The following is a 55,581-nucleotide window of genomic DNA, read 5'->3' on the forward strand; positions in this document are numbered from 1 at the left end:
GGTGAGCAGATCCTGGTGATCGGGCAGTACATCGACCAGCTCGACGAACTGGCTGCGTCGCTCGACGCCGCGGAGATCACGGGGGCGACCCCGGTCGACGAACGGGAGCGGCTGTACGACGCGTTCCGGTCCGGCGAGGTCGACGTGCTCGTCGTCTCGAAGGTCGCGAACTTCTCGATCGACCTGCCCGACGCGACCGTCGCCATCCAGGTGTCCGGCTCGTTCGGGTCCCGGCAGGAAGAGGCGCAGCGGCTCGGCCGGCTCCTCCGCCCGAACAAGGACGGCCTGCCCGCGTCGTTCTACACGCTCGTGGCCCGGGACACCGTCGACCAGGACTTCGCGCAGAACCGGCAGCGGTTCCTGGCGGAGCAGGGCTACTCGTACACGATCCTCGACGCCGACCAGGTCCAGACGCCCGTGGGCTGACGCACGAACCGCTCTCAGGAAACCCCGAGGGAACAGTCAGAAGATAAGACCATGAGCGATGGCCCCAAGATCCTGATCGTCGACGACGAGCCGAACATCCGCGACCTCCTGACGACCTCGTTGCGCTTCGCCGGCTTCGCCGTGCGTGCGGTGGGCAACGGAGCACAGGCGATCTCCGCCGTGCTGGAAGAAGAGCCGGACCTCATCATCCTCGACGTGATGCTGCCCGACATGAACGGCTTCGGTGTCACCAAGCGCCTGCGTTCCTCGGGCTACACCTCGCCGATCCTGTTCCTGACGGCGAAGGACGACACCGAGGACAAGATCACCGGCCTCACCGTCGGCGGCGACGACTACGTCACCAAGCCGTTCTCGCTCGACGAGATCGTCGCCCGCATCAAGGCCATCCTCCGTCGCACCATGAACGACGAGGAAGACGCGATCATCCGCGCCGGCGAGCTCACGATGGACCAGGACACGCACGAGGTCACGATCGGCGATGCCCAGATCGAGCTCTCGCCCACCGAGTTCAAGCTGCTCCGCTACCTGATGCTCAACCCGAACCGCGTGCTGTCGAAGGCGCAGATCCTCGACCACGTGTGGGAGTACGACTTCAACGGCGACGCCGGCATCGTCGAGAGCTACATCTCGTACCTGCGCCGCAAGCTCGACCAGTACTCCGCCGAGCCGATCATCCAGACCAAGCGCGGCTTCGGCTACATGCTGAAGGCGTCCAAGGCTTCGTAGGAGCAGGAGTCCCGCGGGGCTCGACTTCACGGCGGTCGTCCGGTTTCACCGGGCGGCCGCTGTCTATCGTTGGGGCAGCATGCACACGCGAATGAACCACTGGTGGGACGGGATCTCCCTGCGCACCAAGATCACCGGGATCACGGTGCTGCTCGTCGCGCTCGGATTGCTCGTCGCCGGACTCGGCACGATGACCGTGCTGTCCACCTACCTCATGCAGCAGCTCGACAACACGGTCAAGCAGACGACCGAACAGCTCGAGGGCCAGAACATCAGCGACGGCGAGCAGTACTGCAAGCTGTCCGTCGTGGTGTCGCAGAGCGCCTACGTCGCCGCGTACGATGCCGACGGCGACCGGATCTGCCAGACGAAGGCGTCGAGCCGGCCCGACGTCCGCGAAGCCACCCTGGTCGAAGCCTCGCAGGCGAACCAGCGCATCTCGCTCTACGACAGCCAGCACAACCACGAGTGGCGTGCGCAGATCATCCCGGCGTCGCTGCAGAACCAGTCCGACGGCACCACCGAGACCGGCTACGTGCTCATCGCGGTCTCCAGTGCCGGTACCGACGAGACGATCGGCAAGTTCACCGCGATCTTCCTCGGGTTCGGTGCCTCGGTCATCCTGCTCGGCGCCATGCTCACCCGGCTGCTCGTCACCGCGACCTTCGACCCGCTGCGCGACGTCGAGGACACTGCCGCACGGTTCGCCGCGGGTGACTTCAACCAGCGCCTCGAGGCCGACACCCCGAACACCGAGGTCGGCCGACTCAACCGCTCCCTCAACGTCATGCTCGAGCGGATCGACTCCGCGTTCGAGGACCGTGAGCGCACCATCGCCCAGATGCGCCGGTTCGTCGGGGACGCCTCGCACGAGCTCCGCACGCCGCTGGTGTCCCTGCGCGGGTACGCCGAGCTGTACCGGATGGGCGCCCTGCGCAAGGAAGAGGACGTCGCCCAGGCGATGGAGCGCATCGAGAAGGAAGCGCAGCGGATGGGCCTGCTCGTGCAGGACCTGCTGCAGCTCGCCCGCATCGACGAGTCGAAGCCGCTCGAGCTCGGCCCGGTCGACCTCGTCGCCATCGCCCGCGACTCGGCGCTCGACACGATGGCCTCCAACCCCGACCGGGAGATCCAGGTCCTCGTCGAGGACTCCCTCACCGGCGAGAGCGTGCCCCAGGCCGTCCGCCCGTCGGCGTCGTCGTCGTCCATCGGCTCTCCGGACTCCGGCGAAGCACCTCCCGTGTCGCCCACCTCGGCGAACACCACCGGGCCGATCGCGTTCTCGCGCCAGACCATCGCGCGCCTGCGGGCCCGTCGTACCCGCGCCATGAACATCGACGCCGGTGCCGCCCCGACGGACGAGACCACCCCGCTGCCCACGGTCGTGCTGCCGAAGCGCCCGCCGATCGTCCTGGCGGAAGAGAACAAGATCCGCCAGATCGTCACGAACCTGATGGGCAACGCCATGCGGTTCACGGCGAACGACGACCCGATCGAGATCGGCATCGGCGTGGACGACGAGCGCGGCATGGCACACCTCGACGTGATCGACCACGGTGAGGGCATCCCGCCGCAGCTGCGCGAGAAGATCTTCCAGCGCTTCTGGCGTGCGGACACCTCCCGCGCCCGGGACACCGGCGGCTCGGGCCTCGGGCTCGCCATCGTGTCCGGCATCGTCGCGGCGCACCACGGCTCCGTCGAGGTCTTCGACACCGAGGGCGGCGGCGCCACCTTCCGCGTCTGGCTCCCCCTGCTCCCCCGCGACTTCGCCGCCTGACCCGCACGCCGGCCGCTGCTCGAGGTAGCGCTAACTGCCGCCCATCCTCCGCCCTCACAGCTTCCCGGGCGGTCACAACACCCCGTCCGACGCCGCCGAGCGGTCACCATCTGTCGTCTGCACGCTCGCTGACCGACAGTTCGTGACCGGCCGGCGCACAGCCGACGGCATGTCGTGACCGCCCGGCGAAGAGATCTTCAGCGTGGCGATCACTGCCGTCACGCTGACCGCCGACGACTTCCGACCGCTCGGACCTCGAACGCCTGGTGGAGTCGCTCGAACAACACCGCGGGTCGGTGTGCGTCCGATGCCGTCGCGTGGATCACGAGCCAGTCGTTCACCACGAACCCGTTGTCCCGTCGTTGATCGTGTCGGAAGGTGTCGCGCTCCCGGTGGTGATCGCCGTCGTACTCCAACGCGATGCGGAACTCCGGCCACGCCATGTCGACGCGTCCGAGGAACCGCCCCGCACCGTCGTGCACGTCGACGTTCAGCTCCGGCTCGGGGAACCCCGTTTCGACCACGGCCAGACGGAGCCAGGTCTCCTGCGGCGACTCCGCCCCAGCCCGGACGAGGTCCAACGCGCGCCGAGCAGCGAGCGCGAAGCGTGTGCCGGGGCGGATCGACACACGGAGGTCGTCCGCCGTCGCCAGCCCGGCTGGTCCGACGAGGTGGTCCCCGATCGCGACCAGCGCGTCACGTGCGAGCACGCCGGCGCACTCGAACCACATCTGCGCGGGGACACTGACCGGGAACCCGCGGTGTTCGACGGTCCTCGGCCGGTCCAGCCGGTGCGCGACCACGCCGGGCCGACGCATCCGGCTCCCGTCCCTCGCGGTCGAGACGTGCACCGGGCCGACCGAGCGCACCGACTGCGGCAGTGGCGCACCCCAGATCGCGGCGGCGGTCGTGTGGCTGAAGAACTGGTCGGGACGCATGACCAGGGCGACGGCGTCGATGAAGTCCACCGAGTCGATCGGAGCACGCACACCGTGCACCGGGGCTGCCAGGTCGGCGCGCCGGAGCCGTTCCGGATCGATGCCGTGACCGACCGCATCGGCCACGCGGAAGGTGGATCGGTCGAACGGAGCAGGGAGGCGACGGGCAGCTGGCATGCCATCATGGTCGTTGCGGGGCACGTGAGCCGGCCACGCGCACTCGGGACCTGTGGAGAACGAGGTGAGCCGGGCCTCCTGTGCGGGAGAGAAGACCCAGGACACGCGCAAGCCGCACGCACGAGCCGGCCACGACTCCCCGCTCCTGCGCCGGCCAACGGTCACGAAGTGTCGACTGGAACGGACCCAACCGACGGTTCCTGACCGCTCGGCGGACCTGAGCGGGGTGTTGTGACCTCCCGGCCCCGACCCCGCCCCCGCACACGCAGAACATCCCCGCCCCCGCACATGCAGAAGGGCCCCACACGCGCAGCGTGCGGGGCCGTTCCGTCAGGCGGACTTAGAAGTCCATGCCACCCGTCGGGTCGCCAGCCGGAGCAGCAGGGGTGCGCTCGGGCTTCTCGGCGACGACGACCTCGGTGGTCAGGAACAGACCGGCGATCGACGCAGCGTTCTGCAGCGCCGAACGCGTGACCTTGGCGGGGTCGATGATGCCAGCGGCGATCAGGTCGACGTACTCGCCGGTCGCGGCGTTGAGGCCCCAACCCGACTCGAGCTCGCGGACCTTGGCGGCGACGACACCCGGCTCGAGACCGGCGTTCAGCGCGATCTGCTTGAGCGGCGCGTCGATGGCCACGCGGACGATGTTCGCACCGGTCGCCTCGTCACCCTCGAGCTCGAGGGCCTCGAGTGCGACGGCACCGGCCTGGATGAGGGCGACGCCACCACCGGCGACGATGCCCTCTTCGACGGCAGCCTTCGCGTTGCGGACGGCGTCCTCGATGCGGTGCTTGCGCTCCTTGAGCTCGACCTCGGTCGCGGCACCCGCCTTGATGACGGCGACGCCACCGGCGAGCTTCGCGAGGCGCTCCTGGAGCTTCTCGCGGTCGTAGTCGGAGTCGGTCGCCTCGATCTCGGCACGGATCTGGCGGACACGGCCGGCGATCTGCTCGGCGTCGCCGGCACCCTCGACGATCGTGGTCTCGTCCTTGGTGATGACGACCTTGCGGGCACGACCGAGCAGGTCGAGCGTCGCGTTCTCGAGCTTGAGGCCGACCTCTTCCGAGATGACCTGGCCACCGGTCAGGATCGCGATGTCCTGCAGCATGGCCTTGCGGCGGTCGCCGAAGCCCGGGGCCTTGACGGCGACGGACTTGAAGATGCCGCGGATCTTGTTCACGACGAGCGTGGCCAGGGCCTCGCCGTCGACGTCCTCGGCGATGATCAGGAGCTGCTTGCCCGCCTGGATCACCTTGTCGACGACCGGCAGGAGGTCCTTGATGTTCGAGATCTTCGAGTTGACGATCAGGATGTAGGCGTCCTCGAAGACGGCTTCCTGACGCTCGGGGTCGGTGACGAAGTACTGCGACAGGTAGCCCTTGTCGAAGCGCATGCCCTCGGTGAGCTCGAGCTCGGTGCCGAAGGTGTTCGACTCCTCGACGGTGACGACGCCTTCCTTGCCGACCTTGTCGATGGCCTCGGCGATGAGCGCGCCGATGGTCGGGTCAGCGGCCGAGATCGACGCGGTCGCGGCGATCTGGTCCTTGGTCTCGATGTCCTTCGCGTTGGCGAGGAGCTGGTCGGAGACGGCGGCGACGGCCTTCTCGATGCCGCGCTTGAGCGACACGGGGTCGGCACCGGCAGCGACGTTGCGGAGGCCTTCGCGGACGAGCGCCTGGGCGAGGACGGTCGCGGTGGTCGTACCGTCACCGGCGACGTCGTCGGTCTTCTTGGCGACCTCCTTGACGAGCTCCGCGCCGATCTTCTCGTACGGGTCGTCGAGCTCGATCTCCTTGGCGATGGAGACACCGTCGTTCGTGATCGTGGGGGCGCCCCACTTCTTCTCGAGGACGACGTTGCGGCCGCGCGGGCCGAGCGTCACCTTCACGGCGTCGGCCAGCTGGTTCAGGCCGCGCTCGAGGCCACGGCGGGCCTCCTCGTCGAAAGCAATGATCTTAGCCATGTGGTTTTTCGTCCCTCCCGGACGTCGTCTTGGGGGTCGTGCTGGCACTCAGCGTGAGCGAGTGCCAACGCCGATTCTGGCACTCGCCGGGTGTGAGTGCAACACAGTCGGGAGGCTCGTGACGACTTCCCAGCACACGTCGCGTCCGGTGGACCCCGCACCACCGCCGCGGTCGCGCTCCCCGCGCCGGTCACCGTCCCCGCACACGACGAACGCGCCGCCCCTGACGGGACGGCGCGTTCTGGAAGTGGTCGTGCTCAGGCGGGGCGGACGGACTCTGCCTGCGGGCCCTTCGACCCGGTGCCGACGTCGAACACGACGGCCTGGCCCTCCTCGAGGACCTTGTAACCCGACATGTCGATGGCCGAGTAGTGCACGAACACGTCCTGGCCCCCTCCATCCACGGTGATGAAGCCGAAGCCCTTTTCAGCGTTGAACCACTTCACGGTTCCGTTGGCCATGATCTCTTGCTCCCTGGTACTGCAGTGCGGAACGACGTGATCGTCGTCTGCATGGGACTCTGACCGAACCCGTCCGATCAGGCAAGAGGTGTGACGTTGTTTCACGTCGATTCCGTCAGAAATCAACGTGCCCGAAACACGGCCGTCACACAATGCGCGGAAAACGCGGCGCGACGCCCCGCAGAACGACCGATCAGCCGGTGTAGTCGGCGCCGAGGACGACGCTCACGTCGGCGTTCGGGAACGCCGCCGACTGCTGCACGGCCGTGACGCCGAGCTGCTTCGCGATGCCCTGCGCGACCGCCGCCTGCGACGCCTGCTGGTAGTAGACGATCGTCGACGTGGAGCCCGTCGTGCCGGCGTCACCCGTGGAGGCGACCTGCCAGCCGGCGCCGGTCAGCGCCGCACTCGCGCGGCTGGCGAGGCCCGTGGTGGTCGTGCCGTTCAGGACGACGACGGTCGTGGTGCCCTGCTGCGCCGGTGTCGCGGCCGCAGCACTGCCCGACCCCGACCCTGCGGAGCCCGAACCGGCCGACGAGGACGCGGACGGCTTGGACGTCGCCGAGGGCTTCGCGGTGGCGGACGCCGACGTGGAGGCCGAGGGGGAATCCGAGCTGTTGAACGAGTAGCTGCCGTTCAGCAGCGCGAGGACGAGCACGCCGATGCCGACGAGCACACCGGTGGCGAGCGCCGCCCAGGCGAAGGCGATCCAGCCACGGCCGCGACGCTGGGCACCGCGGTGCGCACCGACCCGCGGGCCGTCGGCGACGTCGTCGAACCGGTCTCGGGGGAATCTCGTGCTCATCGTTCCTCTTCACGTCCTTCGGGAGCCGCACCGGGCGCGACGAAGCTGCGCGTCGCCCGGGCGCTGGTGCGCGCGTGACGGAGCCGCTGCAGCCGGCTGACGAGCTGCGGGTCGTACGCGAGTGCCGCGGGCGAGTCGATCACGCGGTTCAGCACCTGGTAGTAGCGCGCCGCCGACATCTCGAACTCGACCCGGATCTCCGCTTCCTTCGTGCGGTCGTGCCGTGCCCGGTCCTGCTCGAACGTCAGCACGTGCTTCGCGAGCTCACTGAGCTGGTCAGCACCGAGCTGGTCAGCACGCAGCTCGTCAGCACGGAGCTCGTCGACGCTGCGTTCGTCGGTGGGGCTGGTCACTGCGGTTCCGATCACGGTCGGGTAACGGGTCTCGCACATCGTAGGGGTGGAGTCGATCCGGACCCTGGCACGGCGCTGGACTGTCGCGAACACCGGTCACAGGTTCGGCGCGCGGAACCAGCGAACACGCGTGCCGAACGGGTCCGAGACGGCCACCGCGACCCCGTCGAGCGAGACCGTCGCGAACGAGTCCGGGTCCGCCGCGTCCACGTCGTCGGGCAGCGTCGCCGCCACCCCGCGCAGGATCCCGGTGCGTTCGAGGGCGATCCAGTGCACGCCCCGTTCGCGGATCCGGTCGACGAACCGCTGCCGGTCCGCGCCCGGCACGTAGACCAGGGTCCCGGTGGTCAGGACGACCGGTTCGACGTCGTCCGGCAGGGCGTCCAGTGCACGGTCGAGGTCGCCGGGCAGCGCGCCCCGGATCCGGACTGGAGGCACGGTGAGCGTCGCGGACGCCGCCGCCCGCATCAGGGCGGTCCGGTCCGACGCCTCGGGCGGGACGGCCTCGACCAGCCGGTCGAACGCACCGGGGACCGACAGGTCGATCGGGTTCGGGTCGAGGGCCACCCGGGCGCCGATCCTGATCGGGACGGTCGCGGGTGCGGGAACGGCCCCGGTTGCGTCCGCGACCAGCCGGACCGAGGGCTCGGCGAGCGCCGTGTGCATCCGGAGGACCGCGGCCCCGGAACCGACGCGGTAGTCCAGGGTCACCCGGTCCGGGATCGAGCACAGTCCGGCGGCGGCCCCGGCGTCGACCAGGCCGAGCGGACGCGCGGACCGTTCGGCGAGCGCCGCGAACAGCGGGACGACCGGGGCGAGCCGTTGCGGGTCGTTGGCCTGCACCGTGGCGGAAGCGAGGGCCGCGACCAGCGCGGGGCGGGCCGCCAGGCCGAGCGCGCGCAGCGCACCCGGGTCCGACGGGTCCGCGCCCAGCCGCCGCGCGACCGCGAAGAACAGTTCCGGCTGCCGCTGCTGCTCGGGGACCTCGACGAGGAGCGCGACGAGGGAGTCGTCGAGCGACCGTGCCCAGGCCGCGTACGACGGGGAGACCGCCTGGATGCGGTCGGCGTACGCGTCGAACCGGGCGCGGGTGTCCATCAGCGTCCGGGCCGGTGCATGCCGACGTGGCGGATGCCGGCCTCGTCGTACGGCCTCCCGAACCGCACGAAGCCGTACCGCTCGTACAGGGCGGCGACGTACTCCTGGGCGTGCAGGACGAACGGGTCGTGTCCGTGTTCGTCGAGGACGGCGGCGACGAGCCGGCCGGCGATCCCCTGCCCACGGTGTCCGGGGTCGGTGGCGACCCGGCCGATCACCCACGCCGGGGGCTCTGCGCCGTCGGGGTGGACCTCGTCGGCCGCCGGGCGGATGAGCCGCAGGTACCCAACCGCATCGGTGTCCGTGCCGAACCACCAGTGCTCGGTGTCGGGCTCGCGGTCACGGCCGTCGAAGTCCTCGGCGGTGACCCGCTGCTCGAGCGCGAACACGCGGTTGCGCAGGACGACGATGCCGTACAGTTCGTCCGTCGTCAGACGGGTCCAGCGGGCGTGGTGCACGGAATGCTCGGACATCGTGGCGAGTTTAGTGAAGTGGTCGGGAGTGCCCGGAAGAGCCCGGCCGGAAGCAGGAGGAACCAATGGCATACAACGTCGACAAGTCCGACGCCCAGTGGCGCGAGGAGCTCTCCCCGGACCAGTACGCCGTCCTCCGCCAGGCGGGGACCGAACGACCGTGGACCGGTGAGCTCCTCGACGAGGAGCGTGCCGGCGTCTACACCTGTGCGGCCTGCAACGCGGAGCTGTTCAAGAGCGGCACGAAGTTCGACTCCGGCTGCGGCTGGCCGTCGTTCTACGAGTCGGTGAACCCGGACGCCGTGCAGCTCATCGAGGACAACTCCCTCGGCATGGCCCGCACCGAGGTCCGGTGCGCGAACTGCGGTTCGCACCTGGGCCACGTGTTCCCGGACGGGTTCGGCACCCCCACGGGTGACCGGTACTGCATGAACTCGATCTCGCTGAACTTCTCGGAGAAGTCGGGCGGGTGAGCCCCGGACGCCCTCACCGGTAAGATGAGCGGCGTCAGCCGGCATGGCGCAATTGGTAGCGCACCGTACTTGTAATACGGGGGTTGCGGGTTCAAGTCCCGCTGCCGGCCCCATATACTGCATGCGCAGGCCGCGACTCGTTCGCCGCCCGCACCGCCTTCAGCCCCGCCTCGAGCGGGGCTGTCGTGCGTCCGGGGCCCTGGTGCCGGTCGACCAGTTTCAGGGCCAGACGCCGGGCTGGTACGCGCACCGTTCGATGTCGTCGACGAGCGCGGCGAGGACACGCGCCTGCCGCGGATCCCGTTCCTCCACCGTCCGCGAGCGCACCCAGACGAACGCCAGGAGATCGGCGACCTGCAGCATGCGTGAGTGGTGACTCGGCGCGAAGTGAACGGTGTCGAGCAACCGTTCGAGCCGGGTCTGCATGTACGTTCCGGGAGTCCCGTAGGCCTGGTACACCGCGAAGCGCTCACGGTGCCGGTCTCGATCCGACCGTTCGTCCGCGATGACGAGCGCGTGCACACCCATCTCACCGGCCTTCCCGTCGACCCGCTGCAGGAGGTGCTGGAAGGCCACCTGTTCCGGCGAGTGCCGATCACGGAAGCCCCGCGCGTCCTGGTACCGACGCAACCGCCCGGGGCGGCACCCTCGGAGCAGCACGGTTGCTCCGGAAGTCACGACGGCTTCGACCACGTCGAGGAACACCTTCACGCGCACGCGTGGCGGGACGGCGCTCCAAGCGCCCTTCCCGTGGAAGATCGGATGGGCGTGGATCTCGGCCTGCGCCTCGACGCCGTACTCCTCGAGCGCCGCGACGATCTCGTGCATGCGATGCGTGAGCCAGCGGGTCTGTGCCGCGTCCGCCATCACGGCGCCGAAGCCGTAGAGGTCCGGCTTGAAGGATTCGTCGACGAAGCAGAGCAGCACGGTGGAATACTGCCGTACAGAAGGTGTGGAGGGGGTGCGACGCACTGCCCTTGATGAAGCGATGCCCCGGGCGAAGTCTCGCCCGGGGCATCGGCACACGGAACGCGGATCAGGGGGCGTTCCGGGCGCTGGACGCGGTAACCAGCCGGTCGTGCGACGAGGATGACACCTCACCGACCCGCGCGTCCACACCCTGACCCCACATCCGCGGAAATCCGCACGATGTGCACGAACGCGCAGGGGTCCTGTCCGCTCAGCGTCCGCCAGCTCGGCACCCGCCGGCTCAGCGCCCGCCGGTGATCTTCCGCTCCCGCTGCGCGACGCCGGCCGTGCCGTAGGGGTAGTCGTCGATGCGGGGAGCGCTGGCGTCGGTCAGCCGGTCGAGCTCGTCGTCGGTGAGCACCAGGTCCGCGGCACCGAGGTTGTCCTCGAGCTGCGACAGGGTGCGGACGCCGAGGATCACGCTCGTGACCGCGGGACGGGCCAGCAGCCAGGCGAGCGCGACCTGCGACTTCGACGCGTCGTGGGCGTCGGCCACCTCGGAGACGGCGTCGAGCACCTCCCACGTGCGCTCGTCGCCGTTGCGGGCTTCCCAGGCCTCCATGCCGCGCTGCGGGTTCTCGCCCAGGCGGGTAGCACCGGTCGGGGCCTCGTCGCGCTGGTACTTGCCGGAGAGCCAGCCGCCGGCCAGCGGCGACCAGGGCAGCAGACCGATGCCGGCGTCGAGGCAGGCGGGCACGACCTCGTGCTCGATGTCGCGGACGAGCAGGTTGTACTGCGGCTGCAGGGTGACGGGCGGCGCCCAGCCGTGGGCCTTCGCCTCGTAGACGGCCTTGGTGACCTGGTAGCCGAGGTAGTTCGAGAACCCGTAGGAGCCGATCTTGCCGGCGGCCACGGCGTCGTCGAGGAACCGCAGGGTCTCGTCGATGGGGGTCAGGGCGTCCCACGCGTGCATCTGGTACAGGTCGATGTGGTCGACGCCGAGCCGCTCGAGCGAGGCGTCGAGGGCCACGCGCAGGTGTCGTCGGGACAGGCCGAGGTCGTTCGGGCCGTCGCCCTGCGGGAACCGGCCCTTGGTGGCGAGGACGACCTGCGCGGCCTCGGTGGGGTGTGCTGCGAGCCAGCGGCCGATGATCCGCTCGGACTCGTTGCCGGAGTAGACGTCCGCCGTGTCGACGAGCGTGCCACCGGCGGCCACGAAGGCGTCGAGGATGGCGTGTGAGGTGGGTTCGTCGGCTTCGCTGCCGAACGTCATGGTGCCGAGGGTCAGCGTCGACACCGATGTCCCGCTGTTGCCGAGGAGTCTGTAGTCCATGGCGGGGACGGTACGCCCGGTGCCGTCCGACCGAGGGGACCCACGAGTACCCCTCAGCGCGGGGCGGACAGGAACCGCAGCGCTGCTTCGCGGAAGGGCCGGGAGGTCGGGGCGTTGAAGTGGTTGCGCCCGGGGATCTCGAAGAAGGTGGCGTCCGGCGCGGCCTCGGCGAGCCGGACCGCGCTGTCGCGGATGCCGTCCTCGCTGCCCGCGGCGATCAGGAGCGGCTGCGCCGGGGCGTTCTCCGGGGTCGGCTCGATGCTGTTCCGCATCCCCTCGACCATGGCCACGAGCGCGCCGAGGTCGTTGCCCTCGACGTTGCCCGCCATCGTCAGGTAGCCGTTGGTGACGCGGTCCTCGATGGGGGTGCCGTCGGCGATGTACGCCTTCGCCTGGTCGACGCGGACGCGACGCATCGGGTCGGCGTCCGGGATCCCGCCGAACACCGCACGTGAGATCCGGCCGGGCAGGCGTTCGGCGGTGTGCCAGCCGACCCGTGCGCCGAGCGAGTACCCGAGGTACGCGACGTCGTCGAGCAGGTACGTGTCGATGACCGTGGTGACGTCGGCGACGAGCAGGTCCATCGAGTAGGCACCGGGGTCGTGCGGCTTCGCGCTCGCGCCGTGCCCGCGCTGGTCGAGCGCCAGGACCCGGTACCCGGCACGGACCAGGTGCCGCGTCCAGCCCGAGGCGTGCCAGTTGAGCACCGCACCGGAGGCGAAGCCGTGCACCGCGATCACGGCCGGGGCGTCGGGGTCGCCGAAGTCGTAGGTCGCGAGTCGCAGCCCGTCGGGCGACATCACGAACCGGGGGCGGGGCGCTTCGGGGACGAGTGACATGTCCTCTCAAGCGTATCGGGGCAGTGTGGTGGCCATGGACGGCTACGGCGGCGATCAGATCCGGGCGGCGGAACGCCCCCACCTCGACGCGGGGGAACCCCTGATGCAACGGGCCGCCGACGGGCTCGCGCGCATCGTGGGCGACCTGCTGGACGACCCGGCCGTGCGGCCGGTCGACGGGCCGGGATCCGTCCTCGTGCTCGCCGGCAGCGGCGACAACGGCGGTGACGCCCTGTTCGCGGGCGCGCGCCTGGCAGCGGCCGGGAGGCACGTGGCGGTCCTGCGCGTCGGCTCCCGTGTCCACGAGGCCGGCCTGGCAGCGGCACTGGACGCCGGCGCCCGTCTGCTCGACGGCCCGTCCGGCACCTCGGGACCGAACGCGGGCGGAGCGGCCGACATCCTGCGGGCCGCCGGCCGGAGCGACGGCGAACGCCTGGCGGACGTCGCGACCGAGGCGGCTCTCGAGGCCGACCTGGTGCTCGACGGCATCCTCGGCATCGGGGTGCACGGCGCGAACGCGCTGCGGTCCCCCGCGCGGGAGGTCGTGGACGCCATCCGTGAGCTCGCCCGCGACCAGCGTGCGCCGTTCGTCGTCGCGGTGGACGTGCCGAGCGGAATCGACGTGGACACCGGCGGCGTCGCGGACGACCACGTCCTGCACGCCGACGCCACCGTCACCTTCGGCGGTGTGAAGGCCGGCCTGCTGACCGGACCCGCCGCCACCCTCGCCGGCCGGATCGAACTCGTCGACGTCGGGATCGGTGCGGACCTGGCGACGATGGAGCCGCTGATCCGCACCTGACCCCTCGCCCGTCAGTGCTGCTCGAACGTCAGTGGTGCTCGTACAGCACGGGCTCCGGCAGACCGTGCTCGGCGCGGACGCTGCGTGCGATGCCCTCGATGGCGACCAGGGCGTCGACCACGAGCTCGGGCGTCACCGGGAACGGCATGTTGTGGATGGTCTCGCCCTCCACCGTCGCGGCCTCGGCCACGGCGCGCAGCACGTCACGGTCGTCGACCGTCAGGCCGATCTCGGTCAGGGTGTTCGGCAGGCCGACCTTCGTGGTGAAGACGACGAAGTCCTCGATCTCCTCGGCCGGGGCACCCTCGAGCACCAGCTGCGCGATCGTCCCGATGTTCACCTTCTGCCCGTGCGCCAGGCCGTGCGCCTGCGGAGCCGCGGTCAGCCCGTTGTGGATCGCGTGGGCGGCGGCGAGCCCACCGGACTCGAAGCCCAGGCCCGACAGCAGCGTGTTCGCCTCGACGACCTTCTCGAGCGCCGGGGTGACGACCTTGGCCTTGACGGCCTCGATGGCCTGCAGGGCGTTCTCGTGCAGGAGCTTCCACGACAGCTCGGCGAGCGCGACGCCGGTCTGGGTCTGCAGGCCGCCGGCCATGGTGTCGGCGTTGGCGCGCTTCGCGGCACGGGCCTCGACCCACGTCGCCAGCGCGTCGCCGATGCCCGCGACCAGGAACTGCACCGGCGCGTTGGCGACGAGCCTGGTGTCGATGAGCACCAGGTCCGGGTTGTGCGGGAAGAAGCGGTACTCGATGAACTCGCCCTCGGCGGTGTAGATGACGGCGAGCGCCGAGGTCGGGGCGTCGGTGGACGCGGCCGTCGGCACGCTGGCCCACCGGGTGCCGGCGAGGTGCCCAGCGGCCTTCGCGGCGTCGATCGCGGAGCCACCGCCGAGCCCCACGATGACGTCGGCGTCCTTCGCGCGGATCTGCTCGACGAGCTCGTCGACGGCCTCGGGGGTGGCGAAGCGGCCGAACCCGACACGCTGCACGGCCAGGTCGGCGGACCGGAAGCTCTCGGTGACGGCGGTCTCGACGATGCCCCAGACCACGTCGTCGGCGACGATCAGGGGCCGCTTGCCGATCGGGGCGATGAACTCGCCGACGCGGGTGATCGCGTCCTTGCCCTGGACGTAGCGGGCGGGGCTCATCACGGTGCTGATGGGAGTGGCCATCGTGCGGTTCCTTCCGGTTGTACGACAGGTGTACGACAGGTGTCGGGGTGGCCGACGCCGCCGACGGTACGCGGGGCCGCTGATCGGGAGGTGCTGATCGGTAGGTTCGGGACCATGACGTTCAACGACGACTCGCGACTCCGGGGCGGCAAGGTCAAGCGGCGGGGTCGCACCACGGCGATCGGCGGAGGTGCCGTGGGCGTCGGCGCCATCGTGGTGTTCCTGATCGCGCAGTTCACCGGCTTCGACGTGAGCGGGATCGTCGGCGGCGGCAACGGCCTGACGACGATCCAGCAGGGGGGCGAGTCCGTCGATGCCGCCCCCGAGTGCCGGACCGGGCGCGACGCCAACCTGCGCGTCGAGTGCCGGATGGAGGGCGCGGCCGAGTCGCTCGACACCTACTGGACGTCCGAGGCGCGGTCGCTCGGCATCTCGTACACGTCACCGGAGTTCTTCCTGTTCCAGGACTCCACCGACACCTCGTGCGGGCAGGCGTCGGCCGCGACCGGCCCGTTCTACTGCCCACCGGACCGTGCGGTCTTCCTGGACACCGCGTTCTACGACGACCTGCAGTCGCAGTACGGCTCGTCCGGCGGTCCGCTCGCGCAGATGTACGTCGTCGCGCACGAGTGGGCGCACCACATCCAGCAGCTTCAGGGGTCGTTCGCGAACACCGACCGCTCCGGCACGGGGGCGTCGTCGGGCAGTGTCCGCGTCGAGCTGCAGGCTGACTGCTACGCCGGGGCCTGGGTCGGCGACGCCGCCACGACGAAGGACGCGAACGGCGAGACCTTCTTCGAACCGATCACCCGCTCCCAGATCACCGACGCCCTGTCGGCGGCGAGCGCCGTGGGCGACGACAGCATCCAGGAGCGCGCGACCGGCCGCGTCGACCCGGACTCGTTCACGCACGGGTCGAGCGAGCAGCGACAGCGCTGGTTCCTGCGGGGCTACCAGCAGGGCGCGACGAGCTGCGACACCCTGAGCATCCCGGGTTCGGCCCTGTAGCCGCACCGTCGAACCACGGGAGGCCCGGTGCCAGCTGGCACCGGGCCTCCCGTCCGTGGGCAGCGCGTCAGCGCTCGTCCGAACGTCAGCGCTTGGTCGGCGTGGGCGACGGGGTCGCGCTCGGCGTGGGCGTCGGGGTGGCGTCGGTCGCCCCGGCGGCCGTCACCACGAAGGTGCGGAAGTCGTCGTTCGTGACCGGGGAGGTCAGCTCGTAGCGCTGCCCGTTCACGAGCACGAGCGGGGTGCCGGGGAACTCCTTGAGCGTCGACCCGGGGATCGTGCCCCCGGACACCGCCGTCGTCTGCTCGTCCACCCACTTGGCGTAGTCCTGGTCGGCGATGCAGCTCCGGACGGCGCTGCGTTCCTGCAGCCCCTGCACGCCCGTGACGACGTCGGTGAGCTCGGCGTCCGTCAGGCCCGCGGTGCCCTCGTCCGGCTGCTTCGCGAAGAGCGCCTGGTTCACCGCGTAGAACTGGTTCGGGGAGTGCTCGGCGACGCAGGCAGCGGCGTTCGCGGCGCGGAGGGAGTACTTCGTGCCCTGCGAGCGGTTCGACAGGATCGCGACGGGGTGGATGTCGACCGTGGCCGCACCGGAGTCGACGAGGTCCTTGATGTAGTCGCCGTTCGCCTGCTCGAACTGGCCGCAGCCCGGGCAGAGGTAGTCGACGTACAGGGTGATCCGGACGGTACCGGCGCCGTCGGTCGCGGCACTGCTCGGCGACGCGGAGGCCGATCCGGACGCGGACGCCGCGACGGGCTTCAGGCCCTGCCCGATGGTGATCCCGCCCTGCGACATGGTCGACGGGCCGGGGCCGGCAGGCTTCACGGAGTCGACCAGCACGAGCGTGACGATCGTCGCAGCGGCGAGGAGCACGACCCCGAGCCCGATCTGCAGGCCGAGCCGGACACCACGCTGGCGTCGCTTCTGCTGGGTCCGGGCACGCTGGGCTCGCTGGCGGGCGGCTTCACGGCGCTCGTTCCGCGCGGCGCGGGCGGCACCCTCGGGGCGGTTGTTCATCGGTGCGTCGTCCTCCTGATCGGTGTCCGCTCGGCGTTCCCCTGCTCGGCGGACGGACCCGGCGATTGTAGTGGGGCGCTCTGGGAAGCCGCCGACCAAGGGGGAAAACACTGGCGCACCCGGGTGAACTCGTGTTGTATGAACCTCGACAGTCGACGGCGACTGTCCGGGGCCCGTACGGGCACACCGCTTCACTCGGATCGTCCGGCACGTACCTGCCGGTGAAGGAAGGACCGAACGCTCATGGCGTCCGTCACCTATGACAAGGCAACCCGTCTCTACCCCGGAGGCAACCGTCCCGCGGTCGACTCCCTCGACCTGGACGTCGCCGACGGCGAGTTCCTCGTCCTCGTCGGCCCCTCGGGCTGCGGCAAGTCCACCTCGCTCCGCATGCTGGCCGGCCTCGAAGAGGTCAACTCCGGTCAGATCCGCATCGGCGACCGCGACGTCACGGACGTCCCGCCGAAGGACCGCGACATCGCGATGGTGTTCCAGAACTACGCGCTGTACCCGCACATGACCGTCGCCGAGAACATGGGCTTCGCGCTCAAGATCGCCGGTGTCGGCAAGGAAGAGCGCGCCACCCGCGTGCAGGAAGCCGCCAAGCTCCTCGACCTCGAGGACTACCTCGGCCGCAAGCCGAAGGCGCTCTCCGGCGGTCAGCGTCAGCGCGTCGCGATGGGCCGTGCGATCGTCCGTCAGCCGCAGGTGTTCCTCATGGACGAGCCGCTGTCGAACCTCGACGCCAAGCTGCGCGTCCAGACCCGCACGCAGATCGCGTCGCTGCAGCGTCGTCTCGGCGTCACCACGGTCTACGTCACGCACGACCAGACCGAGGCCCTCACCATGGGTGACCGCATCGCGGTGCTCAAGGACGGCATCCTGCAGCAGGTCGGCACCCCGCGCGACCTGTACGAGAAGCCGAACAACGTGTTCGTCGCCGGCTTCATCGGTTCGCCGGCCATGAACCTGCTGCCCGCCGACGTCATCGAGGGCGGTATCAAGTTCGGCACGCTCAACCACGCGATCGACCGCGACACCCTGTCGAACGCCCGTGCCGCACAGATCACGGTCGGCATCCGCCCCGAGGACGTCATCGTGTCGCAGTCCGGCGAGGGCCTGCCCGTCACGGTCGACGTCGTCGAGGAGCTCGGCGCCGACGGTTACCTCTACGGTCACGCGGACGTGAACGGCCAGCGCGCCGACATCGTCGCCCGTGTCGACGGTCGTGCGCACCCGTCGATCGGTGACACGATCGTCATCACGCCGAAGCAGGGCCACGTCCACGCCTTCGACACCGAGTCGGGCGACCGCCTCGACGACAAGGCCGTCGTCAGCGCGTAACCAGCGCACTCCCCCGAGAGCCCGCGCCCGCCTCACAAGGGCGGACGCGGGCTCTCGGCTGTCCCCGACACCAGAGGAACCACCGTGCCCGACTCGATGTCCATCACTGCCGCCACCGTCGACCCCGGCCTGCTCGACCTGCCGTGGGACCTGCCGCTCGCCGACTGGCCCGACGACACGATCGTCGCGCTGCCGAAGGGCATCTCGCGGCACCTCGTGCGGTTCGTGCACCTGAGCGGGTACGTCGCCGCGGTGAAGGAGACCGGCGAAGAGGTCGCCCGGTCCGAGTACGAGATGCTCCGGACCCTGCAGCGCATGGACGTGCCGTGCGTGGACCCGGTCGCGGTCATCACGAACCGCGTCGACGCCGACGGTGAACCACTGCACCCCGTGCTCGTGACCCGCCACCTGCGGTTCTCCCTGCCCTACCGCGCGCTCTACTCGCAGACGCTGCGCCCCGAGACCGCCACCCGTCTGGTCGACGCCCTCGCGCTGCTGCTCGTCCGCCTGCACGTCATCGGCTTCTACTGGGGCGACGTGTCCCTGTCGAACACGCTGTTCCGTCGCGACGCCGGCGCCTTCGCCGCGTACCTGGTCGACGCCGAGACCGGCAAGCTCTACCCCGGCGGGCTGTCGAACGGCCAGCGTGAGAACGACCTCGAGGTCGCCCGCGTGAACATCGCCGGCGAGCTGCTCGACCTCGAGGCCGGCGGACGGCTCGACGAGAACGCCGACCCCGTGGACGTGTCGAACCGCATCGTCGCCCAGTACCGGACGCTCTGGACCGAGCTCACCGGCACCGAGCAGTTCGACATCAAGGAACGCTGGCGCATCAACGACCGCGTCGAGCGCCTGAACGAGCTCGGCTTCGACATCGAGGAACTGTCGATCCACACCACCGAGGGTGGCTCGCAGGTCCGGATCCAGCCGAAGGTCGTCGACGCCGGGCACCACCAGCGGCGACTGCTGCGGCTCACCGGGCTCGACGCCGGCGAGAACCAGGCCCGGCGCCTGCTCAACGACCTCGACTCGTACCGCGCCCGCAACGGCCGTGACGAACTCGACGAGGAGATGGTGGCGCACGAGTGGGTCTCACGGGTCTTCGAGCCCGTCGTCCGCTCGATCCCCCGTGACCTGCGCGGCCGCCTCGAACCCGCCGAGGTGTTCCACGAGCTGCTCGAGCACCGCTGGTTCATGTCCCAGCAAGAGGAGCGTTCCGTCTCCCTGCCCGAAGCCACGACCGCCTACATCAACGACGTGCTCCGACACCGTCGCGACGAGCGCCTGCTCATCAACCCGCCGACCTCGTCGATCACCGTGCCGATCCCGGTGCTGGACGACGACGACGCCGACGAGTCCGACGACGTCGACGACTGGCGCGCCACGGTCTGAAGCGGTCCCCGCTCGGTCACGACACCCCGCCGGGTGGGCGCCGAACGGTCGTAGACCGTCGTCTGCGGCGTCGCGCAGCGACGACTCGTGACCACACGGCGGGCACCAGCCGACGTGTCCTGACCGTTCGGGGGTCGGCAACGCGACCGCCTGGAGGCCCGGCGCGGGTCCCGGAGACCGGCGCCGGGCCTCCAGGCCGTTACACCCAGCCCGGCCAGCACCGTGAGCAGGAATGGTCGCCTCCCGCTCGGGGAGGCGACCATTCCTGCTCACGAAGTGCTGGGGCTACGCGGTGCGACGGCGCCGCGCGACCTCCCACAGGGTGACGCTCGCGGCGATGCCGGCGTTCAGGGACTCGGTGGCGCTCGAGATCGGGATCGACACGATGGCGTCGCAGGTCTCGGTGACCAGGCGCGACAGGCCCTTGCCCTCGGAACCGACGACGATCACGATCGGGCGGTCCGCGAGCTCGAGGCCGTCGAGCTCCACGTCACCGTCGCCGTCCAGGCCGAGGACGAACAGGCCCATCGACTTGAGCGACTTCAGGGTCTGCGTGAGGTTCGGGGCCATCGCGACGGGGGTGCGTGCCGCGGCACCGGCCGAGGTCTTCCACGCCGACGCCGTCACGCCGACCGAACGACGCTGCGGCACGATGACACCGTGTCCGCCGAACGCCGCGGTCGAGCGGATGATCGCGCCGAGGTTGCGGGGGTCCGTGATGCCGTCGAGTGCGACGAGCAGCGGGACCTGGTCACGCGAGAACGCCTGCTCGACGATGTCCTCGGACACGGCGTACTGGTACGCCGGCACCTTGAGGGCGACGCCCTGGTGCACGCTGTCGTGTCCGGTGATGCGGTCGAGCTCGGGACGCATGAGCTCGATGATCGGCACACCGCGGTGGTTGGCGAGCGCGAGGATCTCCTTCACGCGGTCGTCGACCTCGATGCGCGACGCGATGTAGAGCGTCGATGACGGGGTCTTCGTGCGCAGGGCCTCGAGCACGGAGTTGCGCCCGGTCACCAGCTCGGAGTCGTCGGTCTTGCGTGCCGGCGGACGGCCCGTGCGACCCTGCGGGGTGCTCGAGGAACCGTGCCGACCCTTGGCCGCCTCGAAGCGGTCCTTCGCGGCCTTGCGCTTGCCGGCCGGGTGGTACGGGCGGTCCTCGGCCTTCGGGGTCGGCTTGCGACCCTCGAGCGCCTGGGCGCCCTGTCCGCCGGAACCGACCTGCTTGTTGCCCTTGCGACCGGTGCGGACGGCGCCGGGCCGACCCTTCTTGCTTCCCGAGACGTTCTTCATGCGTAGCTCCTGTTCGGCACTGCCGTGTTCAGGCGATGCTCCAGCGTGTTCCGGACGGCGTGTCCTCGATCGTGATGCCCGCGGCGGCGAGGTCGTCGCGCACGCGGTCGGCCGCGGTGAAGTCCCGTGCTGCCCTGGCGTCCGCGCGCTCCTGCACGAGGCGTTCGACGAGGGCGGCGAGCGGGCCTGCCGAGGTGTCGTGGCCGCCGCCCGACCAGTGGGCGGCTCGCGGGTCGATGCCGAGCACCTCCACCATCGCAGCCACCTGATGGTACGCGGTCCCGAGCGTTTCCGCATCGTCGGCGTCCAGGGCGGCGTTGCCGGTGCGCACGGTCTCGTGCAGCACGGCCAGGGCCTGGGGCACGGAGAGGTCGTCGTCCATGGCCGCGGCGAAGGTCTCGGGCACGGCCGGGGCGTCGGCGAGGTGGACACCCTCGAGCCGGGTCTCGGCGCGCTCGAGGAACCCGGCGATGCGGTCGTACGCAGCCTCGGCCTCGGCAAGGGAGCCCTCGTGGTGATCGATCGACGAGCGGTAGTGGGCGGCACCGAGGAAGTAGCGGACGACGGCGGGACGAGCGGATCCGAGGAAGTCCGCCGCGAAGATCGAGTTGCCGAGCGACTTCGACATCTTCTGGCCCTCGACGGTCACCAGGCCGTTGTGCAGCCAGTACGACGCGAACGGGTCCCCGGCGGCCGTGGACTGCGCCAGCTCGTTCTCGTGGTGCGGGAAGCGCAGGTCGAGCCCGCCGCCGTGGATGTCGAACGCGGGGCCGAGGTACCGGCGCGACATCGCCGAGCACTCGATGTGCCAGCCCGGACGGCCGGCGCCCCACGGGGAGTCCCAGTTGGCCGTCGACGGCTCGCCGGGCTTCGCACCCTTCCAGAGCGCGAAGTCACGGGCGTCGCGCTTGCCACGCGGGTCGGCGTCGGCGGCCTCGACCATGTCCTCGCGCCGCTGCCGGGTGAGCACCCCGTAGTCGGCCCAGCTGCCGGTGTCGAAGTAGACGTCACCCGAGCCGTCGTCGGCGGCGTAGGCGTGCCCGCGGTCGATGAGGCGCTGGATGATCTCGTGCATCTGCGGCACGCTCGCGGTGGCGCGGGGCTCGTACGTCGGGGGCAGGATGCCGAGGGCGTTGTACGCGGCCGTGAACTCGAGCTCGACCCGGTAGGCGCGGGCGAACCACTCCTCGTCCGTGCCTGCAGCCAGGTCGAGGACCTTGTCGTCGATGTCGGTGACGTTCCGCACCAGGGTCACCCGGTACCCACGGTGGGTGAGCCACCGACGCCAGATGTCGTAGACGAGCGCGGACCGCAGGTGCCCGATGTGCGGCGACGACTGCACCGTCGGACCACAGACGTAGACGCTCACGTGTCCGTCGACCAGGGGCACGAGGTCGACGACGGCTGCGGCGCGGGAGTCGTAGAGGCGAACGGTCACGCCTCAACCCTAATCGGCGCGGCGCCGCGGTTTCAGGAGGGACGCACGAGTGCCGTGGCGATCGCCGCGAGCCCCTCGCCACGGCCGGTGAACCCGAGCCCGTCGGTCGTCGTGCCGGACACGGCGACGGGAGCACCGACGACCGCGGACAGGGCGTCCTGCATCTCGTCGCGACGACGACCGATGCGCGGCCGGTTGCCGATGACCTGCACGGTGACGGACACCGGCACGAGCCCGGCGTCGGCGAGCAACGCGACCGCGCCGCGCACGAACACGTCGCCCGTGGCGCCGGCGTACTGCGGGTCAGCGGTGCCGAAGCGTCCGCCGATGTCGCCGAGGCCCCCGGCGGAGAGCAGGGCGTCGCACACCGCGTGCGCCACCGCGTCACCGTCGCTGTGCCCGGAGAGGCCGGGTTCGCCGGGGAAGTCGAGCAGCCCGACGCGGCAGGGCGAGGCGTCGTCGAAGGCGTGCACGTCGACCCCGAGCCCGAGTCGGACCGCGACGGCGTCCGCCTGGCTGGCACCCGCCGCACCAGCACCGGCACCAGCACCAGCACCAGCTTCGGACCGCGCCCGCACGATCGACTCGGCCCGGCCGAGGTCCCACGGCGTCGTGATCTTGAAGGCATCGGCGTCACCCGGCACGAACCGCACGGTGCCCCCGACGGCCTGGAACACCCCGGCGTCGTCCGTCTCGGACTGCGACGACACCGCGTAGGCCTGCCGCAGTGCCGCGAGCGGGAAGCCCTGCGGCGTCTGCACCCCGACGAGCGCCGCACGGTCGACGGTCTCGACGACGACGTCGCCGTCGACCCGCTTGACCGTGTCCGTGACGGGGAGCGCCGGCACGACGCCCGCACCGTCACCGGCGGCGACGGCGTCGAACACCCGCGAGAACTGTGCCGCGGGCGTGAGGCACCGCGCCGCGTCGTGCACGAGCACCGTGGTGACGGAGTCCGGCAGGACGGCCAGGCCGGCCTCGACCGAACCGTGGCGATCCGTGCCTCCGGCGACGACGGCCGTGTACGCGACCGCAGCACCCGCGACCGAACCGACCACCTGCCGGCACTCGTCCAGGTGCGACGCGGGTGCGACCACGACGACGAGCGTCGGTGACGGCAGCGCGAACAGGGGTTCGAGCGCCCGCGCGAGCATCAGCGCACCGGCCACGGGCACGAACGCCTTCGCGGTCCCGATGCCGAGCCGGGTGCCGGAGCCGGCCGCAACGACGACGACCGCCCGGTCCACCCCTTCGGGGAACCGTGCGGTCGTCGTTCGTGCTGTCGTGTTCAGTGCGCTGTCGTCAGGCTCAGGACGCCAGGACCTCGTCGAGGACGGTCGATGCCTTGTCCTCGTCGGTCTTCTCGGCCAGCGCGAGTTCGGAGATGAGGATCTGCCGGGCCTTGGCCAGCATCCGCTTCTCACCCGCGGAGAGCCCGCGGTCCTGATCGCGCCGCCAGAGGTCGCGGACGACCTCGGACACCTTGATGACGTCACCGGAAGCGAGCTTCTCGAGGTTCGCCTTGTAGCGGCGTGACCAGTTGGTGGGCTCTTCCGTGAACGGCGCCCGGAGGACCTCGAACACCTTGTCGAGTCCTTCCTTGCCGATCACGTCGCGGACGCCGACCAGGTCGACGTTGTCCGCCGGGACCTCGATCGTCAGGTCACCCTGCGTCACCCGCAGTTTCAGGTAGACCTTTTCCTCGCCCTTGATGACGCGAGTCTTGACTTCAGAGATGGTTGCCGCCCCGTGATGGGGGTAGACGACGGTCTCGCCGACCTCGAATTGCATGTATCAGGCTCCGTTCCCAGACATCCAGTTTACCACAAGGGCCGTTCCGGTAAGGGGACCCTCAACGCTCACCCCTCCCGGTGATCGCTAGGATGGGCGCGGGGACCGCCCGGTCTCCATCGTGACTTACGGAGGAATCTCTTGCGACCTCGGGTACTCGTGTCCGTCGCCGTTGCGGCAACCATCGCGCTCGGCGCCACCGGGTGCGAGTTCATGTCGCCGGCCCACACCGTCGACATCAAGCAGATCACCGACGGCGTGGACGTCTCGACCGGCAAGGTCGACGTGCGGAACGCCCTCCTGATCTCGGACGACGGTGAGAGCGCCCGCTTCATCGGCACGCTGGTGAACAACGACGACCAGGACGACTACACCGTCTCGATCGAGATCGGCGGCGACACCCAGACCGTCGACGTGCCGGCCAACACCCACGTCGACCTCGCCATGGCCGCGGGTGCGGGCAGCGACGACGAGTCGAGCGTGCAAGAGGGCGACACCACGCAGGGCACCACCGCCGGTGACGCCGAACCGATCGTGTTCGACAACGCGGACGCGAAGCCCGGTTCGCTCGTGAAGGTCTACTTCAGCTACCCGGACGCCGAGGGCACCTCGGCCAACGTGCCGGTGCTGACGAGCTCGCAGGAGGAGTACCAGACCCTCGCGCCGAGCCCGACCCCGACGCCCACCTCGACGTCCCCGTCCGAGAGCGGCGCACAGTCGACCGGCGAGGCCGTGCCCGGCACGCAGCCGACCGACTCGCAGACGGATTCGTCCGAGGGCGACAACGGCACCAACTGACGCCGACGAGCGCTGCTGACACCGCGCCCGAGCCGTTCGCACAGGAGGCCCGGTGCGAGTCCCAGGGACTCGCACCGGGCCTCCTGTCCGTCCGTCTCAGGCCTCGATGCGGTACCCGAGACCGCGGACCGTCACCAGGATCTCGGGGGTCGACGGGACCCGCTCGATCTTCGAGCGGATGCGCTTGATGTGCACGTCGAGGGTCTTGGTGTCACCGAAGTAGTCGGAACCCCACACCCGGTCGATGAGCTGCCCGCGGGTCAGCACACGGCCGGCGTTCCGGAGCAGCAGCTCGAGGAGCTCGAACTCCTTGAGCGGCATGGGGGTCTCGGACCCGTCGACCGACACCGTGTGCCGCTCGACGTCCATCCGGATGCCGCCGACCTGCAGGATGCCGCTGTCCGCCGGGTCGTCCTCGGTGCGGCGACGGAGCACGGCTCGGATCCGGGCCAGGAGCTCCCGGGTCGAGTACGGCTTCGTCACGTAGTCGTCGGCGCCGAGCTCGAGCCCGACGACGATGTCCACCTCCGAGTCCTTCGCGGTCAGCATGATGATCGGTGCGTTCGACCGGGTCCGGATCTGCCGGCACACCTCGGTGCCGCTCAGGCCCGGCAGCATGAGGTCGAGGAGCACCAGGTCGGGGTTCTCCGCGTCGAACTTCGACAGCGCGGTCACGCCGTCGGCAGCGACGGAGGTCTCGTACCCCTCACGCTGCAGCAGGAACTCCAGGGGCTCGCTCAGGGCCGGCTCGTCGTCGACGATGAGGATCTTGGTCACGATGGCTGCTCTTCCAGTTGCTCTTCGAGTGCTGTGGTCAGTTCGGGATCTGCCTCGGGCAGACGGATGGTGAAGGTCGAGCCCTTGCCGGGCTGCGACCAGACGCGCACGTCACCACCGTGGTTGCTGACGACGTGCTTGACGATCGCGAGCCCGAGGCCGGTGCCCCCGGTGGCGCGCGACCGTGCGGGATCGACACGGTAGAACCGTTCGAAGACGCGGTCGAGGTCGGCCTCGGGGATGCCGACGCCCTGGTCGGTGATGGCGATCTCGACGAAGCCCTTCGACGACCGGACGCCCACGCCCACGCGGGTGTTGTCCGGCGAGTACTTCACCGCGTTGGCGATGAGGTTCGACACCGCGACCTGCAGCAGCCCCCGGTCGCCCATCACCCGCAGCTTCGACTTCTTGGCGCGGATGATCTCGATCGAGCGGGCGCGGGCGACGACCTCGTTCGCGTCGATCGCGGCCTGCACGATCTTGTCGATGCCGGTCTCCTCGCTGTTCTCGAGCGCGTCGACGGACTGCAGCCGGGACAGCTCGATGATGTCCTTCGTCAGCGCTCCGAGCCGCTCGGACTCGGTGATGAGCTGCGCGGCGAACTTCTTCACGTGCACGGGGTCGTCGGCGGCGAGGACGAGGGTCTCGGACAGCAGGCCGATGGCGCCGATCGGCGTCTTCAGCTCGTGCGAGATGTTGGCGACGAAGTCGCGGCGGACCTCGTCGATGCGCCGGCTCTCGGTCAGGTCGTCCGCCGTGAGCAGGACGTACCGGTTGCCGAGCTGGGCGGCACGGAAGCTGAGGTAGCCGATGAGCTCCCCGTGGCGACCACGCGGCAGCTCGAGGTCCTCCGACCCCATCTCCCCGCTCTTGCGCACCCGGTCGATGAGCTCGAGCAGTTCGTGGTGCACCAGGCGTCGGCGCACGACGAGCCCCGCCGTGAGGGCCTGGGGGGATGCCGCGACGACGGTGTTCGACGGGTCGATGACGACCGCCGGGTTGTGCATCGTCGCGATGACCGCTGCGACGCCGTCCGGCAGGGTCCGCTCCGCCACGTCGGCAGCACGTGCCGTCCGCTCGGCGGTGATGATCAGCACCACGACGCCCGCGCCGAAGACCCCGCCGAGGAGCATCGACAGTGGCACGAGCCACGCGTTGTCCATGCCGCCAGTGTAGGGATGGTCATGCGGGGTTCCGGTACCGTTCACCGTCTGCGGAAGGCCAGAACGCGAAGCGTTCAGCCCCGCGTCACCGTTCGTTCACCTGGGCTGACGACACTCGTCCGGTACGCAGAGAGAGGTACTCCCCCATGCGCGAAGTCTTCCAGCAGGAACTCCAGGACGTCCAGGAGCGACTGACCGAGATCGCCGGGCTCGTCGAGTCCGCCATCACCCGAGCCACGCAGGCCTTCAGCGACTCCGACGTCGCCCTCGCCGAAGAGGTGATCGCCGACGACGAGAAGATCGACCTCGCCGCGAACAGCCTCGACGAGATCGCGATCGACATCCTCGCCCGCCAGGCCCCGGTCGCCCGCGACCTGCGCGTCGTCGTCACCGCCCTGCGCGTCAGCTCCTCGCTCGAGCGCATGGGCGACATGGCCGAGCACATCGCGCAGCTCGCCCGCCAGCGCTTCCCCGAGAAGGTCGTGCCGAAGGGCCTGCGCAGCACGTTCAAGGAGATGGGCCGGCACGACGTCGCGATGGCGCAGAAGCTCACGCGGCTGCTCGCCACGGAGGACATCGCGCTGTCGGCCGAGATCCGCGACGAGGACGACGCCGTCGACGAGCTGCACGCCAGCGTGTTCGACTTCGTGCTCGGCGAGGCCTGGAAGGGCGGGCCGATCGACACCGTCGACGCCACCCTGGCCTCCCGCTACCACGAGCGCTTCGCCGACCACGCGGTCTCGATCGCCAAGAAGGTCGAGTACCTGGCGACCGGCGACTGGACCGGCGCGTCCACCTCGACCGCGGCGGTCTGACCCGACCCGATCGGTCTGACCCGACCCGATCGGTCTGCGAGGATCGTGGCATGGCCCAGGTCGCGATCATCGTCAACGGCATGCCCGGTTCCGGCAAGAGCAGCATCGGCACGGCACTCGCCGAGGTGCTCGGCTGCCCGTTCCTGTCGAAGGACCGCATCAAGGAGCCGCTCGCCGACGTCGTCGGCCCGATGATCGCCTCGCGGCCGCTCGGCGGCATCGCGATGGACACGATGTGGTCCATGGCGCGGGCCGTCGAGAACGGGGTCGTCCTCGACGCCGTCTGGCTGCCGTCCCGTGACCGCGACCTCCTGGAGGCCGGACTCGCGTCCGCCGGGTCCCCTCGCGCCGTCGAGGTGTGGTGCGACACGGACCGCGCCACCGCCGAGCAGCGGCTGCGCGACCGGTACGAACCGGGCACCGTGCCGGTGCGGCACGAGGTGCACGGGGACCTGGCCGACGTGCTGGCCTTCTGGGACGAGCACGGCGACGACGCCCGGCCCGTCGGGCTGCCCGGCGTCCCGGTGATCCGGGTCGACACGACGAAGCCCTACGACGTCGGCGCCCTGGTGCAGGAGATCGCGTCGCACTTCGTCTGACCAGCCACGGCTCGTCGAGCCGACCACGCTGCCGAAGCGACAGGTCGTCGACGGGGCGATCCGTTCCTCCTGGCAGAGCGACAGGAGTCGGCGGAACGTTCGCGACCCACTGTCGCTTTCGCGAAGCCCCGCACACGCACGAACGCCCCGCCCGGATGCCGGACGGGGCGTTCTGCGTGGGTGCTACTTCTTGGCGCCCTGGGCGGCCACGGCGGCGGCGCCGGCTGCGGCGGCCTCGGGGTCCAGGTAGTACGCGGGCTTCGTCGGCGTGAAGTCGTCGTCGAGCTCGTACACCAGCGGGATGCCCGTCGGGATGTTCAGGCCGGCGATGTCGTCGTCCGAGATGCCGTCGAGGTGCTTCACGAGCGCACGCAGCGAGTTGCCGTGGGCCGTGACCAGCACGGTCTTGCCGGCGGCGAGGTCCTTCGTGATGTCGGACTCCCAGTAGGGCAGCAGGCGGTCGATCACGAGCTTGAGCGACTCGGTGCGGGGCAGCTGGTCGCCGAGCTCGGCGTAACGACGGTCACCGAACTGCGACCACTCGGCGTCGTCGGCGATGGGGGGCGGCGGGACGTCGAACGAGCGGCGCCACTCCATGAACTGCTGCTCGCCGTACTCGGCCAGGGTCTGGGCCTTGTCCTTGCCCTGCAGGTCCCCGTAGTGGCGCTCGTTGAGGCGCCAGTCGCGCTTCACCGGCAGCCAGGCCAGGTCGGCCTGCAGCAGCGCGAGGTCCGCCGTCTGGATCGCACGGGTCAGGAGCGAGGTGTACAGGACGTCGGGGACGATGCCGGACTCGGCGATGAGGTCGCCGGCACGCTTCGCCTCCTTCTCGCCCAGCTCGCTGAGCCGGACGTCGACCCAACCGGTGAACAGGTTCTTCTGGTTCCAGTCACTGTTGCCGTGACGGAGCAGGACGAGCGTGGAGGTCATGCCTCCGAGTCTACCGAGCGGTACCGGCCCCGTACCCTTGACGCATGCCCATCGGGAACGTGACGCGCGGGACGACCGGGTACAACCGGCTCCGCCGCGTCGACCGGTGGATCGCGACCCTGCCGGTGCTGCGCCGAACGGACGACCCGCTCGTCGCCGACGTCGGCTACGGGGCATCGCCGACCACCACCCTCGAACTGCGCGACCGGCTGGCGGCCGTCCGACCCGACGTCGAGGTGACCGGCATCGAGATCGAGCCCTCGCGGGTCGCGCTCGCGAACGCAGGCACCCGCGACGGCGTGACGTTCCGCCTGGGTGGCTTCGAGACGCCGACACCCGGGCAGCGCCGGCCCGCCGTCATCCGGGCCTTCAACGTGCTGCGGCAGTACGACGAGTCCGCGGTGGTCGGGTCGTGGCGGATCATGCAGGACCGGCTGCAGCCCGGCGGTGCGCTCGTCGAGGGGACCTGCAACGAAGTCGGTCGGGTCGCATCGTGGGTGACGCTCGACGACGTCGCACCGCAGACGTTCACGGTGTCCCTCCGGCTCGCCGGGCTCGACGTGCCTTCGATCGTCGCCGAGCGGCTGCCGAAGGCGCTGATCCACCGCAACGTGCCCGGCGAACGGGTGCACGCGTTCCTGCGCGACCTCGACCTGTCGTGGGCGGTCGCCGCACCGCTCGGCACGTACGGGCCCCGGCAGCGGTGGATCGCCACCGTGCGCGGGATGCGTGACCGCGGCTGGCCGGTGCTGCACGGGGTGACGCGCTGGCGGCTCGGTGAGCTCAGCGTCCCGTGGTCGGCCGTCGAGCCCGCCTGACGCTGCGACGCAAGACACCGGTGTTCGCGCTCCGAACACCCGCAAACCGCGGTGCGACCGGCGAACACCGGTGTTTTCCGACCGTCAACGGGGAGCTAGGAGCGCTTGACGGCTCCGAGCCGGGGCAGGCGCGGGACGTTCGCCGTCGCACCGGCCTCGGGCGGGACGATGGTCTCCTGCGCCGCGGTCACCACGACGTCGTCGGCCTCGAGCCGCAGGGTCGCGGTGGGGTCGAGCGAGCGCTTCACCACCGCGAGCCCGATCGGACCGAGCTCGTGGTGGATCGCCGAGGCCGAGAGCCGACCGACGGGCTTGTCGTCGAGCAGCACGGGGGTGCCGGGCGCCGGCAGGACGCCGTCGGACCCGTCGAGGTGCAGCAGCACGACCCGACGCGGCGGGTGCCCGAGGTTGTGGACCTTGGCGACGGTCTCCTGCCCGCGGTAGCAGCCCTTCGACAGGTGCACGGCGGAACGCAGCCAGTCGAGCTCGTGCGGGATCGTCCGCTCGTCGACGTCGGACAGGGTCGGGCGCCAGGCGGCGATCCGCAGCGCCTCGTACGCGAGCAGCCCCGCGACGGGCACGTCCGACGCGGCGATCGCGGCCGCGGTGCCGGGGGTGACCACGGCGATGCGGAGGGTCCAGCCGGAGCCGGGGTGGGCCTCCTGGTCGGCGTAGCCCCATCCGCCCGGCGTGACGGCGCCCCATGGGTCGACCCACTCGGCGACGGGCGGTTCCGGCAGTTCGACGGACGCGAACGGGGCGTCCGCCCCGAACCAGCCGAGGGTGACGAAGTCGGCGGAGCGGTCGGCGACCTCGACCCGGAGCATGAAGCGCATCGAGTCGAGCCACCCGGCGAGCGGCGCAGCGTCAGCGCGCTCGGTGAGCAGCCAGACCGTCGCACCGTCGTCGACGACGCGAGCCGCGTGCTCGACGCGTCCGGCCTGGTCGAGGACGAGCGTCTCGGTGCTGACGCCGGTCGGCAACCCGGTGAGCTGCTGCGAGGTGATCGAGTTGAGCCACGACAGGCGGTCCGGCCCGGAGACCGTGACGACGCCCAGACCGAGTTCGACGACGGCGCGACCGCGGGACAGCAGGCGCTGCTCCCCGATCGGGTTGCCGAAGTGCGCGGCGACCGAGTCGGCCGCGACGAAGCCGTCACGCGCGGCGAACACCGACATCAGTCGACCTTCGCGAGCTGCCCCGAGGCGTGCGAGGTGAGTTCGCGACCGAGCGCGGCGATGTCCCACGCCCAGAAGAGCTTGCCCTCGACCAGTCCGTACAGGCGGGTCGCGGCGGAGTAGTCCTTCGCGTTCGGCGAGCGCAGCACGGCGTCGGTCGACAGGTCGATCCGACCCTTCAGCACACGGCCGACGTAGAGCTCGTTGACGCCCGTCGGGTGGATGATCGCGGCCTCGACGTCGAAGCCGTCCGTGGTGTTGCGGAGCGCCTCGACGCTCTCGACCGTGCTGAACGGCGTCGGCCCCTCGCCCAGGAGCATCGCCGGGCCGCGGTCGCCGGGCTCGGTCGGCCGGTCGATCCGCCAGTAGCCCATCTCGGCGGCGAGCGGGGTGTGTTCGTCGTCGAGCAGCCACGTGGTGGACGAGTAGTTCAGGTAGGGCAGGCCGTCGTGACTGAAGCTGACGCGCTGGCCGAACTCGTAGTTCCGGACCTCGTCGTCGTCACCGACCGGGTACTCCACGACGCCGGTGCCCTCCCACACGCCGACCAGCCACGACAGCGGGACCAGTTCGGGGGCGAGGCCCTCGGGCAGCTCGATCAACGCTGGCCCTTGAACAGCTTCACGACGACGACCACCGAGATGAACGCGATCGCGAGCGACGCCAGGCCGAGGAGGCCGACGTAGAAGAGCTCGAGCGCAAGCAGCGAATCCATGCTCGGAGTCTACGCGGCTCGGCTCAACGCGTCAGGAGCACCACCGCGGTGACGAGGACCACGACGAACGCCCCGGACGACGCGATGCTGATCCGTTCGACCAGACCGTCCTTCGTGGCGGTGATGAGCTGCAGCACGAAGCTGACCATCACGCAGGCGACGAAGACGAGCAGCAGCCAGGCGAAGGCGTCACGCTCGGCCACGGTCAGCACGAGCACGGCCCCGACGACCGCCAGCACCCAGACCGGCAGGACGGACGTCAGCCGAAGGCGACGCTGGTCGGTGGGGTGCACGGGCTCGGTCACGCGCTCCATCATGTCAGGGACGTGCGGAACGCACGCACCGTGCGGTGCGGTGCTCGCGCCGAGCGGTGCGCTGCTCGCGCCATGCGGTGCGGGATGACGCGCAATCCGTCCGGCCGGATGAGTCCTTCCCGAGCATCACTAGGATGTCTCCACGACGTCATCCACCTCCGGAGGTCCTGTGGCACAGCTCCTGGTACTCACCTCGACCGCGCCCGGAGACGTCCTGCCGAGCCTGGGCCTCCTGAGCCACCGGATCCGCCACGTGCCGGCCGAGGCCGCACAGCTGGTCAACGCCCCGCAGAGCGACCTGATGTTCGTGGACGCCCGCACCGACCTGGTCAGCGCGAAGGCCCTGTGCAAGATCCTCGCCTCGTCGGGGTCGACCACGCCGATCGTGCTCGTCGTCACCGAGGGCGGACTGACCGCCGTCAACAGCGACTGGAACGTCGACGACGTCGTACTCGAGAGCGCGGGCCCGGCCGAGATCGACGCCCGCATCCGGCTGTCGGCCGGTCGTGCGGCGAAGGGCCAGACGAGCTCGAAGATCCAGGCGTCCGGTGTCGTCATCGACGAGGCCAGCTACTCCGCCAAGGTGCGCGGCCGGCCGCTCGACCTGACGTTCAAGGAGTTCGAGCTCCTGCGCTTCTTCGCCACCCACCCGTCCCGCGTCTTCACCCGCGAGCAGCTGCTCAGCGAGGTCTGGGGCTACGACTACTTCGGTGGCACCCGCACGGTCGACGTGCACGTCCGACGGCTGCGCGCCAAGCTCGGCGACCTCGAGTCGCTCATCGGCACCGTCCGCAACGTCGGGTACCGCTTCAACGTCTACGACGACGAGGCCGAGCGCCTGATGGGGCAGTAGTGCTGCCCGACCTCGGCAGCTTCGTCGCCCCCGGCGAGGCTCCCCCGTTCTCCGACCAGACCCTGGTCGACGTCCGCGCGGGGCGCGCGACCGTCCTGACGGTCGACCACGGGGTCGCCGTGGTCCGTGACGGCGAGCTGGAACTCGTCGTCGCCCAGGAGGCCCGTGGCCAGGGCATCGGCACGACCCTGGTGACGCAGGCACTCGCGCTGGGCGGCGGGGCCGCTCCCCGGCTCGCGTGGGCGCACGGGGACCACCCGGCAGCGCGAGCGCTGGCCGACCGGTTCGGCTGGCGCGCGGTCCGCACGCTGCTGCAGCTCCGGGCGCCCGTCACCGACTCCGATGTGGACGTCGCCGCCGACGTCGCGCTGCCCGACGGCTACTCCCTGTCGGCGTTCCGCCCCGGCACCGACGACGAGACCGACTGGCTCGCGCTGAACGCCGCCGCCTTCGCACGCCACCCCGAGCAGGGGCGGATGACGCTCGACGACCTGCACGCCCGCGAATCCGACGACTGGTTCGCAGGCGAGGACCTGCTGCTGCTCCGCGATGCCTCCGGGCAGCTCGCGGGCTCGTGCTGGCTCAAGGTCGAGGACGGCATCGGCGAGTTCTACGCCGTCGCCGTGCGGCCCGACCTGCAGGGGCAGCGGCTCGGCGGAGTGCTCATGCGTGCGGGCACCGCTCGGCTGCGCGGCCGCGGCCTGACCGCCGCCGCACTCTACGTCGAGGGGGACAACGAGCCGGCGCTGGCGCTGTACCGGCGCTCGGGGTTCACGCAGCACGCGATCGACGTGCAGTACGCGGCGCCGGAGCAACCCTCAGGTCACTGATACGCTGCGCCCATGATCCAGGGGGACCAGGGCGGATCGCCCATCGAACGACGACGTCCGGACACACGCTCGGGGGCAGGGCGGTGAACTTCAACCCGTCGCCGGTGTTCCTCGCGATGGCCGCGATGGTCGCCATCCCCGCCGTCGTCACCGCACTCGTCCGCCAGAGCGACCGGAAGCGACCCCCGTCGACGGTCGTCGGGGACGAGGCGTACGGCGTGCTCTTCACCGTCCGCGCTCGCCGGTGGAACTACCTGCTGCTCCGGATCATCGGGATCGTCTTCATCGTGGTCGGCGGGTTCTTCCTGCTGGCCGCACTCGCCCTGCTCGACGACCCCGAGGCGATCGGGATGCTCCTCGGCGGTCTCGGCATCGGGCTGTTCTGGCTGCTGTTCGTCTACCTGGGCGTCGGGCAGAAGCGGCGCCGGGTCGAGGCGTACGACTCGCAGCTGGTCGTCACGCCGATGTTCCGTGCCGCCCGGACCGTCGACCCCGCTGCCATCAAGCACATCCGGCCCACGACGAACCGCTTCGGCGGCCTGGACGTCAAGGTGCACGGCCAGCGCGGGGTGATCAGTGTCCTGTCCATCGATGCCGCCTACCCCGAGTTCTGCGCGTGGCTCGAGCAGCGGGCGCCGGCGCAGTGGGGCGCGTTCGTGCAGGTCTTCGCGCGCTGAGCGCAGCACCTCGGTCCGTCGCGGCCGTTCCTGCACAACCGAACGGTTCACCGCCGGTTTCCACAGCGTCCACCGAGGCCCCTCCGGTGGCAGGGGCCGGGTGGCAGGATGTGGGGATGGACACCGAACCGCAGCTCGACGGCGAATCCGTCGCACCCGACCTGGACGACTTCGACGAGGTCGTCGAGATCGAGCACGAGTCGCTGCCGACGGACCGCTACTTCGACCGCGAGCTCAGCTGGCTCCGGTTCAACCAGCGCGTGCTCGAGCTGGGTGAAGACCGCACGCAGCCCCTGCTCGAGCGGGCGAACTTCCTGGCGATCTTCGCGTCCAACCTCGACGAGTTCTTCATGGTCCGCGTCGCCGGCCTGAAGCGGCGCATCGACACCGGCATCGCCGTCCCGACCAACGTCGGCCGTGCTCCCAGCGACGTCCTGCGGGACATCGCGAAGAAGGCCCACGAGCTGCAGGACCGGCACGCCCAGGCCTTCATCGGGTCGCTCAAGCCCGACCTCGACGCCGCGGGCATCCACATCGAGCACTGGTCCGACCTCGACGAAGCCGACCGGCAGCGGATGCGGGAGTACTTCAACGAGCAGATCTTCCCGGTGCTCATGCCCCTGGCCGTCGACCCGGCGCACCCGTTCCCCTACATCTCCGGGCTCTCGCTCAACCTGGCGGTGCGGGTCCGCAACCCGAAGTCGCAGCGCCAGGAGTTCGCGCGCCTCAAGGTGCCGCAGAACTTCTCGCGCTTCATCAAGCTCCCCGACGACAACTCCGGCCGGATGCGCTTCATCCCGCTCGAAGACCTCATCGCGAACCACCTCGACGACCTGTTCCCGGGGATGGAGGTCCTCGAGCACCACGTGTTCCGGGTCACTCGCAACGAGGACGTCGAGATCGAGGAGGACGAGGCCGAAAACCTCATCCAGGCCCTCGAGCGCGAGCTCCTGCGCCGCCGGTTCGGTCCGCCGATCCGCCTCGAGATCACCGAGGACATGGATCCGGTGACGCTCGACCTGCTCGTGCGTGAACTCGACATCACCGAGGAAGAGGTCTTCCGGCTGCCGTCGCCGCTCGACCTCGGTGGGCTGTTCGAGATCTCCAAGATCAACCGTCCGGACCTGCACTACCCGAAGCACGTGCCGACCACCCCGGTGCAGTTCCAGCCGGGTGAGCCGAACACGAAGCCCGACCTGTTCCGTGCGATCAAGGCGAACGACGTCCTGGTCCACCACCCCTACGAGTCCTTCGCCACGAGCGTGCAGGCGTTCCTCGAGCAGGCCGCGGCCGACCCGAACGTCCTGGCGATCAAGCAGACCCTGTACCGCACCTCCGGCGACAGCCCCATCGTCGAAGCGCTCATCGACGCCGCGGCCGCCGGCAAGCAGGTCCTCGCCCTGGTCGAGATCAAGGCCCGCTTCGACGAGCAGAACAACATCACCTGGGCCCGGAAGCTCGAGAAGGCCGGCGTGCACGTCGTCTACGGCCTGGTGGGGCTGAAGACGCACTCGAAGCTGGTGCTCGTCATCCGGCAAGAGGGCGGGACCCTCAAGCACTACAGCCACATCGGCACGGGCAACTACAACCCGAAGACCTCGCGCATCTACGAGGACATGGGGCTCTTCACCTCGGACGACACGGTGGGCAAGGACCTCACCCGCCTGTTCAACGAGCTGTCCGGCTACGCCATCGAGAAGAAGTTCAAGCGCCTGCTGGTGGCACCGCTGCACCTGCGGAAGGGCCTGCTCAAGCGCATCCAGACCGAGGCCGCCAACGCCCGCGCCGGCAAGCCCTCGGGCATCCGGATCAAGGTCAACTCGATGGTCGACGAGCAGATCATCGACGCGCTGTACCTGGCGAGCCAGGCCGGGGTGCCGATCGACGTGTGGGTGCGCGGCATCTGCTCGCTCAAGCCGGGCATGGAAGGCGTCAGCGACACGATCCGCGTGCGGAGCATCGTCGGGCGCTACCTCGAGCACTCCCGTGCGTTCGCGTTCCACAACGACGGCGACCCGGCGGTGTTCATCGGCAGCGCCGACATGATGCACCGCAACCTCGACCGACGCGTCGAGGCGCTCGTGCGGCTGGTCGCCCCGGACCACATCAACGAGGTCCAGGAGATGTTCGACCTGGCGATGGCCGACACCGCCAGCTCGTGGCACCTGGAGTCCGACGGCGAGTGGACACGGCACTCCACGGACGATGCGGGCCGTCCGCTCGAGGACGTGCAGAATGTGACCATGCGGAAGATCTCGGCCCGGAAGCGCTCGACTCGGTGAGCGGCGGTCCCTCGGGCCCCGTCGTCGCTGCGGGTGCGGTCGTCTGGCGCGAACAGGACGGCACGCCCCTCGTGCTGCTCATCCACCGCGACCACCACAAGGACGTCTCCCTACCCAAGGGCAAGGTGGACCCGGGCGAGGCCGTCCCGACGACCGCCGTGCGCGAGATCGACGAGGAGACCGGGTACCGCGTCCACCTCGGCGCACCGCTCGGCACCGCCGAGTACGTGCTGCCGAACGGCCGCGACAAGGTCGTGCACTACTGGGCGGCTCGGGTCTCGGCCAAGGAGTACGCCCGCGCCGGTGCCTTCGTGCCGAACCACGAGGTCGCGGCGCTCGAGTGGGTCACCATCGACGACGCCCGCAACCGCCTGACGTACGAGCGGGACGTCGCGATCCTCGACCGGTTCGCCGAACGCGCCGCCGCCGGACAGCACCGCACGTTCGCCCTGATCACCCTGCGCCACGCGAAGACGGTGCCCGGCTCGGACTGGGACGGCCCCGACGCCACCCGTCCACTGCTGCCCGTCGGCCGTTCGCAGGCCAAGGCCGCCGCCGCACCGGTCGCGGCGTTCGGCCCGAAGAAGATCGTGAGCAGCACGGCGGCGCGGTGCCTCGCGACCGTCGAACCGCTGTCCGCCGCGACGAAGCTCGGGGTCTCGAGCACCGCCGACATCAGCCAGGACGCCCACGACCGCGGCGCCGCCGACGTCAAGGGCGTCGTCCGGCGCCGGCTCGACAAGGGCAAGACCGCCGTCCTCTGCTCGCACGGCCCGGTGCTGCCCGACATCATCGCCCGGATCGCCACCGCGACCGCCGACGACTCCGGCCGCTTCGACCTGCGCCGCGCCGCGCTGCTGTCCGTCGGGGACTTCTCCGTCATGCACATCGCCGGGGACACCCTCGTCGCGGTCGAGACGCACCGCAACACGATCCCGGCGTAGCCGGCCACCGCCGGACCGCAGCGCCGGCGGACCACAGCGCCGCCGCACCGCAGTGCCGCCGCACCGCAGTGCCGCCGCACCGCAGTGCCGCCGGACCGCAGCGCCACCGGGCCGCAGCGCAGACGCCCGGCACCCGACCACACGACGGGGCCGCGCCGCGCCCGGGAACGCGATCCGGGCCTCCCGACCGCTCGTCCGCGATCATGCGTGCGCATCTTCCGAACGAGCGCACAGTGCCCCCGATCCTGCTCCCTGCGCGGGTGCGGCGCACGCCGCCCCGACGCGGACAACCCCTCGTTCACCTCCCGTTCACCAGCGGGGGTGATTGCGGTCACCTCGCGTCCCTACAGTCGCTCCCGGGTCGGCACCGGCCCAGGGACCGCAGTGGTCCCACTGCATTCCATTCCCGAAGGGACCCCTGTGAACATCAAGCGAATCGGTTCGATCGCAGCAATCGCGATCGCCGGCGCAGTCGTGCTCTCCTCGTGCGCGGCGAACGAGGACGCGGGCAGCACCGAGTCCTCCTCCACCAGCGGCAGCGACTACTCGAAGCTCTCCGGCACCCTGACCGGCTCGGGCTCGTCCGCACAGCAGACCGCGCAGGCCACCTGGGCCGCCGGTTTCCAGAACGAAGCCTCGGGCGTCACCGTCAACTACACGCCGGACGGCTCCGGTGCCGGCCGCGAGAACTTCATGTCGGGTGCCGCGGACTTCGCCGGCTCCGACGCCGCGCTGAAGGACGAGGAGCTCTCGGGCAAGTTCGAGTCCTGCAAGGCGGACACCAAGGGCATCGACATCCCCGTCTACATCTCCCCGATCGCGATCGCGTACAAGGTCGACGGCGTCAGCGACCTGACCCTCGACGCGAAGACCATCGCGGGCATCTTCTCGGGCAAGATCACCAAGTGGAACGACTCGGAGATCGCCGGCCTGAACAAGGACGCGAAGCTGCCGGACGCGAACATCACGGTCGTGCACCGCTCGGACGACTCGGGCACCACGCAGAACTTCTCGGAGTACGTCTCCGCGAACGCCTCTGACGTCTGGACCGAAGAGCCCAGCCAGACCTTCCCGTACTCGGTCGGTGACAGCGCGAAGGGCACCTCCGGTGTCGCCTCCGCGATGGGCAACGCCACCAACGCCATCACCTACATCGACGACTCCGGTGCGGGCGACCTCGACCGCGCGAAGCTGATGGTCGGCGACAAGGCGACCGAGATCTCGGCCGACGGTGCCGCGCAGGTCGTCGCCGACTCGAAGATCGCGACCGGCCGCGAGGCCAACGACCTCGCGATCGACATCGACCGCAAGGACACCGCTGACGGTGCCTGGCCGCTGGTCCTCGTCTCCTACGCCATCGCGTGCCAGGAGTACAAGGACGCCGACAAGGCCGAGCTCGTGAAGGGCTACCTCGACTACGTCGTCTCGAGCGCCGCTCAGGACGCCGCTGCCAAGGAGGCCAAGTCGGCCGCCCTCTCCTCCGACCTCGCGTCGAAGGCCAAGGACGCGGTCGCGTCCATCAAGTAAGGCCCTCTGAGCGCCCGGACGCCGGTCCCACCCACACGACCGGCGTCCGGGCACTCAGCCGTCCAGGACCCACCCGGACGCGCACCCGTCCAGGACCCCACCCGGACGCGCACCCGTCCAGGACCCCACCCGGACGGGCACCCTTCCGGGCCCACGGTCCGGACACCGCACCACCACCCCAGAACCCGTCGCCTCCCCCGGCGTTCCTCCGACAGGAGTACCCCATGACGACCGCACCGGCCCAGCCAGGGGCCACCGTCACCCCGATCAAGCCGAAGGCCGTCGTCCGTGTCGGCGACCGCGTCTTCTCCGCCGCGTCGGTCATCGCCGGCGGCCTCATCCTCTTCGTGCTCGTGCTCGTCGCCGCGTTCCTCGTCTGGCAGAGCATCCCGGCCTTCTCCGCAAAGGTCGGCGAGCTGCCGGGCAAGGCCACGAACTTCTGGGACTTCGTCGGCCCCCTGGTCTTCGGCACCGTCTGGTCCGCGCTCATCGCGCTCGTGATCGCCGTGCCGCTGTCCCTCGGGATCGCCCTCTTCATCTCGCACTTCGCGCCGCGTCGACTCGCGCCGGTCCTCGGCTACGTGATCGACCTGCTGGCCGCGGTGCCGTCGGTCGTCTACGGCCTCTGGGGCATCGCCGTGCTGGCGCCCCTGGTGAAGCCGTTCTACGTGTTCCTGAACGAGCACCTCGGCTGGTTCCCGCTGTTCTCCGGCCAGGTGTCCGGCACCGGCCGCACGATCCTGACGGCGTCGATCGTCCTCGCCGTCATGGCGATCCCGATCATGACCGCGGTCATGCGTGAGATCTTCCTGCAGGCCCCGACCCTCAACGAGGAAGCGGCCCTGGCCCTCGGCGCGACCCGCTGGGAGATGATCCGCCTGTCGGTCCTGCCGTTCGCGAAGTCCGGCATCGTCTCCGCGATCATGCTCGGCCTCGGCCGTGCACTCGGCGAGACGATGGCGATCGCGCTGGTGCTGTCGGTCTCGACGAACGTCACGTTCCAGATGCTGACGTCGCAGAACCCCTCGACGATCGCCGCGAACATCGCCCTGCAGTTCGCCGAGGCCTCGGGCACGGCACTCAACGCGCTCATCGCGTCGGGTCTGATCCTCTTCGTCATCACCCTGGTCATCAACATGCTCGCGCGGTACATCGTCCGCAGCCGAGTCAGCTGAGAGGTCGCACCCGATGTCCCTCGCGCTCCGTCAGACCGGCACCGCCGGCAACGTCTACGCCAACGGCAAGCTGCACGCCTCCGTCCCGTGGCTGCTGCTGGTCGGCAGCTGGGTCGCCCTCGTCCTGGTCTTCGCGCTGCTCAACGCCGGTGGCGCCGTCAAGGACTTCAACGTCGTCGCCGCGATCTTCCTCGGCACGGTCCTGTTCGACGTCCTCATCGTCGTCATCTCGCGGATCGTCGAGGGTGGCCGCAAGGCGGTCGACCGCCTGGTCACCTCGCTCGTCATCACGGCGTTCGTCATCGCGGTGCTGCCGCTGGTGTCGCTGCTCTGGACGGTCATCGCCAAGGGCATCGCCCGCTTCGACGCGAACTTCTTCTCGTACTCGATGCGCGGGGTCATCTCCGAGGGCGGCGGCGCGGTCCACGCCCTGATCGGCACGCTCGAGATCACGCTGTTCGCGGCGCTCATCTCGGTGCCGATCGGCCTGCTCACCTCGATCTACCTGGTCGAGTACGGTCGCGGCGCCTTGGCGAAGGGCATCACGTTCTTCGTCGACGTCATGACGGGCATCCCGTCGATCGTCGCCGGCTTGTTCGCCTACGCGCTCTTCGCGCTGTTCCTCGGCCCGGGCGCTCGCTTCGGCCTGGTCGGCTCCGTCGCCCTGTCGGTGCTCATGATCCCGATCGTCGTGCGCTCCACCGAGGAGGTGCTGAAGATCGTCCCGATGGAACTCCGCGAGGCCTCGTACGCCCTCGGGGTGCCGAAGTACCTCACGATCCTCAAGGTCGTGCTCCCCACCAGCCTCGCCGGCATCACCACCGGCGTCATGCTCTCGATCGCCCGCGTCATCGGTGAGACCGCCCCGCTGCTCGTCACGGCCGGCTTCACCGCGAGCATGAACTACAACCTGTTCCGTGACCCGATGATGACCCTGCCGGTGTACGCGTACACGCAGTACTCGCAGCAGGGCGCCAACCCGGTGCCGTTCGTCGACCGGGCCTGGACCGCGGCCCTCGTGCTCATCCTGATCGTGATGCTGCTGAACCTGCTCGCCCGGTTCATCACCCGTCTCTTCGCCCCCAAGCTCAGCCGCTGACCCTCCGCCCCCGCGGAACCAGCGACACCACCCACCCAGAAGGATCAACGTGTCCAAGCGCATCGAGGTCGACGGCCTCAACGTCTACTACTCGAAGTTCAAGGCGGTCGAGGGTGTCGACATCACCATCGAGCCCCGCACCGTCACGGCCTTCATCGGCCCGTCGGGCTGCGGCAAGTCCACCTTCCTCCGCACCCTGAACCGCATGCACGAGGTCATCCCCGGCGCATGGGTCGAGGGCTCGGTCAAGATCGACGGCGACGACCTGTACGGCGCCGGCGTCGACCCCGTGCTCGTCCGTCGCCAGGTCGGCATGGTCTTCCAGCGTCCGAACCCGTTCCCCACGATGTCGATCCGCGACAACGTGCTGGCGGGCGTGAAGCTCAACAACAAACGCGTCTCCCGCTCCGAGGCCGACGACATCGTCGAGCGCTCGCTGCAGGGCGCGAACCTGTGGAACGAGGTCAAGGACCGCCTCGACAAGCCCGGCATGGGACTGTCCGGTGGGCAGCAGCAGCGTCTCTGCATCGCCCGCGCGATCGCGGTCGAGCCGGACGTGCTCCTGATGGACGAGCCCTGCTCGGCCCTCGACCCGATCTCGACGCTCGCCATCGAGGACCTGATCGAGGAGCTCAAGAAGGAGTTCACGATCGTGATCGTGACCCACAACATGCAGCAGGCGTCGCGCGTCAGCGACAAGACGGCGTTCTTCAACATCGCCGGCACCGGCGCTCCCGGCAAGCTCATCGAGTTCGACGACACCGCGACGATGTTCTCGAACCCGTCTGTGCAGGCCACCGAGGACTACGTCTCGGGCCGCTTCGGTTGATCGGCATCCGTCCGTCGCGCTGACGGACGGCCTGGAGGCCCGGTGCACGTCCGCCACGGACGCGCACCGGGCCTTCGTGGTTGCGCCGGGTGCGACGGCAACCCGCGGGACGTGCGCATGTTCCGACGATCCACGCGTCGATCGACTCGTGGTTCGTCGCTCGATGCGCACGCAGACGTTGCGTGCGCATGTTCCGACAGTCCGCGCGTCGATCGACTCGTGGAACGACGAAAGGTGCCCGCGCATCGACTGCACGGGCACCTTCCGGAATGCCTCAGGCCGTGGTGGTGGGGACCGCCATGATCGGCGAGGTGGTGGGCTGCTCGGAACCGCCCTCGGGCTCGACCGTCATCCCGATCGTCGCGCCCTCGGACATCGCGCCCTTGAGCACGGCGGAGTGCACACCGTCAGCCGCACCGTCGACCAGGCCGGCCGACTTGATGGTGCCGCCCTGCTCCTCGGAGCCGATGTACCAGAGCTCGTACGTCTTGCCCTTCGGCGCCTGCTCGACACCGTCGAGGATCACCGCGGACTTGCCGAGGTCGTTCGACCACACGACCGTCGCCGAACCGCCGCCCGCGACCTTGGTCGTCGTGCGCTGGAAGTCCGAGGCGGCGTAGATGCGGTCGAGGCCGCTCGAGGCCTGCGTGGTGCCGGTGCCGGTGCCGTTCGGGTCGAAGATCGACCCGACGCCGAGTCCGCCGAAGAAGACCGCGGCGACGGCAGCTGCGGCCGTCAGCATGACCGCCGGACGCTGGAACCAGCGGCGGCGAGCTTCGGACGATGCCCGGCCACCGGCGGTGGGGCCGTCGGCGATCGAGGCGACGTGCCTGGCGGGCTCGGGACGGGCCTCCTGGACGGAGACGGCCTCGGCGACCGGGGTCTGGTCGACCGTCGCATCGGCGAGGGGCGCAGCCTGGGGGGTCGTCGCGATCCGGGCCAGCAGCGACGCCTTGAGCGACGCGGGGGGCTCGATCGGTGCGACGGCGTAGGCGAGCTGCAGCGCGGTCTCGCGCAGCGAGTCGTTCTCGGCCTGCAGCTCGGGGGACGTCCGGAGGGCGTCCTCGAGGAGCGCGCGCTCGTCGTCGGACAGCGCGTCGAGTGCGTGGGAACCCGTCATCAGTGCGGGGTCGTCGTGGCGTTCGGTCATGAGGTCACCCCCATCTCGTCTCGGAGTCGGATCATCCCGTCACGGAGACGGGTCTTGACGGTGCCGATGGGGACACCGAGGTGTTCGGCCATCTCGCTGTGCGAGTAGCCGCCGTAGTACGCGAGTTGCACGGCCTGCCGCTGGAACTCGGTGAGCTTCGCCAGCGCTCGGCCGACGCGCTCGTGCTCGATGCGGATCTCGACGGACTCGGAGACCTGGTCGAAACCGGCCTCGAGGTCGCGGATGCCGATCTTGGTGTCGCGGTCGTGCGACGACTGCGAGGCACGGACCCGGTCGACCGCTCGGCGGTGGGCCATGGTGAGGACCCAGCTGGCGGCCGTCCCACGCTTCCGGTCGAAGCGGGTGGCCTGCTGCCAGACCTCCAGGAAGACCTCCTGCGTGACCTCTTCCGACTGCGCGCGGTCCCGGAGGAGGCGCGTGATCAGACCGAGGACCCGCCCGGAGAGTGCGTCGTAGAGGTCCGCGAAGGCGGCTTGGTCACCGGCGGCGACCCGGGCGAGGAGGTCGTCCGGCGATGCCTGAGCTGGCTCTGACGAGCTCCAGCGTTCGGTGTCGCTATCCACGAGGGCAAGCATTGCAGGTTTCCCTCCTCTCGGTTGCTTTCGTTGACCAGGCGGGTAGCACGAAGCCTCCGCATGGGCGGTCGAGACGAGGGGCCGGCGTGACCCACAGGGAATTGACCGGCGGTGCCGGTCCGGGTCACACCGGGCCTCTCGCTTCGTGACGGGCATTCCGTCCGTCACGCAGATGATTCGGTGCGGTCCCCGCTGTGGATTGGATGGGGGTCGGGATTTCTCGGCGGGATGGGCGCGGCGGGCCTGCACAGGGGTGCGCGTGGGCACGCCCGGGACCGGTTCTGTCCACCATGAGTGAACAGGGTCGAGTGATCAGCCGACGTCTCGTAGACTTGGTGTCGCCGGGCCGCAGCAAGCCCCGGGCTCCAAAATTCGCCGCTTCGAGCGGCCTCGCGCCGAGAGGCGCTTCTGCGGCCCGGTCTTTTCATGCCCGGACGCGGTCGCGTCCGGGTTCTCTGCTGCGCGGCCCTTGGCCTGGCGCGTCATCGCGCTGCTGCGCGGCCCTGGCCTGGAGGCCCGGTGCGGGTCCGCCCCGCCGCTCGCTCAGTCCAGGCTGTCGCGGCGCCAGAGCGCCGCAGCCTCGGTCAGGTCGGCCGCCAGCTCCGTCAGGCGGAGCGCCCGCGTCGTGAGTTCGCTCGCGCGCTCGGATGCCACCAGGTCGGACTCGTCCGCCACGGCGGTCGCGCCGGCGGCGGTCAGACGGCAGAACGACGCCCCGCGGTCGAGCGCCACCGCGAGGTCGCCCGTGTACAGGCCGTGCAGGATGCGGTCGGCGAGCGTCAGGATCTCCGCCGGCCCCGTCGGTTCCTCGGCACCCGCGACCGCCTGGTCGATCGTGCCGATCTGCGCCGTGCCCCGCTCGAACAGGTACGCGATCTCCTCCGGGTTCTGCCGGATGACGATGCGCACCAGGTACACCCGCCAGAGCGCCCCCGGCAGCGTGTGTGCCCCGACCCGTGCCCACAGTTCCGCGATGGCGTCGATGCCGTGCACGTCGGTGTACGTGACGAGCCGCTCGACCACGGCCGGGTCCGGGTCCTCGCGCACCCGGTGCAGCAGGGCGTTCGCGGTCTCGTGCGCGACACGGTTCACGAGCGCCGGGTCCTCACCGCCCTGGATGGCGGCGAACTCGGCGTCGGTGAAGTGGACGGGACGGTGGTGATCGCGAGGCACCGCAGCAGTGTAGGCGGGGCCGGTGACACGCCCGCGTCACGTTCGCCCAGAACGCAACCGCTGCGCCACGCGTACCGTGTTGCGGCAGGGAGGCGCTCCTCCCTGCACGTGAAGGAGAGGACCATCCATGAACGCCCTGCTCATCATCCTGGCTGTGATCGCAGTCATCCTGCTGTTCGTCGGCGGTTTCGCTGCGAGCCTCAAGTTCCTGCTCTACGTCGGCATCGTGCTGCTGATCATCGCGGTCATCGCGTGGCTGCTGCGGACGCTCACCGGACGCCGGGGCTGACCCGGTCAGACGGTTCCGTCCCGGAGGCCCTCACCCGCTAGCCTTGCGGGTGAGGGCCTCTAGCTCAGTTGGTAGAGCACCGGACTTTTAATCCGAGGGTCGTGGGTTCGAGCCCCACGGGGCCCACCCACTAGCTCCTGTCTAGAATGTCCTCGATGGGCCGACGATCGCAGCGCGAGCGGCCGGGCACCCCCACCGGCCCGGCGACGATGCGCCGACGCCGCCGGAAGCTGGTGCCGTCACTCGCCCTCGGCGCGATGGCACTCGGGGTCTCCGGACTCCTGCTGATCTTGCCGAGCGTCTCGAGTGCCTGCCAGCCGGTGTCCTCGTCGACCTCGGCCTCGGCCGTCGCTGCCCCCGGCGTCTCGGCCGACCGCGTCGCCGCGGCGATCGAGCCCGGGTCGCGCGTCCTGATCGTGGGCGACTCGTACACCTCGGGTCGGGGCTCGGCCAGCGGACTCCGCGGTTGGGCGCAGGACCTCAGCGAGGACCGTGGGTGGACGGCCAAGATCGACGGGTACCCGGGCACGGGCTACGTCGACACCGGTCGGACCGGTTCGTCGCACTACACGTACGGGCCACGCCTCGAGCGGCACGCTGCGTTCGACCCCCAGCTCGTGATCGTGCAGGGAAGCCAGAACGACTGGCTCGTCGACTCGGACACCCTCCGCACCACGGTGGAGCGGACCCTCCGCACGGCGCAGCAGACCTGGCCGGACGCCGTCGTCGTCGCGCTCGGCCCGTCAGCACCGCTCCCGTGGGCGAACTCGACCGTCGGTGTCGCCGCGTCGGTCTCCGCGGGTGCCGCCGCCGCCGGTGTCCCGTACATCGACGCCCTCGCCGGCAGGTGGTTCACGTCGAGCAACAGCCCGGGGTACTCCGCCGTCGACGGCGGCCACCCGAACGACGCCGGCTACCAGTACCTGGCGGACCGCGTCAGCGAGTCCCTCGACGCCCTCGGCGCACCCGTCGGCAGCGCCCGCTGCGTCTGAGGGACGCCGTCTGCTCCTGAACGGGGTACAACCCGTCCCCAGCGGGCTCATGGGAGATCCCCTGCCCACCACAGCCCACCCTCAGCGGATTGTTGGGCTGCCGCCGATAGTGTCGTTCCCGGATCCGATCACCGGATCCTGCAGCACAGCACCACCACGAACGAACGGGGTACACCGTGATCGAGCCCATCGAAGCCACGCAGACCAGCACCACCGGTGACGCGCGCCGCATCGTCGAGCTCGCAGCAGCGACCAACACGACGATGAGCAACGAGCTCCTGCTCGACACGCTCCGCCGCAACGCCCAGGTCACGACCCGCCGCATCCGCAAGGACTTCATCGAGGTCGCGACGGCCACCGCCGTGCTCGGCTACGTCTGCCGGCAGCGCAAGGACTTCATCGCGCTCCGTGGCGACGACCCGGCGTGGGCGCACGAGGTCGGCCGGTACGCGACCGAGTCCCTCGCGGTCGAGGCACTCCGGATGCGCCGCGGCTGACGCCCGGCGTCCGACACGAACACAGAAGGCCCCGCCGGACACCCGGCGGGGCCTTCTTCGTGTCAGCGGTGGCGCCGACCGGACTCCTCAGGACCAGACGCGGCGGATCCCCCACGAACCGGTCCAGGTCTCGTCCGGCTCGAGCCAGCGCAGGCCCTCGCCCGAGTTCAGGGCGTTCGCGGGCGCCGTCATCGGTTCGACCGCGACCGCCAAGCCCTTCCCGTGGCCCCGCGGGTACTCGCGCGAGGTGAAGACCTGCACGTAGGGGAACGAGGCGTCCTGCCAGAGCTCCACACCGTCGCCCTCGGGGCCGTGCATCGTCGTGCGGCGGATCCCGTCGGCGTCAGGGGTGACGTCCTTGTAGGCGGTGTCGAGGTCCGAGTCCCCGGCACGTCGCCCCTGGCGCAGGTCGGACGGCGTGCCCTCGACCGGCACCGAACCGTTCGGGACCTTCTGCTCGTCGACGGTGAACGCGGTCGCGGCGTCGAGCGTGACGACCAGGTCGTCGGCGGGGGTGTCACCCGCACGCAGGTACGGGTGGGCACCGACGGCGAAGGGTGCGCGGACGCCCGAGCGGTTCGTGACCTCGTGCGTGACGCGGATGCCGTCGTCGACGAGTTCGTGCAGCACGCGCGTCTCGAGGGTGAAGGGCCACCCGTGCTGCGGGTGGATCGTCGCTTCCTGCTGGATCGACGTCTCGGTCTGCGAGACCACCCGGTACGGGGCGAACCGGAGCAGTCCGTGCGAGGCGTTGCCGTACTTCGGCTCCGAGACGTCGAGCTGCTGCCGCTTGCCGTCGAGCTCCCACACACCACCGGCGACGCGGTTCGGCCAGGGCGCCAGGACGATGCCGTTCGCCCCCGGCGGCTGCTCGGTCACGGGGAACGGCTCGGTGATGTCGAAGCCGGCGACGCGGAGTTCGCGGATGCCCGCGGCGACCTCGGTGACCACGGCTTCGACGACCCCGTCGGGTCCGGCGTGGTGGAGGCGGTACTGGCCACCCGTGGGTGCTGCGGTCATGGGGAGTTCTTCCTTCCGGCTGGTTCGGTGTGCTGCTCGCCGTCGGCGACGATCACCTGGGCCCCGGCCGCCCGGATCGTGGCGACCGCGGCGGCGTCGGCCTCGGCGGTGACGACGACGTCGATGTCCTCGAGCGCGCGGACGACCCCGATGTGGGCCCGGCCGAACTTCGACCCGTCCGCGACCACGACCGTACGCCGGGCCGTCGCCGCGAGCATCCGCTTGGCCTCGGTCTCGGGCAGGTTCACGTTCGTCAGGCCGTGGTCGACGTCGAGTCCGGTCCCGCCGAGGAACACGAGGTCCGCGGCGATCATCGGCAGGACCGCCCCGTTGAAGGGGGCGACGAGCGAGTGCTGCAGGGGCCGGAGGGTGCCGCCTGTGACGATCACGGTGAAGCGCGGAACAGCTCGCTCGAGCGCGAGCGCCGTGGTGAGGGAGTTCGTGACGACCGTGACGCCGGTGAGCTCGGTGCGCGCCACGAGGGCTTCGGCGACGGCGGCCGGCGTGGTGCCGACGTCGAGGACGACGCACTCCCCCGGGCGGACCAGCGCAGCGGCCGCACGGCCGATGGCGGCCTTGGCCACCTGGTGCTCGACGGCGGTCTCCTCGAAGGGGCGCTCGGTGGACCCGGCCCCGAGGCGGACCGCGCCTCCGTGCACCCGCCGGATCCGGGCCTCCTGGTCGAGGACGGCGAGGTCCTGGCGGACCGTCACCTCGCTGGTGCCGAGGGACGCGGCCAACACGGCCGTCCGGACCATGCCGGGGGCACCGTCGACGATCGCGACGATGCGGTCCTGCCGCAGGGGCGCGGGCAGCGCGCCGGCGAGGAAGGAGAGGTCGGCGTCCGTCATGTTCACAGTTTCGCTTGCTTCCGATGTCTTTCGCAACGCTTCGGATCGGCGCTAGGCTGTTCCGGTGATCACCAAGCGCGTGACGAAGCTCGCGGACGGCCGCGACCTCTTCTACTTCGACGACGCCGACTCGACGCTGCCCGCAGAACGCAGCATCGACGAGCGCGTGCTCGACCCGCGGCCCGAGACGGCGCGGATGCGGCAGGACGTCCTGACGGGCGAGTGGGTTTCGATCGCGGCGTCCCGGCAGAACCGGGTGTTCCTGCCGCCGGCCGACCAGGATCCGCTCGCACCCCAGAGCCCGGCCAACCCGTCCGAGATCCCGAGCCGCTACGACGTCGCCGTGTTCGAGAACCGATCGCCGTCGTTCGGCCCGCTGCTCGAAGCCGACGACGCCCCCGAGTCGCTCGAGTCCCTGAGCGACGTCGGCCTGAACCGCCAGCTCCGCTCGGTCGGCCGGTGCGAGGTCGTGTGCTTCTCGCCCGAGACCTCCGGGTCCTTCGCCTCCATCTCCGAGTCGCGTGCCCGCACCGTCGTCGAAGCCTGGGCCGACCGCACCGCCGCACTCTCCGCGATGCCGGGCATCCAACAGGTGTTCCCCTTCGAGAACCGGGGCGAGGCGATCGGCGTCACGCTGCACCACCCGCACGGGCAGATCTACTCGTACCCGTACATCACGCCGCGCACCCAGCGCCTGCTCGCGAGCATCGAACGGTTCGGTCCGGACCTGTTCGAGCAGCACCTCGCGAACGAGCGGGGTTCCGAGCGGGTCGTCCTCGCTGGCGAGCACTTCACCGCCTTCGTCCCGTTCGCCGCGCGCTGGCCCATCGAGATCCACATGCTGCCGCACCGCCACGTCCCCGACTTCGCGGGCCTGACCGACGCCGAGAAGGACGAGCTGGCCCACATGCACCTCCGGCTCACCCGCGGGCTCGATGCGCTCTACGGCGACCCGACGCCGTACATCGCCGCGTGGCACCAGGCACCGGTGCACACCGCCCGCGACACCGTGCGGCTGATGCTGCAGATCACCTCGCCGCGACGTGCGGCGGACAAGTTGAAGTTCCTGGCCGGCAGCGAAGCCGCCATGGGCGCCTGGATCGGGGACCTCGTGCCCGAGAAGGCGGCCGAGTTCATCCGACAGGGAGTCGAGCGCGCATGACGTTCCAGCAGGTCTACGGGTACGAGCCGACGGTGCGGTACTCCGCCCCGGGTCGCGTCAACCTGATCGGTGAGCACACCGACTACAACGACGGCTACGTGCTGCCCTTCGCGATCGACCGTCGCACCACCGCCTCCATCGCGCAGCGTGACGACCGGACGATCCGCGTCGCCTCCGCCTTCGACGCCTCGAGCGAGCCGGTGGCGCTGTCCCTCGACGACCTGTCGCCCGAGGCCATGGACGGCTGGTCGGCCTACGTCTTCGGGATCGCCTGGGCCCTGCGCGAGCAGGCCGGCGCCGATCTGGGCGACAAGACCGGGTTCGACGTCTTCATCGAGTCCGACGTGCCGGTCGGTGCGGGCCTGTCGTCCAGTGCCGCGATCGAGTGCGGTGTCGCGCTGGCCTTCAACGACCTGTGGGACCTCGGCCTCGACCGGAAGACCCTGGCGCGCGTCGGGCAGTACTCGGAGAACCACGCCGTCGGTGCCCCCACCGGGATCATGGACCAGTCCGCCTCGCTGCTCGGCGAGCAGGACGCCGTCGTGTTCCTCGACTGCCGCACGCTCGACACCGCCGTCGTCGACCTGGCGCTCGAGGCGAACGGGCTCGAGGTCCTGGTGATCGACACACGCGTCGAGCACGCCCACGCGACCGGTGGCTACGCGGCTCGTCGGGCCTCGTGCGAGAAGGGTGCGCGGGCGCTCGGTGTCGAGGCACTGCGTGACGTCAGCGTCGAGGACCTGCCTCGTGCGCAGGAGCTCCTGGACGACGAGACCTTCCGCCGCGTACGGCACATCGTGACCGAGGACCAGCGCGTCCTCGACACCGTCCGCACGCTGCGCGAACAGGGCCCCCGGGCGATCGGTTCGCTGCTCGTCGCGTCGCACGAGTCGATGCGGGACGACTTCGAGATCTCCGTGCCGGAGCTCGACCTGGCCGTCGCGACGGCGGTCGAGCAGGGTGCCGTCGGTGCGCGCATGACCGGTGGTGGGTTCGGCGGTGCGGCGATCGCGCTGGTCGACCAGGAGTCACGCGGTGCGATCACCGCCGCCGTCACCGCTGCCTTCGCGGACGCCGGGTACCGCGAGCCGAACGTGTTCACGGTGCACGCCGCGCAGGGCGCCCGGCGCGACTGACCGGCAAAGTAGTCGCCCTCGCCGATAATTTATGAGACTCTCTCATTGGAGAGGATCTCATGCCGCGATCGAACATCGATTTCAACCTAGACGGAATCGGCCACCAGCTGAAGGACCGACGTCTAGAGGTTCCGCTATACCAGAGGTCCTACGCGTGGGGATCAGATCAGGTCAGAGATTTCTGCCAGGACTTAGCAAGCGCCTTTAACACCGATCCAAAAGAACACTTCATGGGCACCATAGTCTTGTCGCGCCAAGATGGCGACCGGATGACAGTTATCGACGGCCAGCAACGCTTGGCGACGACAGCTCTGCTTCTCGCAGCGATCCGCGATCATTACGCCAGCCACGGAGAGGACAAGCGAGCAGAGTCTCTCGACAAGTCGTTCCTCACGATATTCGACGACGAGTCTGGCCACGATGAACCGCGACTGACCTTAAACACGGAGGACGACGAGTTCTTCCGTACATTCATCGTGCGCGACTCGGTACAGGTCCGGCCGTCACGCGAGTCCCACGAACTGATCGAAGCTGCTTACCGTCTCCTAGCTGACTTTGTTGCCGGACAAGCCATCGCCGCGGGCAATCAGTGGGTTTCACGCCTCGTCGAGTGGCGCCGGTTCATAGAAGAAGATCTGCGAGTGATCTACGTTGCGGTCCCAACGGAGTCGGACGCGTTCATGATTTTCGAAACTCTCAATGATCGTGGAGCCGAGCTCACGCTCGCCGACCTCCTCAAAAATTACCTATTCAGCAAAGCAAGTACCCAGTCGAATGGACTCGAGCAAGTTCGGGACCGATGGCTCAGAAGTCTTGGCGCTTTGGAGACCAACCAGGAGCTTTTCATCACATTCCTGCGTCAACTCTGGAGTTCTCGAAACGGAATCACGCGAGAAAGGGATCTCTACAAGAGAATCAAGGAAGACGTTACGACTCCGCAGAAAGCTATTGCTTTCTCTGGAGACTTGAAGGAAGGGGCCAAGTTTTATGCGGCCCTTCTATCAAGTTCGCACGATTTCTGGACCGGCTGGGGAACTGGCACGCGGCAGGCCGTGGAGACTCTTGGTCGACTCAACCTCGTTCAGAATCGTCCAATGCTTCTCGCAGTCCTGAAGCATTTCCCAAAGAATGAGGCGAAGCTGACCTTAAGGGCTGCTGCCAGCTGGGGGGTTCGCGGACTGATAGTGGGCGGAATCGGCGGCGGTACCACGGAAAAAGCCTACTGCGACGCCGCAGTTGCAATCCGTAGCGGTGCCGTAAAGACGACGAGCGAACTTGTGACCCAACTATCTGCCATCATTCCCACCGATGCGGAATTCGAAGGAGCGTTCGCGATCACTCGGGTAACGAAGGTTGGACTTTCGCGCTACTACCTGCTGGCTCTCGAGAACGCCTCCCTCGGTACAACACAGCCTGAATATGTGCCAAACTCGAACGAGGAGGAAGTAAATCTCGAGCACGTGCTGCCAAAAAATGCAACCGTAGGCAATTGGCCGAGCTTCCCAGGGGAGCTGCACAAGCAATGGGTGGATCGCCTAGGAAACCACGCGCTTTTGTCGAAGGGGCCGAACGACAAAATTGGAAACAAGTCGTTCGTGGTGAAACAGCCAGTCCTTGCTTCCTCTAAAATGTCACTGACCGCATCTATCGGTGGCGAGACCGCATGGACCGCGAAAGAGATTGAGGCCCGCCAGAGGACGTTAGCGAAGTTGGCCGTGAAGGTTTGGCCGCGCTCGTAACCAGGCTCCGGATTGTAAGATACATGACTGCTCTATCGGGCTTCTTGAGTGTGGGAACTACGACCTAGTTCTGAATACGGACACAGAGGCAGACGATCGGGCATGACGAGATATTCTCGTAGAGTTCGATCGTCTGCTTTTGTTCCGAAACAACAACCATTGCACCGGCCACACTATGCAACTTGCACGCTAACGCCGTGCGTGCGCGCCTGCTTGTCGATCGAATATACTCACGCAGATACCACGACGGAGGTCAGGCTGCACGCAACGATGTGTGCCAGCCACAACTCGCCGCCGCGGCGCTGACCGGCGGGAGGGGTCATCCGGGTGATGTTAGCGGTCAGCCGAGGTAGTCCGCGTACCGGACGTGTTCCACGACGTTCCCGAGCACGAACGGGTGTGCCCGACCGTGCTCCACGGCCCACTCCACCCACGCGGTCTGCGCCGGCATGAGCAGCCAGACCAGGGCGGTGGTCCCGAGCACCGCGGCCAGGGTCAGGCCCATCACGGTGTGCTCGTCGAACCGGGCTGCACCACGGCGGGCGATCGCGACGACGAACCCGGCGACCGCGAACCCCACCGTCGCGAGCGTCCACCCGAACCAGGGGCCCGACGTGAACGTGTACTCCTGGCCGGTGTGCGCGAGTGTCATCGACCAGGTCGACCCCGGAGCCTGGAACAGCACGCAGAGCACCACGATGACGATCAGCCACCGGGCGTCCTTGGTCAGTTGCGACGGCTCGGGCCGGGCTCGCATCACCGGCGTCGTCTGCAGACGTTCTTCCCCCATGCCGCGACCGTAGCACCGGCGGAGTGCACTTCGTGAGCAGCAATGGTCGGGTGCGATGACGCCACCCGACCATTGCTGCTCACCATCGCTACGCGAGCGCCACGCGAGCGCGCAGCCCCCCGCGCTACTTCAGCTGGCGCTCGGCGGCCTCGACGACGTTCTTCATGAGCATCGCGCGGGTCATCGGCCCGACGCCACCGGGGGTGGGCGACAGGAAGCCCGCGACCGACGCGACCGCGGGGTCGACGTCGCCGTGCAGCTTCGCCTTGCCGGTCTCCTCGTTGACCACGCGGGTGATCCCCACGTCGATGACGGCGGCACCGGGCTGGACCCAGTCCGGCCTGACGAGCCCGGCGACCCCGGCCGCGGCGACGATGATGTCGGCGCGACGGCACTCCGCGGCGACGTCGGCGGTCAGCGAGTGTGTCAGGGTCGCGGTCGCCTCGAGCCGCGTGAGCAGCAGGCCGAGCGGCCGTCCGACGGTCAGCCCCTGGCCGATGATCGTGACGTGCGCGCCACGGATCGGGATCTCGTACGCGTCGAGCATCGCGACGATGCCCCGCGGGGTGCACGGCAGCGGTGCGTCGATCGTGCCGGCACCACCGGGCACGGCGAGCACGAGCTCGCCGAGGTTCGTCGGGTGCAGGCCGTCGGCGTCCTTCGACGGGTCCATCAGCTCGAGCATCGGCGTCGGGTCGACGCCCTGCGGCAGCGGGAGCTGCACGATGAACGCGGTGACCCGGGGGTCGTCGTTCATCTGCAGGATCGCGGCCCGGATGTCGGCAGCGGACGCCGTCTCGGGCAGGTCGATGCGGTGCGAGTCGAGCCCGATCGACGCCGAGTCGCGGTGCTTGCCCGCGACGTAGGACATCGAGCCGGGGTTCGAGCCGACCATGATCGTGCCGAGACCCGGACGGATGCCGTGCTCGTGCAGGCGGTCGATCCGGCCCCGGAGTTCGTCGAGCGTCCGGGCGGCGAGGGCCGTGCCGTCGATGCGGACGGCACTCCCTTCACCGGCCCAGAGCTCGCGCGGGAGCGCCGCGCTGACCGAACCGCTCACGCGTAGAGCGGGAACGCGTCGGTCAGGACCTTCACCCGCGCCGAGAGTGCTGCGACGTCCGGGTTCGGCATGAGGGTCAGCGCGATGATGTCGGCCACCTCGGTGAACTCGGCGTCGCCGAATCCGCGGGTGGCCAGCGCCGAGGTGCCGATGCGGACACCCGAGGTGACCATCGGCGGGCGCGGGTCGAACGGCACGGAGTTGCGGTTCACGGTGATGCCGACCTCGTGCAGCAGGTCTTCGGCCTGCTTGCCGTCGACCTCGGACGCGCGCAGGTCGACGAGCACCAGGTGCACGTCGGTGCCGCCGGTGAGCACGTCGATGCCCGCGGCCTTGGCGTCGTCGGCGGTCAGGCGGGCGGCGAGGGCCTGGGCGCCACGGATCGTGCGCTCCTGACGGTCCTTGAACTCCGGGGTGCCGGCGAGCAGGAACGCGGTGGCCTTCGCGGCGATCACGTGCATGAGCGGGCCGCCCTGCTGGCCCGGGAAGACCGCGGAGTTCAGCTTCTTGAACAGGGTCTCGTCGTTCGACAGGATGATGCCCGAGCGGGGGCCGCCGAGGGTCTTGTGGACCGTCGACGAGACGACGTGGGCGTGCGGGACCGGGGACGGGTGCAGCCCGGCGGCGACGAGGCCGGCGAAGTGCGCCATGTCGACCCAGAGTTTCGCACCGACCTCGTCCGCGATCTCGCGGAACTTCGCGAAGTCGAGCTGGCGCGGGTAGGCAGACCACCCGGCGATCAGGACCTTCGGCTGGTGCTCGATGGCCTTC

General features: G+C 69.8%; 57 protein-coding genes and 2 tRNA genes (2 of these 59 only partly in view). 29 read left to right on the plus strand and 30 right to left on the minus strand.

The features are described 5' to 3' along the window. The 3 genes from DEJ19_RS16000 to DEJ19_RS16010 form a co-directional block, all read left to right on the plus strand. Positions 1-426, plus strand: the end of a protein-coding gene (locus DEJ19_RS16000) for a DNA repair helicase XPB (RefSeq protein WP_027466594.1). It extends 1,272 nt beyond the left edge of the window; the window shows 426 of its 1,698 coding nt (coding positions 1,273-1,698); the start codon falls outside the window, past its left edge; it ends in the stop codon at positions 424-426. A 51-nt stretch (positions 427-477) separates the two neighbouring features. Further along, on the plus strand, positions 478-1,173 hold the full coding sequence (locus DEJ19_RS16005; protein ID WP_017888045.1) for a response regulator transcription factor: 696 nt from the start codon (positions 478-480) through the stop codon (positions 1,171-1,173). A gap of 79 nt (positions 1,174-1,252) precedes the next feature. Next, a complete protein-coding gene (locus DEJ19_RS16010) occupies positions 1,253-2,950 on the plus strand; it encodes a sensor histidine kinase (protein ID WP_110863081.1) in 1,698 nt (565 codons plus the stop codon). A 218-nt stretch (positions 2,951-3,168) separates the two neighbouring features. Here the strand turns inward: DEJ19_RS16010 and DEJ19_RS16015 are convergent, their stop codons facing one another. The 7 genes from DEJ19_RS16015 to DEJ19_RS16045 form a co-directional block, all read right to left on the minus strand. Beyond that, on the minus strand, positions 3,169-4,065 hold the full coding sequence (locus DEJ19_RS16015) for a putative endonuclease domain-containing protein (RefSeq protein WP_111233855.1): 897 nt from the start codon (positions 4,063-4,065) through the stop codon (positions 3,169-3,171). Positions 4,066-4,405: 340 nt separating this feature from the next. Then, complete coding sequence (groL, locus tag DEJ19_RS16020; protein ID WP_017888048.1) at positions 4,406-6,028, minus strand: chaperonin GroEL; 1,623 nt, start codon at positions 6,026-6,028, stop codon at positions 4,406-4,408. Positions 6,029-6,285: 257 nt separating this feature from the next. Next, positions 6,286-6,489, minus strand: coding sequence for a cold-shock protein (locus DEJ19_RS16025; protein ID WP_017888049.1), 204 nt, complete (start codon positions 6,487-6,489; stop codon positions 6,286-6,288). Positions 6,490-6,682: 193 nt separating this feature from the next. After that, positions 6,683-7,294 carry a LytR C-terminal domain-containing protein gene (locus DEJ19_RS16030; RefSeq protein WP_071404071.1) on the minus strand — a complete coding sequence of 204 codons (612 nt, stop codon included), beginning with the start codon at positions 7,292-7,294 and terminating at the stop codon, positions 6,683-6,685. Next, entirely contained in the window at positions 7,291-7,647 is a 357-nt protein-coding gene (locus tag DEJ19_RS16035; protein ID WP_239001351.1) for a DUF3263 domain-containing protein, read from the minus strand. Before DEJ19_RS16035 ends, DEJ19_RS16030 begins: the two co-directional genes overlap by 4 nt. A gap of 96 nt (positions 7,648-7,743) precedes the next feature. Continuing rightward, a complete protein-coding gene (locus tag DEJ19_RS16040) occupies positions 7,744-8,745 on the minus strand; it encodes a DUF2332 family protein (protein WP_111233731.1) in 1,002 nt (333 codons plus the stop codon). Further along, positions 8,745-9,218 (minus strand): GNAT family N-acetyltransferase, encoded by a 474-nt coding sequence (locus tag DEJ19_RS16045; protein ID WP_181441580.1) that lies wholly within the window; start codon positions 9,216-9,218, stop codon positions 8,745-8,747. The genes DEJ19_RS16040 and DEJ19_RS16045 overlap by 1 nt, the downstream gene beginning before the upstream one ends. A gap of 65 nt (positions 9,219-9,283) precedes the next feature. Between DEJ19_RS16045 and msrB the strand changes: the two genes are divergently transcribed. Both msrB and DEJ19_RS16055 read left to right on the plus strand, forming a co-directional pair. Next, positions 9,284-9,691: a peptide-methionine (R)-S-oxide reductase MsrB gene (msrB, locus tag DEJ19_RS16050; RefSeq protein WP_111233734.1), complete on the plus strand. Its 408-nt coding sequence runs from the start codon at positions 9,284-9,286 to the stop codon at positions 9,689-9,691. A gap of 37 nt (positions 9,692-9,728) precedes the next feature. Beyond that, a tRNA-Thr gene (locus tag DEJ19_RS16055) sits at positions 9,729-9,804 on the plus strand. A 106-nt stretch (positions 9,805-9,910) separates the two neighbouring features. Here the strand turns inward: DEJ19_RS16055 and DEJ19_RS16060 are convergent. From DEJ19_RS16060 to DEJ19_RS16070, 3 genes are all read right to left on the minus strand, one after another. Continuing rightward, positions 9,911-10,663 (minus strand): DUF3800 domain-containing protein, encoded by a 753-nt coding sequence (locus tag DEJ19_RS16060; protein WP_284176530.1) that lies wholly within the window; start codon positions 10,661-10,663, stop codon positions 9,911-9,913. Positions 10,664-10,901: 238 nt separating this feature from the next. Next, complete coding sequence (locus tag DEJ19_RS16065) at positions 10,902-11,933, minus strand: aldo/keto reductase (protein ID WP_111054084.1); 1,032 nt, start codon at positions 11,931-11,933, stop codon at positions 10,902-10,904. A gap of 53 nt (positions 11,934-11,986) precedes the next feature. Beyond that, entirely contained in the window at positions 11,987-12,772 is a 786-nt protein-coding gene (locus DEJ19_RS16070) for an alpha/beta fold hydrolase (RefSeq protein WP_111029066.1), read from the minus strand. A gap of 34 nt (positions 12,773-12,806) precedes the next feature. Here DEJ19_RS16070 and DEJ19_RS16075 point away from each other — a divergent pair, with 34 nt between their 5' ends. After that, positions 12,807-13,574, plus strand: coding sequence for an NAD(P)H-hydrate epimerase (locus DEJ19_RS16075; RefSeq protein WP_111233733.1), 768 nt, complete (start codon positions 12,807-12,809; stop codon positions 13,572-13,574). A gap of 28 nt (positions 13,575-13,602) precedes the next feature. Here the strand turns inward: DEJ19_RS16075 and DEJ19_RS16080 are convergent, their stop codons facing one another. After that, positions 13,603-14,745 (minus strand): glycerol dehydrogenase, encoded by a 1,143-nt coding sequence (locus DEJ19_RS16080; protein WP_111233728.1) that lies wholly within the window; start codon positions 14,743-14,745, stop codon positions 13,603-13,605. 114 nt (positions 14,746-14,859) lie between these two features. Here DEJ19_RS16080 and ypfJ point away from each other — a divergent pair, with 114 nt between their 5' ends. Continuing rightward, on the plus strand, positions 14,860-15,753 hold the full coding sequence (ypfJ, locus tag DEJ19_RS16085) for a KPN_02809 family neutral zinc metallopeptidase (protein WP_111233727.1): 894 nt from the start codon (positions 14,860-14,862) through the stop codon (positions 15,751-15,753). Positions 15,754-15,838: 85 nt separating this feature from the next. On the opposite strand, the gene DEJ19_RS16090 is transcribed toward ypfJ, so the two are convergent. Continuing rightward, positions 15,839-16,771, minus strand: a complete 933-nt coding sequence (locus DEJ19_RS16090) for a DsbA family protein (RefSeq protein WP_111233726.1) — start codon at positions 16,769-16,771, stop codon at positions 15,839-15,841. 243 nt (positions 16,772-17,014) lie between these two features. On the opposite strand from DEJ19_RS16090, the gene DEJ19_RS16095 reads away from it, so the two are divergent. Continuing rightward, the gene (locus tag DEJ19_RS16095) at positions 17,015-18,115 is read left to right on the plus strand and encodes an ABC transporter ATP-binding protein (RefSeq protein ID WP_071244017.1); all 1,101 of its coding nucleotides are present in this window, start codon (positions 17,015-17,017) and stop codon (positions 18,113-18,115) included. Between the two features lie 84 nt (positions 18,116-18,199). After that, the gene (locus DEJ19_RS16100) at positions 18,200-19,507 is read left to right on the plus strand and encodes a DUF4032 domain-containing protein (RefSeq protein ID WP_111089146.1); all 1,308 of its coding nucleotides are present in this window, start codon (positions 18,200-18,202) and stop codon (positions 19,505-19,507) included. A 285-nt stretch (positions 19,508-19,792) separates the two neighbouring features. On the opposite strand, the gene rlmB is transcribed toward DEJ19_RS16100, so the two are convergent. The 4 genes from rlmB to DEJ19_RS16120 form a co-directional block, all read right to left on the minus strand. Next, entirely contained in the window at positions 19,793-20,803 is a 1,011-nt protein-coding gene (rlmB, locus tag DEJ19_RS16105) for a 23S rRNA (guanosine(2251)-2'-O)-methyltransferase RlmB (RefSeq protein ID WP_027466607.1), read from the minus strand. Positions 20,804-20,831: 28 nt separating this feature from the next. Next, positions 20,832-22,241, minus strand: coding sequence for a cysteine--tRNA ligase (gene cysS / locus DEJ19_RS16110; protein WP_111233725.1), 1,410 nt, complete (start codon positions 22,239-22,241; stop codon positions 20,832-20,834). A gap of 32 nt (positions 22,242-22,273) precedes the next feature. Continuing rightward, positions 22,274-23,488 (minus strand): 2-C-methyl-D-erythritol 4-phosphate cytidylyltransferase, encoded by a 1,215-nt coding sequence (gene ispD / locus DEJ19_RS16115; protein ID WP_111233724.1) that lies wholly within the window; start codon positions 23,486-23,488, stop codon positions 22,274-22,276. A gap of 61 nt (positions 23,489-23,549) precedes the next feature. Next, entirely contained in the window at positions 23,550-24,032 is a 483-nt protein-coding gene (locus DEJ19_RS16120; RefSeq protein ID WP_017888066.1) for a CarD family transcriptional regulator, read from the minus strand. 141 nt (positions 24,033-24,173) lie between these two features. Between DEJ19_RS16120 and DEJ19_RS16125 the strand changes: the two genes are divergently transcribed. Further along, complete coding sequence (locus DEJ19_RS16125) at positions 24,174-24,830, plus strand: hypothetical protein (RefSeq protein WP_128780543.1); 657 nt, start codon at positions 24,174-24,176, stop codon at positions 24,828-24,830. Between the two features lie 96 nt (positions 24,831-24,926). Here DEJ19_RS16125 and DEJ19_RS16130 read toward each other — a convergent pair whose 3' ends face one another. After that, entirely contained in the window at positions 24,927-25,607 is a 681-nt protein-coding gene (locus DEJ19_RS16130) for a response regulator (RefSeq protein ID WP_027466611.1), read from the minus strand. Continuing rightward, a complete protein-coding gene (locus tag DEJ19_RS16135; protein WP_071404724.1) occupies positions 25,604-26,770 on the minus strand; it encodes a sensor histidine kinase in 1,167 nt (388 codons plus the stop codon). The genes DEJ19_RS16130 and DEJ19_RS16135 overlap by 4 nt, the downstream gene beginning before the upstream one ends. Positions 26,771-26,916: 146 nt before the next feature. Here DEJ19_RS16135 and phoU point away from each other — a divergent pair, with 146 nt between their 5' ends. Beyond that, complete coding sequence (gene phoU / locus DEJ19_RS16140; RefSeq protein WP_027466613.1) at positions 26,917-27,585, plus strand: phosphate signaling complex protein PhoU; 669 nt, start codon at positions 26,917-26,919, stop codon at positions 27,583-27,585. A 50-nt stretch (positions 27,586-27,635) separates the two neighbouring features. After that, on the plus strand, positions 27,636-28,184 hold the full coding sequence (locus tag DEJ19_RS16145; protein WP_035809234.1) for a P-loop nucleotide/nucleoside kinase family protein: 549 nt from the start codon (positions 27,636-27,638) through the stop codon (positions 28,182-28,184). Positions 28,185-28,367: 183 nt separating this feature from the next. Here the strand turns inward: DEJ19_RS16145 and DEJ19_RS16150 are convergent, their stop codons facing one another. Beyond that, positions 28,368-29,114, minus strand: a complete 747-nt coding sequence (locus DEJ19_RS16150) for a phosphoglyceromutase (protein WP_111233723.1) — start codon at positions 29,112-29,114, stop codon at positions 28,368-28,370. Between the two features lie 44 nt (positions 29,115-29,158). On the opposite strand from DEJ19_RS16150, the gene DEJ19_RS16155 reads away from it, so the two are divergent. Beyond that, positions 29,159-29,932, plus strand: coding sequence for a class I SAM-dependent methyltransferase (locus tag DEJ19_RS16155; protein ID WP_110863119.1), 774 nt, complete (start codon positions 29,159-29,161; stop codon positions 29,930-29,932). 95 nt (positions 29,933-30,027) lie between these two features. On the opposite strand, the gene ygfZ is transcribed toward DEJ19_RS16155, so the two are convergent. The 3 genes from ygfZ to DEJ19_RS16170 all read right to left on the minus strand — a co-directional run bounded on the left by ygfZ (position 30,028) and on the right by DEJ19_RS16170 (position 32,130). Then, positions 30,028-31,110, minus strand: coding sequence for a CAF17-like 4Fe-4S cluster assembly/insertion protein YgfZ (gene ygfZ, locus DEJ19_RS16160; RefSeq protein ID WP_111233722.1), 1,083 nt, complete (start codon positions 31,108-31,110; stop codon positions 30,028-30,030). Then, positions 31,110-31,712 carry a heme-binding beta-barrel domain-containing protein gene (locus tag DEJ19_RS16165; protein WP_111233721.1) on the minus strand — a complete coding sequence of 201 codons (603 nt, stop codon included), beginning with the start codon at positions 31,710-31,712 and terminating at the stop codon, positions 31,110-31,112. The genes ygfZ and DEJ19_RS16165 overlap by 1 nt, the downstream gene beginning before the upstream one ends. 136 nt (positions 31,713-31,848) lie before the next feature. Next, on the minus strand, positions 31,849-32,130 hold the full coding sequence (locus tag DEJ19_RS16170; RefSeq protein WP_146250692.1) for a hypothetical protein: 282 nt from the start codon (positions 32,128-32,130) through the stop codon (positions 31,849-31,851). A 178-nt stretch (positions 32,131-32,308) separates the two neighbouring features. Here DEJ19_RS16170 and DEJ19_RS16175 point away from each other — a divergent pair, with 178 nt between their 5' ends. The 9 genes from DEJ19_RS16175 (at position 32,309) to pstB (ending at position 42,355) form a co-directional block, all read left to right on the plus strand. Next, positions 32,309-32,992: a response regulator transcription factor gene (locus DEJ19_RS16175; RefSeq protein WP_017888078.1), complete on the plus strand. Its 684-nt coding sequence runs from the start codon at positions 32,309-32,311 to the stop codon at positions 32,990-32,992. After that, positions 32,992-33,822: a mycothiol synthase gene (gene mshD / locus DEJ19_RS16180; protein WP_111233719.1), complete on the plus strand. Its 831-nt coding sequence runs from the start codon at positions 32,992-32,994 to the stop codon at positions 33,820-33,822. The genes DEJ19_RS16175 and mshD overlap by 1 nt, the downstream gene beginning before the upstream one ends. Positions 33,823-33,905: 83 nt before the next feature. Then, positions 33,906-34,499 carry a hypothetical protein gene (locus DEJ19_RS16185; protein WP_111233718.1) on the plus strand — a complete coding sequence of 198 codons (594 nt, stop codon included), beginning with the start codon at positions 33,906-33,908 and terminating at the stop codon, positions 34,497-34,499. 116 nt (positions 34,500-34,615) lie between these two features. Beyond that, positions 34,616-36,781, plus strand: a complete 2,166-nt coding sequence (locus tag DEJ19_RS16190) for an RNA degradosome polyphosphate kinase (RefSeq protein WP_071404719.1) — start codon at positions 34,616-34,618, stop codon at positions 36,779-36,781. After that, positions 36,778-37,725, plus strand: a complete 948-nt coding sequence (locus DEJ19_RS16195; protein ID WP_111233717.1) for an NUDIX hydrolase — start codon at positions 36,778-36,780, stop codon at positions 37,723-37,725. Before DEJ19_RS16190 ends, DEJ19_RS16195 begins: the two co-directional genes overlap by 4 nt. Positions 37,726-38,145: 420 nt before the next feature. Further along, positions 38,146-39,252, plus strand: coding sequence for a phosphate ABC transporter substrate-binding protein PstS (locus DEJ19_RS16200; RefSeq protein WP_111233716.1), 1,107 nt, complete (start codon positions 38,146-38,148; stop codon positions 39,250-39,252). Between the two features lie 224 nt (positions 39,253-39,476). Then, positions 39,477-40,427, plus strand: coding sequence for a phosphate ABC transporter permease subunit PstC (pstC, locus tag DEJ19_RS16205; RefSeq protein WP_111233715.1), 951 nt, complete (start codon positions 39,477-39,479; stop codon positions 40,425-40,427). 13 nt (positions 40,428-40,440) lie between these two features. Then, the gene (pstA, locus tag DEJ19_RS16210; protein ID WP_027466630.1) at positions 40,441-41,526 is read left to right on the plus strand and encodes a phosphate ABC transporter permease PstA; all 1,086 of its coding nucleotides are present in this window, start codon (positions 40,441-40,443) and stop codon (positions 41,524-41,526) included. Between the two features lie 49 nt (positions 41,527-41,575). After that, positions 41,576-42,355 carry a phosphate ABC transporter ATP-binding protein PstB gene (pstB, locus tag DEJ19_RS16215; RefSeq protein WP_027466631.1) on the plus strand — a complete coding sequence of 260 codons (780 nt, stop codon included), beginning with the start codon at positions 41,576-41,578 and terminating at the stop codon, positions 42,353-42,355. Between the two features lie 274 nt (positions 42,356-42,629). Here pstB and DEJ19_RS16220 read toward each other — a convergent pair whose 3' ends face one another. From DEJ19_RS16220 to DEJ19_RS16230, 3 genes are all read right to left on the minus strand, one after another. Continuing rightward, complete coding sequence (locus DEJ19_RS16220; protein ID WP_111233714.1) at positions 42,630-43,505, minus strand: anti-sigma factor; 876 nt, start codon at positions 43,503-43,505, stop codon at positions 42,630-42,632. After that, complete coding sequence (gene sigK, locus DEJ19_RS16225) at positions 43,502-44,101, minus strand: ECF RNA polymerase sigma factor SigK (protein ID WP_027466633.1); 600 nt, start codon at positions 44,099-44,101, stop codon at positions 43,502-43,504. Before sigK ends, DEJ19_RS16220 begins: the two co-directional genes overlap by 4 nt. Before the next feature lie 543 nt (positions 44,102-44,644). After that, positions 44,645-45,274, minus strand: coding sequence for a hypothetical protein (locus tag DEJ19_RS16230; protein ID WP_027466634.1), 630 nt, complete (start codon positions 45,272-45,274; stop codon positions 44,645-44,647). Positions 45,275-45,401: 127 nt separating this feature from the next. On the opposite strand from DEJ19_RS16230, the gene DEJ19_RS16235 reads away from it, so the two are divergent. The 4 genes from DEJ19_RS16235 (at position 45,402) to DEJ19_RS16250 (ending at position 47,052) form a co-directional block, all read left to right on the plus strand. Continuing rightward, entirely contained in the window at positions 45,402-45,563 is a 162-nt protein-coding gene (locus tag DEJ19_RS16235) for a hypothetical protein (protein WP_017888098.1), read from the plus strand. Between the two features lie 53 nt (positions 45,564-45,616). Continuing rightward, positions 45,617-45,689: transfer RNA gene (locus DEJ19_RS16240), tRNA-Lys, on the plus strand. Between the two features lie 29 nt (positions 45,690-45,718). After that, positions 45,719-46,555: an SGNH/GDSL hydrolase family protein gene (locus DEJ19_RS16245; RefSeq protein WP_181441579.1), complete on the plus strand. Its 837-nt coding sequence runs from the start codon at positions 45,719-45,721 to the stop codon at positions 46,553-46,555. A 176-nt stretch (positions 46,556-46,731) separates the two neighbouring features. After that, positions 46,732-47,052, plus strand: coding sequence for a hypothetical protein (locus DEJ19_RS16250; RefSeq protein WP_111095624.1), 321 nt, complete (start codon positions 46,732-46,734; stop codon positions 47,050-47,052). Positions 47,053-47,139: 87 nt separating this feature from the next. Here the strand turns inward: DEJ19_RS16250 and DEJ19_RS16255 are convergent, their stop codons facing one another. Next, positions 47,140-48,072: an aldose 1-epimerase family protein gene (locus DEJ19_RS16255; RefSeq protein WP_111233712.1), complete on the minus strand. Its 933-nt coding sequence runs from the start codon at positions 48,070-48,072 to the stop codon at positions 47,140-47,142. Then, positions 48,069-48,923, minus strand: a complete 855-nt coding sequence (locus DEJ19_RS16260; RefSeq protein WP_111233711.1) for a DeoR/GlpR family DNA-binding transcription regulator — start codon at positions 48,921-48,923, stop codon at positions 48,069-48,071. Before DEJ19_RS16260 ends, DEJ19_RS16255 begins: the two co-directional genes overlap by 4 nt. Before the next feature lie 64 nt (positions 48,924-48,987). Between DEJ19_RS16260 and galT the strand changes: the two genes are divergently transcribed. The 3 genes from galT to DEJ19_RS16275 are packed head-to-tail and all read left to right on the plus strand — an operon-like array spanning position 48,988 to position 52,960. After that, positions 48,988-50,085, plus strand: coding sequence for a galactose-1-phosphate uridylyltransferase (galT, locus tag DEJ19_RS16265; RefSeq protein WP_027466639.1), 1,098 nt, complete (start codon positions 48,988-48,990; stop codon positions 50,083-50,085). After that, complete coding sequence (gene galK / locus DEJ19_RS16270; protein WP_111233710.1) at positions 50,082-51,221, plus strand: galactokinase; 1,140 nt, start codon at positions 50,082-50,084, stop codon at positions 51,219-51,221. Before galT ends, galK begins: the two co-directional genes overlap by 4 nt. A 59-nt stretch (positions 51,222-51,280) precedes the next feature. Then, entirely contained in the window at positions 51,281-52,960 is a 1,680-nt protein-coding gene (locus DEJ19_RS16275; RefSeq protein WP_111233709.1) for a DUF262 domain-containing protein, read from the plus strand. Positions 52,961-53,300: 340 nt separating this feature from the next. On the opposite strand, the gene DEJ19_RS16280 is transcribed toward DEJ19_RS16275, so the two are convergent. The 3 genes from DEJ19_RS16280 to glyA form a co-directional block, all read right to left on the minus strand. Continuing rightward, entirely contained in the window at positions 53,301-53,750 is a 450-nt protein-coding gene (locus DEJ19_RS16280; RefSeq protein ID WP_111233708.1) for a hypothetical protein, read from the minus strand. A 124-nt stretch (positions 53,751-53,874) separates the two neighbouring features. Further along, a complete protein-coding gene (locus DEJ19_RS16285; protein WP_111233707.1) occupies positions 53,875-54,810 on the minus strand; it encodes a tetrahydrofolate dehydrogenase/cyclohydrolase catalytic domain-containing protein in 936 nt (311 codons plus the stop codon). Continuing rightward, positions 54,807-55,581, minus strand: partial view of a serine hydroxymethyltransferase gene (gene glyA / locus DEJ19_RS16290; protein WP_111233732.1) — the 3' portion only. 503 nt of this gene lie beyond the right edge of the window; the window shows 775 of its 1,278 coding nt (coding positions 504-1,278); the start codon falls outside the window, past its right edge; the stop codon is at positions 54,807-54,809. Before glyA ends, DEJ19_RS16285 begins: the two co-directional genes overlap by 4 nt.

The organism is Curtobacterium sp. MCSS17_016 (assembly GCF_003234255.2).
In the GTDB taxonomy this organism is placed as follows: Bacteria; Actinomycetota; Actinomycetes; order Actinomycetales; family Microbacteriaceae; genus Curtobacterium; species Curtobacterium flaccumfaciens.

Coding starts and splice junctions, on each gene's coding strand:
- DEJ19_RS16005 (WP_017888045.1), top strand. CDS start 478: ATGAGCGATGGCCCCAAGATCCTGATCGTCGACGACGAGCCGAACATC.
- DEJ19_RS16010 (WP_110863081.1), top strand. CDS start 1,253: ATGCACACGCGAATGAACCACTGGTGGGACGGGATCTCCCTGCGCACC.
- DEJ19_RS16015 (WP_111233855.1), bottom strand. CDS start 4,065: ATGCCAGCTGCCCGTCGCCTCCCTGCTCCGTTCGACCGATCCACCTTC.
- groL (WP_017888048.1), bottom strand. CDS start 6,028: ATGGCTAAGATCATTGCTTTCGACGAGGAGGCCCGCCGTGGCCTCGAG.
- DEJ19_RS16025 (WP_017888049.1), bottom strand. CDS start 6,489: ATGGCCAACGGAACCGTGAAGTGGTTCAACGCTGAAAAGGGCTTCGGC.
- DEJ19_RS16030 (WP_071404071.1), bottom strand. CDS start 7,294: ATGAGCACGAGATTCCCCCGAGACCGGTTCGACGACGTCGCCGACGGC.
- DEJ19_RS16040 (WP_111233731.1), bottom strand. CDS start 8,745: ATGGACACCCGCGCCCGGTTCGACGCGTACGCCGACCGCATCCAGGCG.
- DEJ19_RS16045 (WP_181441580.1), bottom strand. CDS start 9,218: ATGTCCGAGCATTCCGTGCACCACGCCCGCTGGACCCGTCTGACGACG.
- msrB (WP_111233734.1), top strand. CDS start 9,284: ATGGCATACAACGTCGACAAGTCCGACGCCCAGTGGCGCGAGGAGCTC.
- DEJ19_RS16065 (WP_111054084.1), bottom strand. CDS start 11,933: ATGGACTACAGACTCCTCGGCAACAGCGGGACATCGGTGTCGACGCTG.
- DEJ19_RS16070 (WP_111029066.1), bottom strand. CDS start 12,772: ATGTCACTCGTCCCCGAAGCGCCCCGCCCCCGGTTCGTGATGTCGCCC.
- DEJ19_RS16075 (WP_111233733.1), top strand. CDS start 12,807: ATGGACGGCTACGGCGGCGATCAGATCCGGGCGGCGGAACGCCCCCAC.
- DEJ19_RS16080 (WP_111233728.1), bottom strand. CDS start 14,745: ATGGCCACTCCCATCAGCACCGTGATGAGCCCCGCCCGCTACGTCCAG.
- ypfJ (WP_111233727.1), top strand. CDS start 14,860: ATGACGTTCAACGACGACTCGCGACTCCGGGGCGGCAAGGTCAAGCGG.
- DEJ19_RS16090 (WP_111233726.1), bottom strand. CDS start 16,771: ATGAACAACCGCCCCGAGGGTGCCGCCCGCGCCGCGCGGAACGAGCGC.
- DEJ19_RS16095 (WP_071244017.1), top strand. CDS start 17,015: ATGGCGTCCGTCACCTATGACAAGGCAACCCGTCTCTACCCCGGAGGC.
- rlmB (WP_027466607.1), bottom strand. CDS start 20,803: ATGAAGAACGTCTCGGGAAGCAAGAAGGGTCGGCCCGGCGCCGTCCGC.
- DEJ19_RS16120 (WP_017888066.1), bottom strand. CDS start 24,032: ATGCAATTCGAGGTCGGCGAGACCGTCGTCTACCCCCATCACGGGGCG.
- DEJ19_RS16135 (WP_071404724.1), bottom strand. CDS start 26,770: ATGGACAACGCGTGGCTCGTGCCACTGTCGATGCTCCTCGGCGGGGTC.
- phoU (WP_027466613.1), top strand. CDS start 26,917: ATGCGCGAAGTCTTCCAGCAGGAACTCCAGGACGTCCAGGAGCGACTG.
- DEJ19_RS16145 (WP_035809234.1), top strand. CDS start 27,636: ATGGCCCAGGTCGCGATCATCGTCAACGGCATGCCCGGTTCCGGCAAG.
- DEJ19_RS16150 (WP_111233723.1), bottom strand. CDS start 29,114: ATGACCTCCACGCTCGTCCTGCTCCGTCACGGCAACAGTGACTGGAAC.
- DEJ19_RS16155 (WP_110863119.1), top strand. CDS start 29,159: ATGCCCATCGGGAACGTGACGCGCGGGACGACCGGGTACAACCGGCTC.
- ygfZ (WP_111233722.1), bottom strand. CDS start 31,110: ATGTCGGTGTTCGCCGCGCGTGACGGCTTCGTCGCGGCCGACTCGGTC.
- DEJ19_RS16190 (WP_071404719.1), top strand. CDS start 34,616: ATGGACACCGAACCGCAGCTCGACGGCGAATCCGTCGCACCCGACCTG.
- pstC (WP_111233715.1), top strand. CDS start 39,477: ATGACGACCGCACCGGCCCAGCCAGGGGCCACCGTCACCCCGATCAAG.
- pstA (WP_027466630.1), top strand. CDS start 40,441: ATGTCCCTCGCGCTCCGTCAGACCGGCACCGCCGGCAACGTCTACGCC.
- DEJ19_RS16220 (WP_111233714.1), bottom strand. CDS start 43,505: ATGACCGAACGCCACGACGACCCCGCACTGATGACGGGTTCCCACGCA.
- sigK (WP_027466633.1), bottom strand. CDS start 44,101: ATGCTTGCCCTCGTGGATAGCGACACCGAACGCTGGAGCTCGTCAGAG.
- DEJ19_RS16235 (WP_017888098.1), top strand. CDS start 45,402: ATGAACGCCCTGCTCATCATCCTGGCTGTGATCGCAGTCATCCTGCTG.
- DEJ19_RS16245 (WP_181441579.1), top strand. CDS start 45,719: ATGGGCCGACGATCGCAGCGCGAGCGGCCGGGCACCCCCACCGGCCCG.
- DEJ19_RS16255 (WP_111233712.1), bottom strand. CDS start 48,072: ATGACCGCAGCACCCACGGGTGGCCAGTACCGCCTCCACCACGCCGGA.
- DEJ19_RS16260 (WP_111233711.1), bottom strand. CDS start 48,923: ATGACGGACGCCGACCTCTCCTTCCTCGCCGGCGCGCTGCCCGCGCCC.
- galK (WP_111233710.1), top strand. CDS start 50,082: ATGACGTTCCAGCAGGTCTACGGGTACGAGCCGACGGTGCGGTACTCC.
- DEJ19_RS16275 (WP_111233709.1), top strand. CDS start 51,281: ATGCCGCGATCGAACATCGATTTCAACCTAGACGGAATCGGCCACCAG.
- DEJ19_RS16280 (WP_111233708.1), bottom strand. CDS start 53,750: ATGGGGGAAGAACGTCTGCAGACGACGCCGGTGATGCGAGCCCGGCCC.